Genomic DNA, 57671 nt, shown 5'->3' on the forward strand with positions numbered 1-57671 from the left:
CGTCTTCTACTTCGGGATTTTTGCCAATATCACGCCACCTGTCGCTCTCGCTGCCTTTGCAGGTGCTGGAGTCGCTGGCGGCGATCCGAACAAAACAGGGTTCCAGGCAATGAAGCTTGCCATCGCAGGTTTCATCGTTCCTTTCATGTTTGTATTTTCCCATGAAATGCTCATGATTGATGCGACCGTTATGAATATCCTCCTGATTACGGTTACGTCCCTGATCGGTGTTTTCCTATTATCGATCATGACAGAGGGGTATCTCAGAACGAGTATACCGGGCTGGTTACGAATGCTAGCAGGGGCAGGCGCTTTACTGCTCATTTATCCAGGCCTTGTGACAGACCTTATCGGGTTATCCGTCTTTGTGCTGATCTTAGTAACCAATTTGAAAAAAACGGATGAAATTCAGCAGCACCGTTCTGCACTTTAATTAGAAAGGTGGAGTAATCATGCGATTCACAGCGATTAAACACAATGGAAAAGAACAAGCAGCTGTCCTGGATAAGGCGTCAAAATCCATCCCGCTGCCTTCGATTAATGGACACTTTAACAAATTCTGGCCAAATGATTTATTTGAATTGCTCCAACCGCAAAATTTCAAACCCTTCCAGACTTGGTGGCAGGAACAACCAGCTGAGGAGACCGACAAGATCGAACGGGTCGCATCTCCGGAATACGGCCCTCTTTACCGCCATCCCAGTAAAATATGGGGGATTGGATTGAACTATGTCGATCATGCATCTGATTTAGATGAAAAAGCCCCACAGGGGGAACCGGCGAGTTTTATGAAACCGGACACGACCATCATCGGTCATGGAGATCGGATCTGTCTGCCCCATCAATCGGAACGAACGACGGGTGAAGCTGAACTCGGAATCGTCATCGGTGAGGAATGTAAGGACGTTTCCGTAGAAGATGCGAAGCAGGTGATCGCAGGATATACGACAATCATTGATATGACGGCAGAAGATATTCTGAAGCGTAATCCACGGTACTTGACTCGTTCTAAAAGTTTTGACACCTTTTTCAGCTTTGGTCCACAACTCGTGACACCGGATGAGATCGGGGATTTAGATCAACTGGAGGTAGCAACGATCCTCAACGGAGAGGTGCACCGGTCGAACAAAGTAGCAAACATGACCTTTCCACCATATGACTTGGTCTCTTTCCACTCCCAAGTGATGACATTGAAACCGGGGGATATTATTTCTACAGGAACACCAGGGGCCATCGTACTGCGAGATGGGGACATCATAGAATGTCAGATTGCTGGTTTTCCAGCTTTGAAAAACCCGGTCAACGATTTAAAAAAACAATAGAAAGGCAGGAACCCGATATGGATCTACAGTTAAAAGGTAAATCAGTGGTAGTCTTAGCTTCCAGTAAAGGATTAGGAAAAGCAATCAGTACGGAATTCGCTAAAGAAGGAGCTCACGTATTGATATCCAGCCGCAGCTCGGAAGAATTACAAACAACAGCAGCGGAGATCAAAGAAGTGAGCGGCAATCAACAAATTGACTATCAAGTATGCGATGTCACAAAGAAAGACGACATTGAACAGCTGATTCAAAAAGCCATCGATTGGAATGGAACGGTCGATGTATTGATCAACAATGCCGGCGGACCACCTGCAGGTACGTTCGATCAATTTTCAGATGAAGACTGGCAGAAAGCTTTCGAGTTGAACCTTCTCAGCTTCACCCGCACCATCCGCGAGGTGCTGCCATCGATGAAGGAGCAGCAACAGGGAAAAATCGTAAATATCGCTTCTTCCTCCATCAAACAAACATTGGATAATTTGATCCTCTCCAATACTTTCCGGGCAGGAATCGTAGGGCTCGCCAAAAGTCTATCTCAAGAATTAGCTGGAGATAATATCCTGATCAATACAGTAGGGCCTGGAAGGATCGCGACTGGCCGCGTAGCTGCTCTCGATCAAAAACGAGCGGACAAACTGGGGACTTCTGTGGAAGAGTTGAAGAAGAAAACAGAACAGTCGATCCCGATGGGGCGTTACGGAGAACCTGAAGAGTTCGCTAAATCCGTCGTTTTTCTTGCTTCTGGTGCCAATACTTACTTGACGGGTCAGTCGCTGGTGGTTGATGGTGGGTTAGTGAAGGCGTTGTAGAAGGTAGAGGGGTTTGGCAGCCCCTGGCCTTGTAAGGAAGTGAAAACATTCAGCTCAGGCAGTATGTATAAATCGTTACGACTTTGTTAGAGAATTCAAAAAAATATATTGAAAGCGTTTCAAAATAATGATAATATTTTTATGAACACCGATAGGAATCTGCATTTTGTAATGGCAGTTTGTCTTTTGACGGACGGGCTTTCCATACAAAAGATGTCAGAGGATCGGAGGCATTTCAGAATGTATTCAGAGCACACATGTTATGTGGTGGGTGAGTCCAAATCACCCGGGAACAATGCCATTACGAAAAAATATGAATCTTTTTTTGCGGGATTCGTCGTCGATACGACAAACCATGAGATTGTTGATGTCGAATGTACCGCAATGATGGATATTACGGTCTATTTTGTACATAGTCTGTTCATCGGAAAGAAGATGACGGACGAGGAATCGATCGAGCAGGCGATACGGGAGCGCTATTTCGGATCATCTCAAAAAGCACTGATTGCCGCTTTCAAACAGGCACAGTTGAAGTACTGTGACATAATGAATATAGGATAAAGATTGCTTTATCTCACTTAATCGTGGATAAAACCCAGTCGACAAGAAGAGTATTCTTGACGGCTGGGTTTTTTGTTTTTATACATTTACATCATTCAAGGGGGAATTGCTTTATGATCGAAAATGGATTTTTGTATTTGGGAGTGATTATCGGCCTGTCCGGTCTTGTCGCTGTCCTGGAGTCATCGAAAAGTAAGTTTTTCAAGGTTGTTCCAGGTATCGTCCTCATTTATTTTGGCGGGGCCATCCTGAAGACGACGGGCATCATCGGATCGACGGAAACGATCGACAGCACATATGGAAATGTCCGCGATGTGCTTTTGCCGATGCTCATCTTTCTCATGCTTCTCAATTGTGACTTAAGGAAGCTGGTCAAGCTCGGGCCGAAAATGCTGATCGGCTATTTTGCAGCTGCTTTCAGTATCATGGCTGGTTTCGTCATCACTTTCCTATTATTTCAAGGTTTCTATGCACCGAATACCTCAGAAGCTTTCGGTGCTCTGGCAGGAAGCTGGACAGGCGGTTCTGCCAACATGGTGATCATCCAGGGAATCCTCGAAGTGCCGGAAAATATCTTCGGTTATGCATTGATTATGGACACGATCAACTACTCGACATGGGTGATGCTCATGTTTTGGCTGGTGCCTTTCGCTGCCGTTTTCAACAAATGGGCGAAATCCAACACCGAGCATCTGGATGAAGTGACGCAAGAGCTGATGGAAGAAGATGAAGAAAAAGAAGGAAAAACGATCTCTTTTGTTCACATGCTTGGACTTCTTGCATTGGCGATCTTCGTCTCCGCTGTTGCTGCAGAGATCGGTGGTCTACTGCCGTCCTTCGGTACCGTAGTGAACGCGACGACATGGACGATTCTGATCGTTTCCATCCTTGGTGTAGTGCTCGCTATGACTAAACTGGCCAAAGTTCCGGGATCGATGGATATGGCGAACGTCTTTCTTTATATCGTCATTGCCCTCATCGCTTCGAGAGCGGACTTTTCCCAGTTGGGACAAGCTCCGGTTTACATCATCTCCGGGTTTGTCATCCTTGCTGTCCATGCGATCATCATGATGATTGTCGCGAAGGTGTTCAAGCTGGATCTTTTCACGCTTGGTGTTTCCAGCCTGGCCAATATCGGCGGCATGGCCTCCGCGCCACTCTTAGCCGGCGCCTTTCACAGATCGTTGATTCCGATCGGGGTACTGATGGCGCTCGGAGGTTCGTTCCTCGGGACGTATGGTGGTCTCGCGGTTGCTGAAATTCTGTCTAATTTGTAAGGGGGAAGGAAAATGAAAATTACCGATATCGTTTGTGAGAAGAGAACCGTCTCCCTCAAAAGACCTTTCAAAACCGCTGTCCGCACGGTGGAAACGATCGAAGTCATGGATGTCCGTTTGCAAACAGAAGATGGCAATGAAGGGTTAGGGTCTGCAACAGCGACGCTTCAGGTCACTGGAGATTCCCTTGATGGGATGATAGCGGCTGTCGAGGGACCGATAAAAGATGCTCTTCTATACGAGGACATGAATAAACGGAACGATCTTCTTTTGAAATTGGAAAAAAGCTGCATCAATAATTCAAATGCCAAAGCGGCTGTTGATATAGCGATCCATGATGCTTTTGGCAAACAATGCAACCTCCCTGTCTATCGATTGCTCGGCGGGGAGAGAGACGTTTTGGAAACAGATATGACCGTCAGCATCAATGATCCAGCCACTATGCAGGATGAAGCAGTGGCAAGAGTGGAAGAAGGGTTCGATGTACTTAAATTGAAGGTCGGTCATGAGGAAAAGGAGGACTTCCAGCGTCTTCTGAAAGTGAAAGAAGCGGTGGGAGACAACGTCCGTCTGCGCCTTGATGCCAATCAAGGGTGGAACGGGAAACAGGCGGTCCATTTTATTAATCGACTTGAAAAAGAGGACATCAATGTTGAATTCATCGAACAGCCCGTGCCCGCCCATGATCTGAAAGCACTGAAATATGTGCGGGACCATGTCCATCTGCCGATTATGGCGGATGAGAGCGTTTTTTCTCCAAGTGAAGTCCTTCGGTTGGTTGAGATGGAATGCGTCGATTACGTGAACATCAAACTGATGAAAGCGGGAGGACTGAGAAGAGCCGGGCAGATCGCTGATATCTGTGAAAGTGCAGGCATCCCCTGCATGATCGGAAGTATGATGGAATCGACCGTTTCCGGTACAGCAGCCGTCCACCTGGCTATGGCTCATCCGAATATTAAAATCTATGACCTTGATGCGCCGTTATGGATGAAAGATGAAGGATTGAAAGGGGGGATGAGTTACGAAGGAAGGGAAGTGACGGTAACTGATTTGCCTGGACTTGGTTTCTATTAATCTTTAATGGAGGGGTATGAATGATGAAAAAATATTGGCTGATCGCCTTAGTTATGCTGCTGAGTATTGCTTTTGGATCTACTGTACATGCGGATGATAAGGAAATGTATGTCGATGTTTCTGTTGCTACGTTGTGGAGTGAACCGGATCAAGCGAGGGAATTGGATGCCCCGTCTTTAGGTAACCCCGTCGACATGTGGGGTTGGACGGAAAGCATGACGGTCGATGAGAAGAGATGGCTTGTCGGTGAATTGCAGACTCAAGCGCTTTACGGACAGAAAGTGACGGTACTCGAAGAAGAAGGGGACTGGGTGAAAGTCGCTGTCGACGGTCAACCGACACCGAAAAATGAACTCGGTTATCCGGCCTGGATGCCGAAGAAACAGCTCTCTGATGAAAAACTTTACAGTGTACTGAAAGAGCGCAGACCTTTCGCGCTTGTCACAGCACCTACAGCTGATCTCTATGACCATAGGAATAAGAAGAAAGAATTCAAGGAAATCAGTTTCAATACACGCCTTCCTGTTGTAGCTCAGACAGGAGAGATGATTCTCGTTGCTACTCCTAGTGACGGAATGAAATGGATGAACAGTGAAGACGTATCCATTTATAAAGATAAGGAAGATATACCTGCACCAGACGGAGAAGACCTCGAAGAAACAGCAAAACAATTCTTGGGTCTGCCGTATCTATGGGCAGGAGCTTCCGGTTTCGGTTTTGACTGTTCCGGATTCACCCATACCATCCACAAAGCGCATGGCATCACGATTCCGAGAGATTCCTCTGTACAGGCAGAAAACGGGACTCCTGTAGCAAAAGAAGATTTGCAGAAAGGCGACCTGTTGTTCTTCGCGTATGATGAAGGAGAAGGATCTGTCCACCACGTCGGGATGTATATCGGCAACGGTGAGATGATCCACGCGCCTAATTCAGCAAGCACCGTTGAGGTGATCGATGTCTTTGAATCTGACTATTATTCAAGTGAATTTTCTGGTGCAAGACGATACATTGATTGATATGGGTATAAGTAACAGAGCGTCCAATGGCGTATGCCGGGCGCTCTGTTTTTTGATGACGAGTCCTGGCTCCCATCACGCTAGTAATTTAGCGTGATGGGAGTCAGGCATTTTTTGTTATATAAATATCCAGTTATTTTACAGCACTGTTCTTTAAAATGTTTAAAATATCCTGACCGAATTCTTCCGCTTTTTTGGGACCTATCCCTTCTATTTTCAACAGCTCATTAATAGTAGCAGGTTTCTTAATAAGAATAGATTCTACTGTATGATTAGTGAAGATATAAAAAGGTTTGACATTAAGTTCTTTTGACCGGTTGCTTCTAAAAGCAGTTAATGCAGCTCGTATTGCTTCATTATTCAGAGCCTTTGAGTTAATTCTTGACGTCTCAGGTTTATTAACATAGAAATCTCCGGGGTGATGGCTATTATGGTGACTTTTAATGATAGATAATATATCTTTTCCGAACTCCTGTACTCTTGTTTGTCCAATACCTTCTATTTCTAAGAGTTGCTCCACGGTGCGAGGCTCTGTTTCTAAAAGGCGATCTAATATTTTATTCGTGAAAATATAGTAAGGCTTAACCTTAAGTTCTTTGGAACGTCTTAAACGAAATTGAGTGAGGGATCTCTTTAAATCACCTTCCTTACGGTTGCTTTCACTTGTCTTAGGTTTATGGTTAGCGTCATTCTTTTCGGGCACTTCTGATATATCTAACTTATAATCCTCTAAGTTGAAAGTTTTCTCTTTATGGTATTCAAGGATGGTATCGGCTATTTCATACACTTGTTGGTCAGATATTAGTAGGGGGGATTTTTTCTCTAATTCATTTTTTATGAAATTCTTAATTTGATCATGTCGAATAACACTGGATTGGATATTGTCTGGTGCATTTTTAGAAACATCTATAATCGTTTTCGGATTTGCAAATGATACAGCGTATTTGACCGGGAGATTTGTTATTATACCTTTATCTTTAAGGAGTTTTTCCAGGATTGCTACATGTCTTTCCACTTGATTAATCGGGCTGTACATTCCCTCTTTGTTAATACCTCTATTATTCTTGGGAATGACTCGTTGGAAGTCACCCTGATCTGTTATATGTATATTTCCAAACAACTTTTTAACTTCTAGAACCATAATGAACTTATGAGTAATGATTACAAAATCTAATTGAGCATGATAATCTTCATATTCAAGGTACACATTATGCAAAATTACAAGAGGAAGCATTGAATTTTGAAGTTCAAATCGAACGTTTTTCTCTCCTGTTTGACCTATTGAAAATAATTTTAAGTGTTTTTCCACTTTTTTCAGGTTGATGTTTGGATCTTTCTTTTCTGACAAGCTAGTTAAGTGTGTAATCAAATTGGATGATTCACTAGATTCTTTATAAATTTCGGGTTCTTTAATTTCTCTTTTCTCAGTTAAAACGTTGAAAAAGTTTTTAAGAATAGACATTCCTTCCCCCACTTTCAAGTATTCATTTTTAGACAAAATATATGTATTTTTTTGTAATAGTAGTGTAATTATAGCAAAAAACAGAGAGTAATGGGGGCCAAATTACACATTTATATATGGTTAAATTAATTGTATTTTAAAGAAGAATGGGATAATGATCCCGTTAATCTCCATAATCAATAGACTGAGGCTGGGATAAAACAATAACTGCCACTCATGAACAATAGATTAGAATGGATCAACTGGAGCGTAGGGAACATATGTAGACTCTCCTACGGGAACAGCACGAGGCGAAGACCCCAGAAGAAAGCGGTCTTTGCTTTCTGAGGAATCTGAGGCCGTCGCGGAAAGCGAAGTATATTGCCGGAGCGGCGTAAGTACATATAGCTTCATAAAGAAAACCCGAACGAATTCATTCGGGTTTTCTAGCGGGAAAATTATTTTTCCCAGCCTTAGTGCGTTTCACAATCATCTCACTCATCTTCCACTTCAATATCCACGTCTTCTTCTCCGGCTGTCGTTTCAAATAATACGTTCCATTGATCATTTTTCTTAATGTAGTCAATTTCTTTTACACTTAAATATTGGGGATGTGGGGAAGAGCTTTGGATCTTTTCTTTCCCCTGGTTAACTGCATTTTCAATCACTTCAGAGGTTTTCATATCAGCACCTTCAGGTTGAAGATCTTTTAAGATTTCCGTCTCCTTAGCTCCTGATTGTGCCGGAAGAGATTCCATTACATTCGTGTAAGAGACGTTTACCCGGTCCCCCACTTTCACTTCCTCTGGACGGTTACTGAACCAAATCATATCCACAAGCATTTCATCTTCTTTGACTTCCGTTACGTAGCCCTTTAATTGATTCGGCTCCTCCACTTGAACAGCAATTTTAACTTCAGCATTTTCATTTAAATGTTGAAGCTCTTCGTTCGTTAAGGGTTCCGTCACATCGATCTTCAATTGGTTGGAAGATGTACATGTGCCAAAGCCCCATAATTTATCTTCTATAGAAGAACCGTCTATGATTTTGGATAAAGCATCATTCTGTTTTCTGAGCTCATTTGCAGAAAGCCTTACTTCTTCGATATGAATAGCATTTTCATTGAATTTTTGTTTGAGTTCATCCGCTGTTTTTATAAAAGCTTCTTTCACTTGCTGTTCTTCTTCATTCAACTGCTCTTTGAATTGAAGAATGATTGTCCCTTTAACCAGATACATGTCACCGATGTTTTTCAAATCCTCCAACGTGTAGCCTTTTTCAGAAATCCCCTTATTTAAGAATTCCTGCCGTTTCGATTGGAGTGTTGAGACTTGCAGCATTTCTGGATGATGTTCTTTCATTTCATCGGAAATCTGTTCTACATCATACAAATTTTGTTCTTCCTCAGATAACTCATCGAATGTGTCCCCGTCATAGTTTGGCTCTGGACAGGAGTCCACAATCATTTGATAGTTGTCCAAATCGTCCCCGCTTTTAGCCTTTTTCTTTGTTTGAGGTGGTTCGGATTGGCCGCATGCCGATAAAAATAAAACACTTAACACGAATAGGATTCCAAGTTTCTTCATCTTCCCATCCCCCTTTGTTAAATAAGTCGTTAAAAAATGGAATATGTTACGGAATAGCTGTGTTTACTTAGCCTACCTATTTTTGAGCTAACATAAAGCAGTTCTTTTTTAGTATTTCGGACAGTTCTATAATATAGAACAAATTCGTTCTAAAAAAAGAACGAAAAATGTTTATTTTGAGATAAACTTAGAAAAACGAAGATAATAGTAGTTTTTATGTTCTTTATAAAGGATAAACAGCTTATTTGAGTGTTTTCAAAAAACGGAGCAGCGTATATACTCAGGTTAACGAATTCTTAATAACGAACAAAATGGATTTGATACGAACGATGCGGTGAAAGGGGGCGATCCTCTGGAGCGAAGGAAAGATTCAATTAGCCGGAAAAGGAAAGTGAAACGGTTGAAAAAAGCCAAACAGATCACCTGTAGTGTAGCCATCAGTTCCCTGTTAGTCGGAACCAGTTCACAGTTGTTCGGTAAAACGTTAGGAGCCTTCAATGATTCTGAGACGACAGCTTCAAAAATACAAGCGTGCGAAGTATTCCCAAGCTACATAAATGAAGTTTTCTCAGAATTGAACGATGAACTGCTTCGCTATAAAAAAGACTTGAAGCGGCTTCCGGAGATTTCAGCTCTTGAGTCTGTTTATGAGCCTGCAACGGAATGGAAGGATTATACGATTCCCCAGCTGAAAGAGGAAGTCACCAAGATTAATACCAGTATCAAGAGCTTGCAGGAAACCGAAAATCGCTTAGGTGAAACATTATCTAAGAGTGAATCTCTGGCTGACGATTTAGAACAAAGAGCGAATACGATCTATAAACTGCTAGAAAAAATTGAAAAGTTTCCAAGCCGTGCGAGTGTTTCGTGTCTAGAGGATGAGTATCCATTAACTGCCGGGGCGCTTGCCGAGTTATTCAAACAGAACAAGCTGAGCCATCCTCAAATAGAGCATCTCTTAGTCTATTATCACACAATCCAACTTGGTAAGAGTGGGAAACCGGAGGTCAATCAGGCCGTTTTGGAAAGTTTTCTGGCATCGATAGACGCTGAAATAAATCCTCTCAAGGACGAGATCGATAGCGACCTTGAGGCTACCCTTAAGAAAATCAAAGGGTTAAATAGTGATCTTGAGGCTGTTGAAAAATTAGTGAAGAAGAAAGAAAAAGTAAAAGAAGAAAAAGAGAAGGAAGAGAAAGAGAAGCAGAAAGAAGAGAGTGCTAATAAAAATGAGACAGATGCTTCACCTGATGAAGAAGCAAAGGATGACAAATCAAGTGATCCTGCTAAAGACGAAGTGAAGAAAGAAGAAAAACAAGATAGTGACAGTCAGGGAGATAGCAACGACTCATCCGATTCTAATAAGCAAGAAGATCAACAAGCGGATGAAGCAGAAAAAGAAAAAGCTGACCCACCAAAAGATGAACAAAAGGAAGAGAACAAGGAAAAGAAACAAGAGAAAACAGATGATTCTGGCCAAGAGAAGAAGAAAGAAAACAATTCTTCGAAAAAAGCTGACACTGTCGAGACAAAAGCCAGAAAAGCTGTCACAGATGAAAAGCCTGATAAGAAGGAAAAAGAAGCAAGCAAGGCATCTTCAGATAAGAACGATGAAGATGATGAGCAAGAAACTAAAGAAGATAAGGCTAAGCCTTAATTCGAACACAAAGGGGTTTGGTGATGAAAAACATACTAAGTACGGCGATGACATTTCTACTCTACGGGATTTTGATCTTCATGGTCGTCATCGTCGCAGTATCTAAAATATCTGGTGGAGAATCCACATTCATGGGGTATCAACTGAAAACAGTGCTTTCCGGGTCAATGGAACCTACCTTTCAAACCGGTTCAATCATAGCGGTCGAGCCAACAGAAGACGGGGCCACCTACAAAAAAGGGGACGTCGTCACTTTTCTTAAAGAAGAAGGCGTGCTTGTCACCCACCGGATTCTCGAAGTTAAAGGATCAGGTGAAAACACCAGCTACATTACCAAAGGGGATAATAATGACGGAGCCGATTTAGAGCCCGTTCTAGCCAGTAATGTCGTCGGTAAATATGTTGATTTCACGGTTCCATATATAGGGTATGTCATGGATTTTGCAAATTCTAAATTAGGTTCACTTTTACTTCTGGTCGTGCCGGGTGTTGGATTATTCGTTTATGGGTGTTACTCGATCTGGCGGGAAATTTCCAAGCTGGATGATAAATCGAAAGAAGAATCAGCAAAGGCTTAACGGTTGTACTCCTTGTACATAACAAGGATTCAATATAAAAAAACATAAATACTTAGAGGAGGAAGATGTATGGGTTTGAAAAAGAAATTAGGTTTAGGTGTTGCGTCGGCGGCTTTGGGATTATCTTTGGTTGGTGGAGGAACGTTTGCCTACTTCAGTGATACGGCTGAGGCTAGTGGGTCATTCGCTGCAGGTACGCTTGATCTATCTGCGGATCCAACTACAGTTATTGGGGTAGATAATCTTAAACCTGGAGACACGATGCTTCGCTCTTTTGATTTAGCGAATGGTGGTACACTCGATATTGCCAGTATTAATTTAGATACTGATTATACAGTTTCAGGTGCAGGGAACAATGGGGGAGACGACTTCGGAGATCATATTCGAGTGAACTTTCTACTTAACGCAGATAAGGTAGATGCGCCGATATATTCCACTACTTTAGCTGACTTGAAAGATATGAGTCCTGATGTGATAGAAGGAAATATCTTTAGTGGATGGTTAGGTGAAAGAGGAGGGAAACTTGCTGCAGGTACTTCCGATACATTATACGTGCAATATGAATTTGTAGATGATGGTGAAGATCAAAACCACTTCCAAGGAGATTCTTTATCTCTTGAATGGACATTTGAAGGTATGCAAGATGATGGAGAAGCTAGATAATAGTGATTTAAAAGGTGGGGGTCTCCCCCGCCTTTTATTAATAAATTAAAGGAGATTACATATGAAAAACACCCCTCTTTTTCTTAAAATCTTCAGCATTTATAGCCTTTTCATCCTATTATTTGTCCTCTTCCAACCGATTGGATCAACTCAGGCGTTAGAAAGCGCATCAACGATTGATCTATCAACCTCACACGAACGTGTCATGGATATCGAAAATTTCAAACCGGGGGATTATGCTGTCCGGACTTTGACACTCGACAATAATGGCACTTCAGCCCTTCACTATAAAATGACTTCTTCTTTAAAAAGCGGATCTGAGAAACTCTACAATCAATTACATTTGACGTTATCGATCGGAAACTCGAATGTGTTCAGTGGTCCTTTGTCAGACTTTGAAGGAATGGAAGCACGAGCATTAAATGCGCAAAGTTCAGATGAGTTGTCACTTAGAGTGGAATTTCCTTATGAATCCGGAAATGAATATCAGGGCTTAGCAACAGAAGTCATTTTCCAATTTGTTGCCGAAGGGGATATAACTCCAGGTGCCGGTTCTGATTCTGATAATGGCGGCACACCTGAATCGCCGAATGCACAGCCTGTATTTTCCGGAGGAGGTCTATTGCCTCAAACAGGTGAAGGATCCCCATACTTGTATTACCTTATTGGCGGGTTGCTTTTGGCAGTGGGAACTTCGCTGTATGTCAAAAGTATCATCGTGAAAAAACGTAAAATGGCTGGAGCAGAATCATAAGATGATTTTGCTCTCTTTTTCATATCAAGGAGGGCGGCAGAATGAAATGGACAGCGGTCGTAATCATTCTCATAGGGATTGGTATTCTGTCTTACCCTTTTTTTAATGATCAATATGCTTCGTATAAGAAAAATCAGCTGATTGAACAATTTGAAGCCGGGGAGGTAAGCGAGGCAGCCCCACCTGAAGTTAAGGATGATTTACAAGAAGTGAGCCAGCTGCTTGAGGAGGGAGAGACGAGTGACTTTTTTTTCGCGAATGATGAAAAGGAAACGAAACTAATAGCAACAATTGAAATTCCTCGTATCAAACTGGAACTGCCTGTACTGCAAGGGGCAAATGCCGCCAATCTTAAATATGGAGTGGGGCATATGAATGGGACGGCCGCCATTGGCCATAATGGTAATGCAGCACTGGCCGCCCACAGGGGATATAGTGATGGCAAGCTTTTTAACCGGTTGGATGAAGTTCAGCAAGGTGACATGGTGGTCATTAACACGACAGAGGGGAAATATGAATATAGAGTCAAGGATTCCTTTCTTGTGACTCCTGATGACTTATCCGTTTTGGAGCAAACGGAGGGAGAAGCGATGTTGACTTTAATTACCTGTGATCCGGTTCCTGATCCTACCCACAGGCTGATTGTAAAAGCCACTTTAGTTGAATGATAGCGCAAAGCAAGATTCGGTTTCATAAATATCTTTTCGTATTTAATAGGAAGCAAGTGGAATAAAAAAAGGAGGAACGTGAGTGAAGAAACTAGTTACAGGTGTCCTGATTGTCGGAGGAGTCGTTACGTTAGTCGCATTGAGTGAAACCACTTCATTCGGGGATGGTTTTAATGGAAAAGATGCCGTTCCTGTAGAATCGAAAGAAGTACAAGTATCGGTGGAGGCTAAGGAACTCTTGCGTCAATCAGCAGAAGCGATGGCAGGATTGACAAGCTTCCATTTGGAAGGGGAAGTTGTTGAAGAAAGCAATGATGATGTAAAGAAAACGACTGTGCTTTCAGCAGATTTGGTGTTAGATGAAAATCCCGGCCTCCATACGAAATCAACGACCACATCTTCAGGTGGTGAAGCTGCAGTGATCGAGATGTTTGTGAGCGAAGAATCGATGAATATTAAGACAGGAGACCAGTGGGTTTCAGTTCCAATGCCTGAAGGCCAATCCTCCAATATACTGAAAGGATTCAAAGGTGTGCAGATCGATGAGCTTGTGGGAGAAAATATACAATGGAAAGTTCAGGATGAGGGCGATCATTATTTGATTACTTCTAATGAAGCAGCGCCAAATCTGAATGATGTGACACCAGGAGTTGTCAATGAGTTGATGGGGGAAAGCGGAAATGAAGGTGAAACGACTGACGGGAACGTAGAAATCTTAATCGATAAAGAAACTTTTTATCTTTCAAGTCTGACCACCACCTATGACACTGATGAAGAATCACATACAGCAAAGCTGACCATCAGTGATGTGAATCAAGTAGAGAAGCTTACGAAACCAGAAGGTCTTGGGGATGGAGGCAGCAATCTCAAGTAGAGAATAGTGGGAGATTCAACTAAAATATGGTCAAAAAAACAGGTAACCCCCGAGTGAGTTCAATTGGGAGGATACCTGTTTTTTTACTTATAGATCAAACGAATTTAATAAATATGATAGCCGTCGTCATTACAATACAGATAGAGGAAATATATAGAAGAGAAAGTTTACGGGAATTATTCGCTTTCTGTATATCCTGCCAGTTGTTCGGTTTAATGCCACTGACCCAGAATACGATCACAGCCGACAGAAGGATTGAATTGACGTTGACCATCAGCAAAAGAAAAGGAACAACCGCCTCTTCCCACTTCCCCGTGCCGAGGATCATGCCGAATACAACTGCAGGCGGCAGTAAAGCAACGGAGACCATTACACCAACTAGAGCACCCTCGTTCCTTTTCACAAAAGAGAGTGCTCCGGCACCACCTGCTGCGAGGGCTGCAACGACATCAATTATTTGAATGTCGGTCCTGGAAAGAAACTCAGTACTATAGGCAGGAGGTTGAAAGAAAAAACTGAAAACAGTGGCTACTAAGATCGGAATTCCTATCCCGAATAAGGAGGTAAGTAAAGATTTGCGCATTAACCTGAAATCCCCCAGAACGGAAGCAAAGGAAACTGCGGTAACGGGGCCGATGATAGGTGCAATGACCATTGCTCCAATGACAATGGCCGGGCTGTTTTTTATAATACCGACCGTCGCAACTATGGAGGAAAAAATGATGAACCACATATAGCTGATGCTTGTATAGCTTGATACTTCAACAGCTGTGTATAACTCATGCCGGCTGGCCCGCTCTAGATCTTTTTGTTTATCCTTTTGTTCGTCTTCTTCACGAGGGAGGAAGGTTTTGACAGGAAGCAACATGACTTGATAAGCATTTTTCTCGATGGGCATTTTCTCTAAATAATTGAGAATTTGTTCTACATCATTTGTTTCTACTAAAATCCTTGTCAGCATTCTTTCTTCTGATTCTTTGAAAGTCCAATGAGCCACTACAGGAAATTTCGTTTTGATCTCTTCCATATCTAAGAAATCCATGGGTGTATATACTTCAAGTAATTGTAAATTCATGCGATATCCTTCCTCCATCTTCAAAGGCAATCTTAGGACTCATTGTTGCCATATTTTTATCTTCGTAACGGAAATAGTACAGTTTTCATCTAAAATTCGCCGTTTTTCTTGTTTTTGGTTAATTTAACTGGACAGTCGTTCTTGATTAATAAGGTGTTGTAAATGGCTGGCCGTGATAGGGTAGTTATTTGTTGGTGATTTAGTCAGCGAAAATGGAAGATGTTATCATAAAGAAGACTTCAAAAGTATGGAAATAGAACAAAGGAGGCATCCTTACATGTTCTTTAAAAATGACCAGAATGCCGATAAAAGAAGTACCGACATTGCAACAAGCGCTACTTTTATTTTTTGGTGTCTATTGTTTTTGCTCAACATGGGATCTGAGATGATTTTTGAAGTAGCGGTGGTAGAGGATTCGTCGATTATGCTCTTTTCAGGTTTGGCCGTATTCTTCGGAACTTTATATGCTGTGAAATATTATCGGAAGAACCAAAAAAGAAAATTCTCGTGATGCTATGAGATCTTTCCTCAGGTCATCCAATATATGGATGACCTGAGGAAAGATTATTTTAATGAAGAGTTCTGACTTGGAAGAGGTCCACACGTTTTTGTTTTTCTTTCGTATTGTAAAATTATGTCTGTTTGAATAGGAGAGAATGACATGGGGGACCTGATTCCTTTTCGACCGTCAGGAAAAGATGAGTTTAAAGAGGAGTTTCAAAAAATCAATATGCACTTGAGCAAGATGGAAGAAGCGAAGTCGATGGATGAATTGAATTATCATTATAATCAAGTAATCTATATTTTCGAGAAACTAAGAATGAAAAAGAAAAGATGAATGATGACACGTGACTTGGATGCTCAAAGAAAAGGCCGAGCAGGACGATTTTATCGTTCGACTCGGCTTCTTTATTTCGATGAGACATTTATAAATCAAAGAAAATCACTCTTTTCAGATAGGCCTCGTTGATTCCGCGATGAACGTTCGGTGGTGAGGCCCGTGCCCGCGGCAAGCATCCACTGACAAGCGACCGGTGAGAGCCATTTAATAATAGAGAGACGGATTCTATCATTCCTTAATCATATCCTCATTATTCTTAATCATCCGCGTAATAGCTTCCTCAGGATTGAATAACTTCTCTCCTTTCAATATTTCCAAGTGTTCCTTATGGGTAGCGAGCGTCCGGCCGATGCCTTCCGGGTCCTTGAAGTGGACCATCTTCGGACGGATCAATTCATAGATGGTACGTCCGATTTCTATCGTGAAAGGATTTTCTGCTTCTTCCAGAATGGCGTAATGGAATTCTAAATCGATGTCCACGAGTTCCTCAGGGGTCAAATCGGGAGTCATGCGTTCCACTTGGGATTCGTACACAGCTTCAATTTCACTCAGATCTTTTTCTTTCTTGGTAATTATCATATTCATCAACAGCATTTCAAAGTGCTGACGGAATTCGATGAGCTTATCGACGTTATGGCTATGCATAATCAAACTGAAAATAAGAGGATTCATGGTCAGTTTCGAGGAGTTATCTGTGATGAACATCCCTTCACCGCGTTTGATTTGAATGACACCGATGGATTCCAGTATTTTGATGGCTTCGCGGACAGGCGTCCGGCTTACCCCTAATTGCTTGATCAATTCCACTTCCGTAGGCAGTTTATCTCCAGGTTTTAATTTTCCCTCTATTAAATAGTCTTTAATCAAAGACACGATTCCCATGGTTTTTGTTTGATTTTGATGGATTCTGTCGAATGAAATATCCAATATGATCATCCTCACTTATAAATATTTTAACAAATCAGAATTTTACATAAAAATGCGTTTACATTATTCAAAAATTCAGATAATATACTATATATATTACATCATACGTATGATGTACGCACGAACAAATTGCAAAAACATTTGTCTGAAGCATATCTGTTACCGCAATATATTTAGTCTGTTTTTTTACATGCTCCTCAATTATGAGTTTTTGAGTAAACCATCCACCCCTTCCAACATCTCCTGTAAAAGATATACCGATGGGAATCATATATCTTTCCACCATGACTAGCGTCCATTTTTCATCATCCTGTAAATAAGATTTTCAAATGTCGGAAGATTTCACCTGTGGGAGTTCACTTGTTTGCTCTTGCTGCCACGGACTTAAAAATAGTTCTACAATCACCCATTATGGATGGTTGCCCTTTTACCATTCTTAAGCTAGTGATTCATCCAACAACAATAGGAGGAGGATTTGTTTGAATACAAACCGCATAGCTGTTTTACCTGGAGACGGAATCGGACCGGAAGTGATGGCTGAAGGAGTAAAGGTCCTGAAGGCTTTAGCTGAAGCTGATTCATCCTTCCAGCTGGAGATGACTTCCTTTGAATGGAATTCAGATTATTACTTAAAGCATGGACGGATGATGCCGGAGGACGGTTTGACCACCTTGAAGAATTTTGATGCTATTTTCTTTGGTGCCCTGGGCGACCGGCGCATCCCTGAACATATCCCGATATGGGAATTGATCATGCCGATCAGAAAAAATTTCAACCAGTATGTGAACCTGCGTCCCATCAAGCAATTGCCTGGTGTGAAGAGTCCACTACATACGGAGGGCCCGATCGATTTCTACGTCTTCCGAGAAAACGCGGAGGGCGAGTATTCCAACATGGGAGGGCGTTTGTATCAACAGATGCCGGAGGAAATAGCGATCCAAAATACGGTGATCACTAAAAAAGGTGTGCAGCGACTGGCCCGTTATGCGTTTGATTATGCCCGGAGGAATGATGTGACAAAGGTCGTAAATGCCACAAAATCCAATGCGATCATCCATTCCATGGGCTTATGGGATGAATCGGTGAAAGCCATCGCTGCAGAATACCCTGGTATAGAAGTCGAGGATGCCTATATTGACGCGCTGGCTGCGCATTTCGTCCAGCGCCCGGAGTCATTTGAAGTCATTGTCGCCTCCAATCTATTCGGGGATATTCTATCAGATCTCGGCGCAGCTCTTGTCGGAGGGCTGGGATTATCCCCATCGGCAAACCTTAATCCGGAGGGCGATTTCCCTTCTATGTTCGAACCGGTTCATGGATCGGCCCCGGATATTGCCGGAAAACAAGCCGCCAATCCGATTGCTCAAATCTGGTCAGCCGCTCTGATGTTGGAACACTTAGGGAGAAAAGATCTTTCCGCAGTAGTCATGAAAGCCATTGAACAGGTGGTGGCATCCGCCACGACTTTGACACCTGACTTGAAAGGAAATGCCAGAACTTTTGAAACGGGAGATACCATTGTCAAACAAATCCATCAACAAATGTAGGAGGAAACTATGAATCTTCAAAATAAGGCGGTTGTAGTCACGGGAGCAAGCGGCGGTATGGGACAAGCCATTACGAAACGATTTTTAGAGGGAGGGGCGAAAGTAGCTGCCATTGATTTGCATGTCAATGAATTAGAAGAATGGGAGAACGATTACCCTGATCGGTTTGTAACTGTTTCTGCTGACCTTACAGAAGAAAAACAAGTAAAGGAAGCGGTAGAAAAGGCGACCGGTTTCTTAGGGGAGATTACAACGCTGGTAAATACATTGGGAATAGCCCAGTCTGCCACGCCCATCGATGAGGTGGAATTTTCCCAATGGAACCGTTTGATGGCTGTCAATACGACTTCTTTATTTCTCGTAAGCAAAGAGGTCGTGAAAACGATGAAGAAACAAGGGATGGGCTCGATCACCAATGTCGCCTCTATCGCTGCTGAACGACCTCGACCGGGGCTGAATGCCTATGTAGCATCCAAAGGGGGAGCGATCGCTTTTACAAAGGCGCTGGCGATTGAATTAGCAGAATACAAGATTCGTGTCAATGCGATTAATCCGGGACCGTCTGATACTAGTATGCTGGGCAAATTCAGTCCTGAAGGCGGGGATGTTGATAAGGTGAAGGAAGAGACATTCAAGAAAAGCGTACCTTTGGGTGAATTAGTGACACCTGAAGACATCGCAGAAGCCGCCTTGTACTTGAGTTCTGACGGTGCCCGGATGGTAACAGGGAGTGTCCTTAATGTAGACGGAGGCCGAGGCATTTGAACATAGGAGAGAGGAGTGAGAATATGAAGCGTATGTATGTCGGAGGCGAATGGATTGAAAGTGAAGGCAAGCAAACGATCGCAACCAAAGATCCAGCGACTCAACAGGTGACCGCTAAAGTGCCAAGAGGAGGAAAAGAAGAAATTCATCATGCAATCATGACAGCAAGAAAAACCTTCGAGTCGGACGAATGGCAGGATTTTGCCCCAGAGGAACGGGGCCGGATTCTTTATGAGATGGCTGCAAAGATTCGCGAATCTGCTGAAGAGATTGCCCAACTTGAAACGATGGATACAGGAAAGCCGATTTCTCAGGCTAGAAGCGATGCCGAAGCAGCAGCTCGCTATTTTGAATATTATGCCGGCATGGCAGACAAAATTTTTGGTGAAACCATTCCTGTCCAGGCGAATATTTTGGATTATACTGTGAGAGAACCGGTCGGTGTGACCGCTCATATTATCCCATGGAACTACCCGATTCAAATCGCCTCAAGGAGTACGGCAGCTGCCATTGCAACAGGGAATACGGTTGTCGTGAAGCCGGCGGAAGATACTCCATTGACGGCACTCAAACTAGCTGAGTTATTCGAGGAAACATCTCTTCCCAAAGGTGTGTTCAATGTTGTGACAGGATACGGAAATGAAGCGGGCGCTGCGTTGATTCATCACCCGGAAGTCGATCATATTACTTTCACTGGTTCGGTTCAGACTGGCACACTTGTCATGGAAGCTGCCTCCCGGAATATCGTCCCGGTCACTTTAGAGCTTGGAGGGAAGTCACCAAACATCGTCTTTTCTGATGCGAAGTTGGATGAAGCGGCTGATTGGGTCGTGAAGTCAGTCATTCAGAATGCAGGACAAACATGTTCAGCAGGCTCCCGGCTGCTCGTCCAGGAAGAAGTGAAAGACGATTTCATCGAACGTGTGAAGATCCGTATGCTTTCATTGAAATTGGGACCAGGCAAGCAAGATCCTGATCTCGGCCCAGTGTTGTCCGAAAAGCAGTTCGAGAAGATCGAAACATTTTTGAACATCGCCCGTAAGGAAAACGCATCGTTTCTGGCTGGTGGTGAACGAGCTCATGTGGAAGGGTATGAAAATGGTTATTTCCTCGCACCGACACTCATCGATGGGCTTGATGTGAAAAGTGAAGTGGCCCAGGAAGAAATATTCGGACCCGTTCTCAGTGTCTTCACTTTCAAAGATGAACAAGAAGCGATCCAACTTGCGAATGCTACCCCATACGGGTTAGTGACAGGAGTGTGGACAGAGAATATCGGCCGTGGTCACCGTCTAGCGAAAAAAATCAGAGCCGGACAAGTGTTCATCAACAACTACGGAGCTGGTGGCGGGATTCAGATGCCATTCGGGGGATATAAGAAGAGTGGATTCGGCAGAGAGAAAGGGCTCGAAGCCTTAAGGAATTACACCATCCTGAAAAACATTGCAGTCAAAATGTGAAGCGGGTTTTCTTCAGCATTTTTTGGAGGAGAACTTCCAGTAGAAGTTTTTATTTGAATAGGCGTTGGAATAGAGGGAGATCCCCTTTGAGCTGACGTTGTAAAAAGGAGATGGGGAGTTGGAAAAAGAAAGGAAGAAAAAACCAGATGAACGGTTCAAAATCGCCAACCGTGAAGCATTGATAGGTGTCGCTTTAGCCGTTTTCAATTTTGTCTGGTGGTTCGCTTTTGCTTACGGTCTCGGCGGTCGGACCCCTGAAAATTACTCGTATGTTTTCGGTTTGCCAGCCTGGTTCTTTTACAGCTGTGTGCTTGGATTCATCGTCATGGCTGTACTCGTCATCATTGTCGTCAAATTTTGGTTTGTAGAGGTACCGTTTGATAAAGAAGAAGGTGAGCAGACATGAATACACCTGTAGTCATATCACTCTTCATTTTTCTTCTTCTCATCTTTGCCATCGGTTTTTGGTCGAGCCGCTCAATGAAAAATACGACCGGGGACTCATTTCTGCAGGAATATTTTCTCGGTGGCCGTCAGCTCGGCGGTTTTATCCTCGCTATGACGATGATCGCGACATATGGAAGTGCAAGCAGCTTCATCGGCGGTCCGGGAGTCGCATACACAGAAGGATTCGGATGGGTGCTTCTGTCGATGTCTCAAGTAGCTACCGGTTATTTTGTCTTAATGATCCTCGGTAAAAAGTTTGCGATCATGGCACGTCGGTACAAAGCGGTGACGCTCATCGACTATTTGAAAGGGCGTTATCAAAGTAAGTGGGTCGTATTGACAGCCGCATTCAGTATCATCGTCTTCCTTTTTTCTGCGATGGCAGCCCAGTGGGTCGGCGGTGCACGGCTGATTGAGTCTCTCACTGGTCTCAATTATACGACAGCATTGTTTATTTTTGCTGTATCTGTCCTCGTCTATGTCATTATCGGAGGTTTCAAGGCCGTAGCCCTGACGGATACCGTGCAGGGGGTCGTCATGTTCGGTGGTACGCTTATTTTGTTAATCGCCACCATCGTTGCTGGAGGCGGAATCGGAAATATCATGGCAGACCTTACTGCTGAAAATCCGAATCTCGTAACCCCTTATGGAGCGGATGGGGGACTGAGTCCGACTTACGTATCTTCCTTCTGGATCCTTGTCGGCGTCGCCGTTGTCGGTTTACCACAAGTGACGGTTCGTGCCATGGCTTATAAGAATTCTCGTGCTATGCACAGGGCCCTCATTATCGGCACGATTGTCGTAGGGTTCATCATGTTGAACATGCACTTGATCGGTGTTTTCGCACGTCCGATCCTTCCTGGGATCGAAGTCGGAGACAAGGTCATGCCGTTGATCGCCCAGGAGGTATTGCCGGCCTGGCTTGCTGGTATCGTTCTAGCTGCACCAATGGCAGCGATCATGTCCACAGTGGATTCTTTGTTACTGCTTGTCAGTTCTGCTGTTGTCAAGGATGTGTATTTGAATTATATCAAGCCGGATGCTTCGCATACACGTGTGAAGCGAATGAGCTTCGGGGTTACTGCTGTGCTTGGGATTCTCGTTTTCCTCATGGCATTGAGTCCGCCTGATTTACTCATTTGGCTGAATCTGTTCGCCTTCGGTGGCCTTGAAGCGACATTCATCTGGCCAGTTGTCCTTGGACTTTACTGGGATGGTGGAAATAAGTATGGCGCTTTGGCATCGATGGTTGTCGGGATTGCTTCTTATATCATCGTCGATCAGTTTTTCCCGAATTTGTTTGGCATGCATAACGTCGTCGTCCCTATTCTGCTGTCCTTTGTCGCCTTTGTAACCGTCAGTTTGCTGACAAAGTCACTCATTCAAAACCAATCCGTTTTTCATGATCAAATTGAAAGGAGTGTTTAAGATATGCCCAATACTCATATAGAAACGAGAAAATCACGAGACAAAGAACGTGTTCTCTCTTTAACGCAAGACCTCGTCCGTATACCGAGTGTATATAGACCAGGAGTTGAAGGAGGGAATGAGGAAAAAGCTGCCCTGTACGTTGCTGCCCACTTGAAAAAACTCGGCATCGAAGTTCACGTGGAAGAGGTTGAGCCGGGACGCCCGAATGTCATAGGCATAGTCGACTCTGGAAAGCCAGGACGAACGCTTTTATTTGAAGGGCACACAGATGTGGTGACAGAAGGGGACCGTGACTCGTGGAAATATGATCCTTTCGGTGCTGAAATTGTAGGGGGCCGAATGTACGGCCGTGGAACCAATGATACGAAAGGGAACCTATCCTGTATGATTACGGCGGTCCAATCCTTGCTTGAAGATAAAGAAGAATGGACCGGGAAAATCATTTTATGTATTCCATGTGACGAAGAGGGCATGATGATCGGAATCAAACACTTCATCGAACAAGGATGGGCAGAAGGTGTAGATGGCGCTATCATTTGCGAGCCTGAGGAGAATCAAGTCTGCATTTCCCAACGAGGAGCGATGAGGATCGCATTGACCGCCTATGGAAAAATGGCGCACGGAGCCATTTCGTGGAGCGGCATCAACCCGAACTGGCGGATGGCGAAAATCATCGTCGAATTAGAAAAACTGGAAAAAAGGGAGCAAGAGCGACTAGGAAAGCATCCAACCCTTGGCTGGCCAAGCATCACCCCGACTATCCTGCAAGCACCTGCCAAAGGAGATGCGCAAGTCAATGTCATTCCAGAACAATGTATGACGACACTGGATATCCGTACCGTCCCAGGGCAGGATCATGATATATTAAAAGAGGAAATCCAGCGAATTTTTGATAGACTTGCTGAAGATGACACGGATTTCAAAGCCGATTACAAGGTAATTGAAGACCGTCCCTGGACGTCGACGGAAAAAGAAGAACCGGTCGTGACAGCCGTAGCAGAAGCCGTCCGGAAGGTCTTGAAAAAGGAACCTATCTATAACGGCGTCCCAGGTGCGACGGACGGCACCTTCTTACATGTGGCTGGTGTACCGATCATTACTACAGGTGCAGGGGATCGGGAAGTCCCTCATCAGATTGATGAATATGTCGACATTGATGAATTGGCAGAAACGACGGAAATATACCGGCAGGCGGCTTTGAATTTTTTACGAAGTTGAGGGGGAAGTGAAGTCAACCTAACAGTTCCTCTGTATTACAAACAAAAAAAGCATCCCAAGGGAAATCCTTTGGGATGCTTTCTTGTCATTAAATTAATTTCAAGCAAAAGTTATTTGAAAATCAGTACCTGACCGACAGTACCATCTTCACTTTGTCCAGATACACGGAACTTCAGTCCATATTCAGGAACATTACGTCCTGCATCAACAAGGCCTTTGTTCGAGTAGTCTGCACTATCATCAAAAAGAGGTGCACGCTTCGTGTAATTATCTTTCATTGTTACACCAAGAAGATCTCTGTAGTCTAAATACATTTTTTCAGACTTATCCAAGCTGAATGCAGCATCATGGACTTGGAAACGAGTAGCACCAAGACTTCCGTCACTCCATTTGTTCGTGCGCTGGTCTGCATCCACGACACCTAAAAATCCATCCCCAGGGTGAACACCAGTCCAGTTTTCGGAGTATTGATTATCGACGTACCAGACGACAAGTCCATCATCGAATGTCATCAGACTTTCGCCACGGCGGATGTTCGCTAATCCTTCATCGACACCATTGTGACTGCGCCATTCCAGCAAATAATAGTGGTCGGAACGTTTTATGCCGTCATTTTTCGTGAAACCGTCAAGGCCAAACTTCGCGTCACCTTCTGCATCATCAAAGAGAACTTCTTCCCCGTCGACGACGATAGAAAGGTCATCAGCATAGAGGCCAGGGTTCGATACAGCGGCATCTGTCACATATTCGATAGCCACTTCCACCTCTTGGCCAGCATATGCAGACAGGTCGAAGGAGGCATCAATCCAACCGTCAGAGTCCCCTGTAATGCCATGCCCAAGGTTTGAACCATTAGGGTCCGTATTCGTTGTGATGTCGCTCGCTATCGTATCACCGTTTACAGTTACATAAGCATAATCCCAGTCTGCTTCAATGTCATACCATGTTTTGAAGTTGAAGGCAGCACTTTCAGCGTCTGTCAGATCTACAGTTGTTGTTAAGACATTGTTTAAATTATCTGCGCTGCCGGAGAAGTACTCATATTCACCGCTGACCGGTTCGTTGATGACCGTTTCTTTTTGCGGCAGATTGACTTTGACGACATCATTGTTCGTCCCTTTTGTGTTCGCTTCATCTAAAAGGAATTCCATGCCTTTCTTATTGACGTCTTCAACACTGATTTCTGTACCGGATAACCAGTTTCCTTCGGTACCCTCACTGTCTACGACTGCAGAGGCTTGCAGCATTTCTTTCGCGTAAGGACTGAATCCTGTAGGCATCGTCCCTGGAATATCTCCAGCCCAGCTTCCGCTTGACATAATGGACCAGTAGCTGACCGGTTCGCCTTCACCTGTGTACTGTGTATCATACTCATCTGGCAGTCCAAGATCATGTCCAAATTCGTGGGCCATGACACCGACGGCTCCATCTTCAGGTTCAATCGTATAATCATAAGCAGCCATAGATCCACCCCAATAATCAACGGATGCTTCCGTGCCTGTGATTGGTGTAACGCCACTTAGATTCCAGCGGTGAGACCAAATAGCATCAGAGCCAAGCGAGCCTCCGCCAGCTTCCTCGCCGACACCAGAGTGGATGACCATCAAGTGATCGACCAGGCCATCTGCTTCCAGATAGTTCCCATCGCCGTCCAGGTCGTAGCGATCCCATTGATCATAATCAGAAATGTCGACAGATGGATCAGCTGCAGCTAACTCCAGAGCTTCTTTGACAAGTCCTCGAGGATTGACGTCACTGCCGTCTTCCGTCGGGTAATTTCCTCCGTAAGCAGCTGCAGGTTGACTGGCTGTGTACCAACCAGCAACTTCGCCCTCTACGGAATAACTGCCTCCCGATTGCTGTTCATAATATTGTTTCATAGATACATAGTTTTTTCCGTCAGGGCCTGTCCAGCCGCCATTTCCGAATAGCATGTCCTGATAGTGCTCGCGGGAGTATGCATCTTCCCCTTCATAATACATATCTGTCTCCTCAGGTGAGAGGGAATTGTGAGCTTTATCTGGGTAATCAACTAAAAGGACAAGGACTTTATCTGTCCGCATTTCTCCATTATAAGCTTCTTCTTCAACGCCATCAGGACTACCCGCTTTTCCTAACTTGTTTCCTTTTCCATTGGTCAAACTGTTATTGTCCATCGCTTCTTGCAGTTTTTTCTTTGTTTCTTTTTCTTCATCATCAAAGTGGCTTGTCGCTTTTTCTGCTGAAGTTGATTTGGATTTCAAAAACTTTTTCAGGCCTTTTTCAGCTTCCGCGGGTGTTGCGTCTTTTGAAATCTTGCCGCTTTTCTTCAACATCTCAATTAAGCGTTCATCATTGGCAATGGCTGCATCGAAAGGCATCCCGCTTTGGGTATGCGATTTATGTACATGCTCATGTCCGGTCGTTGGTGTGTCGAATGCACTTACGCTCATGGGTCCCATAGCTAAAGCTAATGCTAGAGCTGATGTTACAATTTTTGACGTCTTCTTCAATAAAATTACCCCTTCCTATTTTATACTTATTTATCCTACATTTTCTAATTTACCAAATAGGGAGAAATAAGCAATATAATGTACTGAAAATTAAGAAAAATAAGGAAAAAATCCTAGGATATTACCCGGAATGTATGACGAATCCTCAAATTTCGGCAAATTTTTTAGTGAGAATTCATGACAATCAGTGTGCTGGATGTGACTTTAATTTTGAGAACCTTAAAAAAATGACCCCAGTTAAAAACCGGGGCCACCTATTAAAAGCCTGCTCTTTCTATCAAACAATCCATTTTTAAGAGTGCAGTTCAAGCTATAAGGATATGGTTCTATTGTTTTATGAATAAATTCCATGTTTGGCCGCCTGAAGAGAGACGACATAAGTATTAATTACTGAAAGGTAGTTCATCACCGTGTGGGTTGACTGCAGGTGGTTCGGGATGATCTTGTTGCGCAACTTCGCTATTTCCTTTTCCATTATTACTATTGTTGTTCACAGCATCAGCGGCGACCACGGAAGCAGAACTTCCCAATAATACAAAAACGAAACCGGTTATAATTATAAATTTTTTCATTTAATAATCCCCCTTAAAGAATAATAGCATTTGTTAATAGTCCACAACTTGATTGCAATCCAGCGCTAATTTGTAATAGGACGCAGCTTTTTTATATCCCCCCTTTGCTTCATAGTATTCTCCTAAAAATCTCGAATACCTTTCCATTTCTTGGATTTTTCGATGTTTTTTTAAAGATGGCAGAAACACTTTTTTGACATATTCCTCCCATTCCTTTTCATCTGCTTTAAGGAAGTAATAGAAGAACCAAAACTCTTTCGTCAGATTATTGTCTTGGGGTAATTTATCAGCGAAATGTAGGTGAGCATTGAGTTCTTTGAGGCATTCTCCGGTTTTCTTTTCCTGACTATACACAAACAGTAGCAACACCAACGATTTAAAATAACTGAGACTTGTTTGATTTTTATACTTCATAGCTTTCATTAAGTAGGTGATGGAAAGGGATATTTCCCTTTTTCGTAAATGCATTGTGGCCATATTATGGTAAATGACACCAAGATGATCCATATCATCAATTTCTTCTGCTAATGTTTTGGCTTTTTCAAAGTTAGACAGGGCGAAATGTACATCACCGATATTGCTAAAGCAAATCCCGATGTGGATGTGAATTTTTAAACACTGCCGGGGTTTATAATTGTTTTGAAAGACAGTGAGAGCGGACTGCGCATATGAAAAGCTGACTGTTTCTTTTCGACCGACATATAAGGACAAAGCATAGAGGAAATACAGGTCGGCCTGTTCTAGTTCACTTAGATGGATGGAAGAATACTCGGCTAACCCCTTTTCGAAGTATTTTTTAGCTTTCTCTGCATTATTGGTGATCCAATAATAGTTCCCTAGATGTTTGTAGTAAAAGAAGCGGTTTCTTGATGATAACGTATCGTAGAAATCGTTCATGAATCTTAGGGAATGATCCAAATCATCGTATGTATTCAAAATTATTGCTGCTCGAACTTTCTTTATATGATATTCGGCCTGGAGTTGTGTATTTGTAATGGGGTGTATCATAGGTTGTAGTTCTTTATAAATGCGTTCACATTCATCTTTTCTATTATCTAAGAGAGGCTCTTCCCATTGATGGAGGAGTTTTTCAATTTTTCCTTCATCTGATTGTATTTCTTCATAATCGATGCCGACTCTTTGAAGCAGCAACACAAGGGTCTCTTTTTCAACAGTTGTTTTATTGTTTTCGATTCTTGATAAATAAGAAGGTGAAACAATGGATTCGGATACTTCTTCCTGGCTCATGCCATTTTTTACTCGATAGTACCTCAACACTTTTCCCATTTCCATATTCGATCACTTCCTTGATTCATATTGCGCAAAGTTTGAAAAATGAAAGTACAAATCGTCAAATAAGTTCACGGACATGCGAAATACAGCTTTGAACAATTCAATGATACCATTGATTTAGAAATAAATGTGAAAAAATTAAGACAATTTGAGAGGGGGGATTAATGGGACGTATATACTTCTGCTGTTTGATAATTTGGGACATAGGGATATCAATGAAGGAGGAGAACAATAATGAAAAAACAATTGATTGCTGGTAGTTTGGCGTTGGGATTATTTATGGGAGGGACGACCGCCACTTCGGCTTTGGCGAGTACAGATGATATCGATTCGCAGTCTAAGATAGAGATTGAAAATGTGACAGCAGACGATGCAACTCCTGAAGCGATTCCAGCTGTAGTTGGAGCTTATGCGCTTAAAGGGGCAGCAGTTGCAGGTGGTGCTTTTGTCGCCGGGGTAACAGCTAAAGCTGGAGCGGATGCTTATGATTGGGCTAAAGACCAATTAGGCGGCAGCTCTGTCAAGACGTCCCATGAAGATTACGAAGATGTGAAGGTCGTTTTCGACCAATAATTATTCATACTTAGATTATCACTAACAACGCAATTCACTGCCCTCTGCTTCAGGGGCAGGTGAGTTGCTTATGGAGAGGTGACATTATGTTGAAAAAAGTTTTGATCATCTTATCTCTTTTTCTATTTTTCGGACATTTAATTTTTACTGTTCTATACTTAACTCCTTTTAACCCTGTCAAAGCGAAATATAATTTTGCCATCAATGGCTATATGGAACCGGTATTTTCCCAAAACTGGCGGCTGTTTGCTCCCAACCCTGCTTCCACGAATAATAAGTTTCTCGTCCGTGCTCAGTTCGCAGATGGAGAAACGACAGACTGGCTCGATTTAACGACATTTATGATCGAGAAAAATCAGGCCAATCGATTCACCCCTTACAATCGCTTAGTAAGAATTCAAAGAGGAGCGTTTACTTCCCTGTACCAGACCGATGAAGTGACTCTGAAAATAACAGAAACAATTGAAGAAAAGAATTTAAACCGGGAAGATTATGAACACATGCTTGAGAATGAGCGCACGAAGAAACAAGATGAATATGCTTTAGAAGCATTAAATCGGTATGCACAATCGTATGTGAGAAGTGTCTATCCAAACCAGGATATAGAAAAAACACAAATCATTATGCAGGAAACAAAAGCTAAGCCTTTCTCAGAAAATGATAATGATGAGTACGAACGGGAAGTCAATCTCCACGAGTTTGAGTGGAAGGATTATGTGGCAGTTTCACCTGTCTTTGATTGAAGCAATTCAAGGAGGGAATGGCAATGAAACGGTTATTTGGTAAACTGACAGATAAGAAACATATGTTGATTGGAACAAGCATCCTTAGAATTTCGTTCGGATTATTGATTTTGTATATGTATTTAATTCATTATGCTCAAAGAGGTTTTCTTTGGGGACCAAATGGAATGCAGAATCATGATAGTTTAAGAGACCAAATGACACTGACCAGCAATTTTTCTTTATACCAGCTCTCGGATTCAATGGTTTATTTTGAAGTCATTTTCCATTTAGGAATTTTGTTTGCCCTATTGTTCACATTAGGTTTTATGAACCGAACCGTAGCAGTTTTTAACTTCATCTTCTTATGGTCGTTGCAGCATGCCAATGTGCTGATTCTCGATGGCGGTGATAATATTATGCGAATCATTCTGCTTTATATGATCTTCGCCAATACCACCAGCTATTTTTCTATCGATCGTAAGCGTAGGGGCGAGCGGGTCTCCATACCTAAACCTTTATCGAACACACTACATAACCTTGCCGTTCTAGCTTCTATTCTACAATTGTGTTTCATGTATTTATCGTCAGGGTTACACAAAGTGATGGGGGAAATGTGGACAAATGGCACTGCTCTTTATTATATCTTACAAGTCGGGGAGTACACCCATCCCTTCTTTCAAAATATCATCTCCTCCTCTGAAGTCATGTTAATGATTGGTGCTTACAGTGCGATATTCATTCAATTGTCGTTCCCGTTTTTACTACTGAATCGTTACACCAAATACGTGGCTATGTTCAATATCATTGGTTTACACATAGGGATAGCAGTTGTGATGGGTCTTTTCACATTTTCTGCTGCTATGATTACGATGCAGTTCCTCATGCTGAAAGATCGAGAATACAAAATGGTCTATGCCTATGTGAGAAAACAAGTCACAAAAGTGAGGGCTAAATTCCAAAACGCGAAGGTGAAGAATTATGAGACCAAACAAGTCCAATAAACAACCAACTGTCACTATATTTTATGATTCGTTTTGTCCTGTTTGTTCCAAAAGTATGCGGGTGCTTAGGAAGCTTGATACGAGACTTAAGTTCCGTTATGAATCGATCAGAGACAATTCTATCCTGGAGAGGTATCATATAAATAAAGAAGCAGCTGAAAAAAGGATGCACACCCTCCGGATAAAAGACCAAAAAATTGAAACAGGAATTTTCAGTATTCAAAGAATATTGAAGCAGTTACCCCTCTTGTGGGTATTCGTTCCTTTTGTACAACTATCTATATGGGCAGGTGCGGGTTCAAAGCTCTATGACTGGTTAGCTGAGCGAAGGACGATTCTCCCGGTTGGAGGCTGTGATGGGGATTCCTGTCCGATTCCTAAGCAGAAAAGTAGGTGATGTGGTGAAAAAGGTCAACTATTCTTTTGAATATGAAAATCAAACTACCGACCATGTGAATGTATGGCTGGCAAACCCGCCAGAAACAGGGACGCAGACCCTTTTATCAGAAGAGAAGCTGGCTCCTGTGCAGGAATACAAAGATGTGATTGGCAACAGAATCAGTTACTATGAGTTGGCTCCCGGGGAACAGATCAACGCTTCCTACAGAGTTGGGGTGCAAGTGGAGGCGAGGGAAGCCTCTCCTTTGACTGATGAAGAAAGAGAGCGATACACACGCTCGACAGCCATGATTCCTGTAAATGATGAAATCGAACAAATGGCTGCAGGTGTGACGGAAAAAGCTTCTGACAATAGAGAAAAAAGCTGGTTATTGTTCAAATACATGATCAAAAATTATACATACAAGTTTCCTGTCAAAGCTCGCGGAGTCGATCATTTTTTGCAGGCGAAAAAAGGCGATTGCGGGGAGTACTCTTTCCTGTATGCTTCCCTTTGTCGGTCATTGAGAATTCCGTGCAGAGTAATGGTTGGCGCTTTTGCGATGGGAAAACACCAGGCCCACGTATGGAATGAGATTTATCTTGAAGATGATGGATGGATCCCGGTCGATACGAGTATGGCGTACACTGTGCGGAGACAGTTGTGGCGTTTCTTTTTTTCCTCGATTCAAACGTTACGCTGGCACAAGTACTTTGGGCAGACCGAAAATCAGCGGATCGTTTTTTCCATCGATACCGAACATGTTCCTTCTCCAGTATATCCCGGGGAGGAAAATGAATCGAATCACTCGTACGAGACCTTTCCCCTTGCTGGTCAATCGTTTGCCTGGGGAAAAAGTGCGCTCAATGGGAAAATTCCATACTTCCAGCCTATGTACTTCTATTATAATGCAGCCAAACCAAACAAACTTAAGCGAACAGAAGAAGCGCTCGGGTCATGGGAAGTGGAGGAAGCAGGCGGTCGGAGAGGATTGCTGGAAATGAGGAAGATCTCCGGATACTTGGCCTTGATTCTGGCTATTGTCTTTTTGTTTACCTCATGGGAAATCGCTAGTATTCTTTTTCCATTTCCAGCATTCGTCTACTGTCTCAGCTTTTGGGTGCGAAAGGAACGTCCGATCTTTTTCTCTATAGCATCGGGGTTCTTCGGGGTCATCAGTCTATTAGTTACTTTAGGTTTTCTCTCGGAATTTATATGAATGATAGAAGGTAGCTGGATTTCGTTACCTGAATGAAGAAGGCGTAACACCAGGGTTCTGACCCTTTCGGTGCTACGCTTTTTTACGCTGTGTAAATCGTGTAGTTTTGTTGACTTTACTATAGATGCAGCCTATTTACTTTTAATAAAAGGGGGAGAATGAGCATTTTAAGAGAGATTATAAGGCTTTCTCTTAAATTTCAAGCAGGAAAATCGCCTGATTATGTAGTAATTAATACATACAAAGGTCTATTTATCTGGATCTTTGTCTACCGTCTGCGTTTTCACTTTAAATCCAGATTCTGAGAACAAGGACGGGAAATTTTCAGAAAAGAAACTATACGATACTAGGGGGCAATAACATGGCAGAAGTATCTTCAATGAAGCAAGCCGTTGAGGTGTTACGTAAGAAAGGTCTTTCCAATAGGGAGATCCTGAGTAACGTAGATAACAGCCATTTTCCGTTTGAAGATGAAGAAGTCGTCATGACCTTTATTGATTTACAAATCGAATGTTCCTCCGATCAGGATTTTGACAAGTTAGTAGCGTATTTATATGACTTTTGAGTTAGAAGAATAATAGATGGAGAGTCCTTTATCTAGATGAATAACTGAATGTATTGTATGATTGAAAAAAGAGAAGTGCGCCAACACTTCTCTTTATCACTTTCTTTAAAGTGGTTTGTTCCAATTTCCACCTTATGTCTGGGCAGGCGTAGGGTGGTTCTTTTTTTGTGATGATTTACCTTCAATCAGTTTCCCGTCTTCGATATGCAAGACGCGGTCACAAAGATCCAGCATTCTTTCATCATGGGTCACCATAATGGCTGCTTTCCTTCTCGTTTTCACTTCATAAGCTATTTTCTCAACGACCGTTCTGCCGCGTTCGGAGTCCAAGCTTGCAGTCGGTTCGTCAGCGAGGATGATTTTCGGATCATTCATAAAGGCTCTTCCTATCGCCACCCGCTGTTTCTCTCCACCGGAAAGACTGCTTGGATAGTTGTCGACTCGATGTTGTAATCCTAACTCCTGAACTAATTCGTTCATTTTATTTCGGTTCGCCTTCTTGCTGATTTTATTGATTTTTCCTATTAACAGAAGCTGATCCTTGATCGTCAAGTAAGGGATCAAATTCGGTGATTGAAAAATGAATCCGATGTTACTTGCGCGCGTTGCTGTTAACTGGGCTGGCTTGAAACCTGAAATATCTTTCCCATCTAAAACAACTTTTCCATTCGTTGGTGTCAATAAAGCGCCGATTACTGATAATAACGTACTTTTTCCAGAACCGGATGGACCGACGATGGCCACAAATTCTCCTGCTTTCACGGTTAATGATATATCATCTAAGACTGTGATGGTGCGATCGCCATCTGGAAAAGACTTCGAAATGTGCTGTAATGTGAGAATTTCTTTGGGCATGTTCATTCACTCCTTCCGATGGCTTCTAATGGATCTATTTTCGTCACTTTATATAAGGAAAGAAGCGATCCTGCTAAGTTCAAAATGATGAATAAGACGCCTGTTCCGAGTACCAGTGAAACGGATGCTTGAAAAGGAATACCCTCAGGCAGAACTTGCGCCATTCCTGCAACAGCTAAAACACTGACAGATAGGCTGATCAAGGTAAGAAGCAGCACTTGTGTGACAATGCTTTTCGATATATATGAAGTTGTTGCGCCCATCGCTTTTAAAATGCCGAATTGATTCGTTTTCTGAATGGTAAGGACATAGAAAAATACCGTGGAAACAAAGGCGGAAATGATGAACATGAAGGCTTTCATCACATTGAAGGAGCCTTGTGTTTCTGAATATCCAGGCATCGATTGGACGATTTCATCATTTGTCGAAGTATCGTAGCCTTCGATATTCGTCTTGGTCCCGTTATAGACAACGGCGTTATACATGATCTCACTGCCTTGTACCGGTTGGATTTCCGAATCGATATCTGAATAGACGACAGGGAGAAAAGAATAGGTTTGATTTTCGATAAAACCTGCGATCGTCATCGTCTTGTCTGTACTTTCATCGACGAGTTGGTCATTCAATTCATAGCCATCTTCCTTAAAGTTTTCATTGACTAAAACCTCATTATCTTTAATCTCACCGATGTTCTTGCCTTCCGTGACGGCAATGTCCCCATACTTATTTGGATCGACAGAAAAATAAATCATGTCGGTATCCTTTTGATTTGCTTTTCCAGTAACGGTCGACATTGTCAATGTGAGTGGAGAGGAGGGTGCTTCCAGCGTGCTGCCGATCTCATTGAGCTGCTCCTTGGTCAATTCGGAATTGATGACCGCTCCTTCCGCTTCTTCGTTCGTCACAATGTAGTCAGCTTTGATTTTTTGTAAAGAAGAGCTGTCGGCAAACGATAAACCATTGGCAAGCCCTGTCATGAAAAACACTAAAAACAAAATCGAAATCATGATCAGGCTCAGTAAAATGTACCGGAGCTTAGCCCGCTTCATTTCTTTAAATGCTAAAAACATTTGGTTTCACCCCCGTAGTTCATTTTCTTCGATCGGTTCCTTTAGAAAAAATCAGGCCTAAAAGCAGTCCCAGCCCTATAATGAAAAACATCATGAATGAGCTGATCGCTATAAATACTTCGCCAGTAGCCCAGCCGGAAATGAAGCCGACATACAGGCTGAATAAAAGGATGCCTATCGCCACGGCGTATAAAAGCGCTCTGATTTTATTCATCGCATATTTGAAAGTCGTTTCTCGTGTCAAGACACTATAGGTGATGAGCGCTCCGCCTACGACAATGAAAATCGCGGGTCCGAAAACCGCTTCACCCGGTACGGGCATAAAGTAAAGCATGGTCGAAGTCAACGCACCGAAAACCGCGATAAGAATTCCCACGATCAATCCTGCGGTGGAAATGCGCGAGGCCATCGATGTATAAACAGCCTTCTTCGTATGGTCATCACCGATTTGTCGCATATCTTCCTTAAGTCCGCTCAAATCCCCCATCGAATTGATGGCAGCTTTAAACGCTTCATCCTCTGTTTTTCCTGCCTTTTCGTAATCTCTTACTTTTTCTTTAAGATTCATCATCAGTTCTTCTTTCAACTCAAATAACTGTTGGCTTTCCCCTATTCCGGCAAACTCCCGGTCGAGGTAATTCCTGATTTGATCATCTGCCTTATTCTTTTGTTTCATTTAGATTGATTCCTCCTCCGATCAATTTGTTTAAGATTTCCTTTGCGAATTCCCAATCTTTCTTGTTTTGTTCAAAGCGTCCGATTCCTTCATCGGTAATCCGGTAATATTTGCGTCGCCCTCCCTGTGTTTCATCTCCCCAGTAGGAAGCTATCAACCCTTCTTTCTCCAACCGCCGGAATGCGGTGTACAGCGTTGCTTCCTTCAGTTCATACTGCCCCTCGCTCAGTTCAAGGATCGTTTTGTAAATTTCATAACCATAGCTGTCGTGCTGATGAAGAATGTTCAAAACGATGGAATCGGTATGACCGCGAATGAGGTCTGTAGAAATTTTCTTTGTCAATGGAACATCACCTCCTTGATAACAATGTATAACATATTACTGTGTGTGTCAAAGTAATATTCCTTCCAATGTAATTCCCCTTTTAACGATGCCTGATTCTAACTGCATTAGTGAGCTGATTTTTAGGGACTCTATATTGTGATGGACAGTTTATATTTCGAAGTGAAGGGAATTATAAAAAACCAACCATTTATAATAGGAGGAATTACATGAAGACGAAAGCAGCTATTACCTATGATAAAGGCGCAGACTTCGAAATTGAGGAAGTCGAGTTGCAAGAGCCGAAAGCGAATGAAGTCTTAATTAAAGTAGTTGCTTCAGGTGTATGTCATACAGATGCGGTAGCAAGAGACCAGGAGGCTCCTACACCGCTGCCTGCGGTTCTTGGTCATGAAGGATCAGGAATCGTACAGAAGGTAGGGGAAGGAGTCCGTTCGGTGGAAGAAGGAGATCATGTTGTTCTGTCCTTTTCTTCCTGTGGCCAATGTGAAAATTGCTTGACCGGAAATCCTGCTTATTGTGATGTGATGGTGGAGTTGAATTTTGATGGAGCAATGCCCGATGGGACGCATCGAATATATAAAGGGGAGCAGGAGCTATCCAGCTTTTTCGGCCAATCCTCCTTTGGGATGTATGCCGTCGCTCATGAGCGGAATATAGTGAAAGTGGACAAGGATGTCGATCTTGAACTGCTTGGACCACTCGGGTGTGGTATTCAAACTGGCAGTGGCACCGTCCTGAATAAGCTCCAACCAGCCTTCGGGGAAACCATCGCTGTATATGGGTGCGGTGCTGTAGGATTGAGTGCCATCATGGCAGCTAATATTGTAGGTGCCTCCAAAATTATTGCTGTAGACGTTAATGGCAGCAGGCTTGAATCAGCAAGAGAATTCGGAGCGACCCACACATTCAATGGAAAAGAAGTGGATGTTGTAGAAGAAATCAAACAAGTGACAGACGGAGGCACCCATTATGCTGTAGAAACCACAGGGGTACCGGAAGTGACTCGTCAATCTGTCCTCGCTCTTCGTCCAATGGGAGTCTCAGCAGTAGTCGGTGTCACGCCTGATACGACGTTTAACGTCTTTGAAGACATCATGGCGGAAGGGAAAGCATTAGTCGGAGCAATCGAAGGGGACGCTGTACCTCAAGTGTTCATCCCGAAAATGATTGAATATTATAAGATGGGTAAATTCCCTTTTGATAAACTTGTTAAGTATTATTCCTTGGAAGAGATCAACCAGGCATTTGCAGATTCAGCAGATGGAAAAACGGTCAAACCGATTATAAAAATGGATCATTGATTTTGTGAATGAAAGCCCTGAGGAGAAAAGACTCTCTTAAGGGTTTTCTTTATTTTTATAAGTGGTGCCTGAATCACACCTTGAATGCAGATTCATCAATGAGTACGGGGAAGGTGCCTCAAACCATTGGAATGATAGAGTTTATTGGTCTGGAGTTAGAATACATGAACAAAATCCTTTTTGTGTTTGCTTTGATTCACTAGCTTTTGAAAAATATAGTCGGGAAAGCAGTAGGGGTTCAATGATTTGGAAGTGAATCCATTGGGTGGTAATCTTGAATTAATAGAGGAAGGAGTGAGTAGTTATGGGTTCAATCCCAGAAATCAAACTTAATGATGGCCTTACTTTGCCGGCGGTGGGTTTTGGTACATATAAACTCAATGGCAATGAAGGTGCCAATGCCATCAACAGTGCCATTGATACAGGTTATCGACTCATTGATACGGCTTATAATTATGAAAATGAAGGTACGGTTGGTAAAGCCATTCAGCGTGCCTCAGTTCCGAGGGAAGAGTTGAGAGTCGCTTCCAAGTTGCCCGGCCGTTATCATTCGTACGATAAAGCCGTGACTACGATCCAGGAATCCTTATATCGTGCCGGCCTCGACTATTATGATTTGTATCTTATCCATTGGCCCAACCCTAAACAAGACATCTATGTAGAAGCATGGCAAGCATTGATCGACGCTAAAAAATGGGGACTTATACGATCGATCGGTGTCTGTAATTTCTTACCGGAACATATGGAACGATTAGAGAAGGAAACCGGCACGAAGCCAAGCATGAACCAAATAGAGTTACACCCATTTTTCAATCAGGAAGAACAAAGAATATGGCACGAAGAGAAAAACATTCAAACACAATCCTGGAGTCCGTTAGCCCGGGCTAGTGAAGTCATTGAAAATGAAACCATTGGGTCGATTGCTGATGCTCACAACAAAACGATTACACAAGTGATTTTAAGATGGCATTATCAACTGGGATCGATTCCGATTCCTAAGTCTTCATCTCCTGAGCGCCAGTTGGAAAATATCTCGATTTTTGACTTTTCTTTAAGTGACGAAGAAATGGGCAGGATAGCAGAATTAACCCGTCCAGATGGCAGGATAAAAGATCAGGACCCGGCGACCTATGAAGAGTTTTAACCATGGTATCCACTCAATAGGCAGGCACCCGTAGGCATTATGGGAGGCAATTGAAGACCTGCAACTTTTTGGGTTATGCAGCAAATAAAGAAGCCGAGTCGGATGATTTTATCGTCCAACTCGGCTTCTTCTATAATTTCGATGGGCCATGTGGGTTCTTACTCTTTCATGAGCTTTAGTAGGCGTTTGATATTGGCGTTGAATACCGCTACCGCGTACACGCAGAGTGATTTTCATTTATAAATCGAAGAAAATCACTCTTTTTAGATGAACCACGTTGATCCCAAGATGAGCGTTCGGTGGTGACACCTGCGGGAACAGCGCGAGCCTCAGCTAACTTGGTCAAGTGACCTTCTTGACCAAGTTAGCTGAGGCCGTGCCCGCGGCAAGCATCCACCGATAAGCGATTCGTGAGAAGCAACAACAAACGTTAACAGCTTCTCTATTCCGTCATTCATGTAGGGTTGGATTTGTTTTCCATTAAATCGAATGTGGTAAACACTTGAATATAGTGATGAAAAAGGAGTTGAATAAAATGGAGAAAAAGACACATCTAGGTAAATCAGATTTAGTGGTCAATCCTATAGGACTCGGTACCAATGCGGTGGGCGGTCATAATATTTATCCGAACTTAGATGAAGAAGCAGGTAAAGATGTCGTCCGGACAGCTATCGAGAATGGAATGAACTTTTTAGATACGGCCTTCATCTATGGTCCGGAACGCTCGGAGGAACTGGTCGGCCAGGTCATGAAAGAGTATAAGCGCGATGACATCGTGCTTGCTACGAAAGGGGCGCACCAATTTAAAGGGGAAGATGTGGTCTTCAACAATTCTCCTTCCTTCCTGAAGAAGTCGGTGGAGGGTAGCCTCCAGCGTTTGGGTACAGATCATATTGATTTATTCTATATCCATTTTCCGGATGAAGATACACCGAAGGACGAAGCGGTCGGTGCTTTGAAAGAATTAAAAGACGAGGGTAAAATACGTTCGATCGGTGTATCGAATTTTTCGGTAGAACAATTGGAAGAAGCCAATAAAGATGGCTATGTAGATGTAGTTCAAGGCGAATATAATTTGTTCAAGCGTGAAGCAGAGGAAAAAATGCTTCCATATACAGCCGAGAAGGGGATCACGTTCGTCCCTTATTTCCCTTTTGCGTCAGGTTTGTTAGCTGGTAAATACGATGAAAACACCACATTCGAGGATTTCCGAGCAAAGAACCCTCTCTTTCAGGGAGAAGCTTTTAAAAAGAATCTAGCTAAAGTAGAGCAATTGCGACCGATCGCTGAAGAAAAAGGGGTTGATATTCCACATATCGTGTTGGCTTGGTATCTGAATCAGCCTTCGATTGATGCGGTCATTCCCGGGGCGAAAAGGACCCAGCAGGTGGTCGCCAATTTGAAGACGCTTGATGTGGACTTGTCAGATGACGAGATTTCACGTATCGATCATATATTCTCTTAATTTAGAAGATTGTCTGAGTCCCTCTGTTAAGCACCGGGACTCAGGTTTTTTTATAATAATGAAGGAACTTGACTCTGAATGCGGAATGTAAAAATAGAGTGGAAGAGAAATTAGGAGAGGAGATCATATATGGAAACACGCCCAACACTGCAAGAGATGTTCGATCATTTACATAAGCACCCGGAAATCAGTTGGCAGGAAGCGAATACGACCGACTTTATCGTCTCTATATTAGAAAAAACAAAGGCAAAGGTGAAACGGTTTGAGGATTTTCCTGGACTGGTGGCAGAACTCGGAAGCGGTCAGCCAGTCATTGCGATTCGTGCAGACATGGATGCGCTCTGGCAGGAAGTCGATGGCACACACAAAGCGAATCACTCCTGCGGGCACGATGCCCACATGTCTATTGTTCTCGAGACGCTTTTTGCATTAGAAGAAAAGCAGTCGGCGCTCGGAGGAACGGTCCGTTTCATTTTTCAACCGGCAGAAGAAACGATGGAAGGTGCCAAGAAAATGGTGGAAAAAGGATTGGTCGACGATGTCGATTATCTGTACGGCCTTCACCTGCGGCCGATTCAGGAATTACGGACAGGGCAGTTCGCCGCTGGCATAAAGCATGGAGCTGCTCGTTTCCTGGAAGGGACGATTACAGGGGAAGATGCACACGGTGCTCGTCCGCACTTGAACAAAAATGCGATCGAGCTCGGAGCGGAAATCATTCAAATGATCAACAACATCCATTTGGATCCAATGGTCCCACACTCAGCCAAAGTCACTTCTTTCCATAGCGGTGGAAAAAGTACGAACATCATCCCGGGAAGTGCTACATTTTCCATTGATCTGCGCGCACAGACGAATGAACTGATGGACGAATTGACCGGGAAAATCGAAGCGATCATAGACGCTGTTTCCAACTTGTACGGTGCTTCTGTTGAGGTCAATTTAAAATCTGACGCCAAAGCTGCTGTTTTAAACGACGACGCTGTCACCTATATGGAGCGGGGCATCGAAAGAGCAGCTGGTCCAGAAGCTCTCAATCCTGTCATCGAGACGACAGGTGGAGATGACTTTCATTTTTATACGATCAAGCGACCAGATTTGAAAGCATCGATGCTGGCGATTGGCTGTGACTTGCAGCCTGGATTGCATCATCCACAGATGGCGTTCGATCATAAGGTCATGCCTGAAGCGTCGAGGATTCTTGTGGAAACGGTTATGGAGACTTTGGGTGAGGGTTGATGAGGAATAAGTGAAGGTTCTTTATACTAGGGAAGTGTAAGAAAGGGAAAAAAGCACCTCCACCCATCGAAGGGAGGAGGTGCTTTTAAAATGGAATTTCGATTTATTTAGGAGCAAGCTCAATCGCCTGTCTCATCGCTTCCAGCATACTCTTTTCATCAGCGATTCCCTGTCCGGCTATATCAAAAGCTGTGCCGTGGTCAACGCTGGTTCTTATGATAGGCAATCCTACTGTGATATTGACGCCAGCATCGAGACCAAGCACTTTGATCGGACCGTGCCCCTGGTCATGATACATCGCCACGACGATATCAAAGTCTCCACGGACCGCACGGAAAAATAGGGTGTCCGCAGGCAATGGACCCTGAACTTCGATTCCTTCTTTTTGAGCGCGTTCTACGCCTGGAATCACTTTTTCTTCCTCTTCGCCATATCCGAAGAGTCTGTTCTCGCCGGCGTGTGGATTGATTCCGCACACCGCAATTTTTGGTGTGTCAATGCCCGACTTATGGAGGGTTTCATGTGCCATTTTGATGACATCATACACACGCTCTGGTTCAATACGGTCAATGGCATCTTTCAAACCGATATGCGTAGTCACGTGGATGACTTTCAACTTCGGTGAAGACAGCATCATCGAGAAGTTACTCGTGTTTGTGAGTTCTGCCAGGATTTCTGTATGACCTGGGTATAGGTGCCCGCCTTTATGCAGAGCTTCTTTATTCAATGGAGCTGTACAAATGGCATTGATTTTCTTCTCGTTCGCTAATTCAATGGCTGTGCGTAAAAATTCAAAAGAGCCATGGCCGGCCTCACTGGAAACCTGGCCATATTTAAGGTCAGCAGGTAGGAGGTCAAGGTCGACACAGTAGACCATGTTCGGATCATCCATTTCAGGAAACTCGTCATTTTGGGTCACTTTTTTAAAAGTAATAGAAGAATTTAAAAGTTCAGCTACCCGTTGAAGGATCTTCAAATCCCCGATGACTACCGGAATGGATTGTTCTTTAAGCTCTTTATTCTCCAAACTTTTAATAATGATTTCAGGGCCGACGCCAGCAGCGTCACCCATCGTGATGCCGATGATCGGTTTATTGCTCATTTGTAACTGCTCCTTTCATCTTCTTCATTGCGTGGTAAATAGAGGACTCTGTTCCGAATGCTCCAGCCTTTGTGACGACTGGAAGCGATGGCGAATCTCCAATCAGTTCACCGACAGGAATCCCTGCTTCAAGCTGATGACTGAGCCTTATCCCTGTAGCTCCTAACGCTTTGGCTACATCTTTAGCGGTGTCTCCTCCTGTCAAAACCAGAGCGGAAACAGATGTTTGGCTCACGACTGTCTCCGTCATAAGGCTCAAGGCTTCTGATATCTTTTTCCCGATTTGAAATGAATCAAGCTCAAGCTCAGCTGCCCGCTTTTGCACTCGTCTTCGAATGTCTTCATGAGAAGGTACATAGAAAATAACGTCTTTTCCTTGAGATAGGTGCTCCAAGGCTTCTTTTTTGTAGATCTCGGCTTGATCTTCCCAGTCATTATAGAAAATTCTCTCTGTATCTATTTCTACTGGCTGGATATCCTTTTGGCGGATGGCATAGTTCACTTGCTCCTGAGTCGTCTGGGATAAACTGCCGCAAACACCTAACACAGGACCATTTTTTTGTTTTCCATCCTCTGGTTGCGCGCTGCTTTCTATCCCTATGACAGCAGGGAGGACCTCTGCTAAGCCAGCCGATCCGCTCCAAACCACCTTATGGCCGGAGCCGTGGATTCTAGCAGCTAATTTCTTTAAGTCTTCTTCTGTTGATGCATCACATACGAGGTATTCAATACCTTCATCTATATATCTATTTATTGTAGTTGACCACTCGTCGTCTCTTGCATTTAGTAGTGTTTCATCAATAACGGCTGTCTTTTGACCTGTTTCTTTTTCAAGGATACTAGGAATATGGGATTCTCTAACGGGATGTTTAGGGTCATGGGCCAGTTCTGTCTCACTGACAGGTTTCCCTTTCATGTAATGGATGCCATCCCGGGTTGTTCTTCCGTAAGCAGGGAAGGCTGGAGCTACAATGGTGAACACTGGGTTGAACACTTCACTTATAGCTTGCAATTCGTACCCGATATAGCCCCTTAGCGTCGAATCCATTTTCTTGTAGATCTGTTGATATCCTTTTTTCGCCAAAAATTCAGCTGCCGCTTTAGTCTTTTCACAGGCTTTTTCTTTGTCTATAGCCCGTGAGTCGGTATCAATTACGATAGCCTCATCCAATTCATGGTGCTCCTCAGGAATCTCAAAGTAAACGGAAGTTGCAAGTCCTTTCTCTTTGAGTTGAATTCCACTATCATTAGCACCTGTTAAATCATCTGCAATCATTCCAAAACGAAAGTTCATGACAAATCCCCATTTCTGAAAAACTCTCTAGGCTGAAGCGTGCCTTTCCGATTCTGTTTGGTAATCATCTGGCAGGGTGACTCCTTTTCCTTCCAGGCGTTTAACTAAGAATCCGATATAGATCGGCAGAAGAATCGCAGTCGTAACCGTAGACGCTGCTACTTGGACGGTTGCCACGTCAACCATACTAGCGAAGCCGGCATTTGCTGCGGCAATGGCTGCCGGGGTAGCTACTGCGTTACCGGCTGTTGAACCTTCAGCCGCCCCAGCAATCGGGTTCCAATTGAAGGCCTTAAAAGCAAAGTATCCGGCTGTACCTGTGATGAACGTTGTCGCAACACCTAGAAGAATTCCAGGAATACCACCTTCAATAATTTTAGCGAAGTCGATTCCCATTCCAAGGGCGAATGCGAAGAAAGGTATTAACATGGAGCTGCCCTGATCCAGAAACTTACGCATTTCTTCATCAAGGTTACCAAGCACCATTCCCACGACAATCGGTAATAATACCGCGATGAAAGCTGTCAGTGAGAACAAACCGTCCACAAAGCCCATCGCACCGAATATGGCAAGAGCTACCATTGTAAAGAATGGTCCATCATTCAGCGCAAGTAAGGAATAGGCTGCCCGGTCCGTCTTATTTCCGTATTGACCGACAACAGCTATATATAAACCACCATTACTGTTTGTCATGGCTGCAATGATAGCGATCGGCGCAAGACCTAACCATAAGCCATTTTCACCTGCGAACACATAGGCAAGCATACCGAAAGCCGCCCCTACAATCCATTTGACGGTTAAGAGTGTCGCGCCTTTTCCGAGGCTGACACCGACTGTCTTCAAGTTGATTTGTGCACCTGTACATAATAAGAACAAAGCGATTAACGTCCCGGCACCATCAACAAACAGAGCTTGCGTGAAATTGCCGATTCTAAGTAAATCAGGCGCTACTGTATTCAAAATAGCTGCCAAAATAAGCGGGACAACCATCATACCGCCAGGAATTCTTTCCAAAGTCGCCTTAATTTTCATCTTAACTCCTCCTATCATAACATTTATGTTTCATAATTAAACAAAAAAGAAATATATTAAGCGATTACATTGAATATAATAACGCTTACAATTTATTTTTGCAACACATAATTTTATTTTTAATCTTCTTCAGCTAATTTTTTATTACAGTTGTTGCATATTTGAACAAAAAGAAGGCGCAAACTTATGAATTAAGTTTGCGCCATAATGTTGTGCGGTTCATTCCTAACCGCTTCGAGACTTTGGATTGGTTGTTATTCTCTTCCTGCATCACTTGCATGATGATTCGTTTTTCCATATCTTTCAACGTTCCCTGGACAGAGATGGAGTGGTCGAAGTCAGGCTGCTCTGAAGGTTTCTCCTTATGAATGAGTGTTTCGACATCTTTACGTTCAATAAAAGAGCCGTTCGTCATCGCCATTAATTTTTCAAGCGTCGTCTTCAACTGATCGATGTTGCCGGGCCAGTCATGGGTCATCAGCTCATTCACGGCTTCTTCACGGATCCCCACGGTTTCAGAACCGTAGTCGATGTGACTTTGGGCAATGAAAACTTGAACAAAACTTTTAATATCTTCCGTCCTATTTCTTAAAGCGGGGAGGTGGATGCGAGCCTCTGGTACGTCATAATACAAAGAATGACTCACTTGTCCCTCTTTAACCAGACTTTCCACATCATCAGGGGAGAGGAGGATGGTCTGATACCTTTCAGAAATATCCCGGATGAATGCCTCTGCACGATCCCGTTCATCCTCATTTATTTTATGGATGTTATGAAATACAATGGTTCCCTCTTTAGGCAGACTCTCCACATTCGCGAAAAATAAATCGCGAAGCCGGTCGATTGAAACTTTCATCAGATTTACAGATACAAGAGGAGCGCGTTGCTGAAACCTTTCAAAGTGAAGGTTCCCTGCATATGTCATTCTTCCTGTACCCGGTTCTCCCTCGATCCAGAGGGGAGCGTCCATACTTGCGTACCGTTTTAAATTGTTTCTTAATGAAACAGCTGCCGTACTTTCGCCGGGAATACTTTTATGAGAAAAGTTCGGGTATAACTTCACACCCTCTTCTTTTTGAGTGAAGCCGTTGTATATTAAAATATTTACATAATCCTCGTCACTATTTAGAGGATAAGCGACTAGAAAATAGCTTTTATTTTGATATTCGACCGGCTTCCACACTTTTTCTTTTCCTCTGACCACTTCTTCTGTAAGCGCCATGACCTCTGCACTCTCGACAAACTGGTCATCCATCACTTCTCTGAACTTTTCATTTTTAAAGATAAGTCCACGATCTTGTTTAACCGTGATCAATGGATGAGGAAACTTCTCAAGAGCATCAGAAAAGATCCCTGCTTGTGTCTGCATTTTTTGAAGGAGGTGATATAACCGTTTCGCTTCATCAAATGCTTCCAGGACAGCCTCTTTTCCAGAAGTGATGAGAATTCCTTGTAAGCCGGTCTTTTCTGCTTCATGAACAGTCACTACGTCCCCAATGACCACGGAAAAACCCTCAGCTTTCAGTTCTTCCAATTTTTCTGTGACTTCATCACTGTTCGTGATCGTAATGGTTCTTACATCCATGTCCAAAATGCTGCATATCGTAGAAGCGCCTCTTGAGATATTAGCGAAACCGACCAATGCAGCCTTCCCATTGGTACCTCTCAGCAAAGTTAAGATTCGCAGGATATCATAGCCGCTTACTTTAATGTCCACAACAGGAACTTTTACTTTTTCTTCGATCAAGCTCGCCGTACCACCTCGGCTGATGATGAGGTCATAACCATCGGCTTCCGCTTGTTTCGCGATGCCGACACCATCCTCTAAATTCCCTGACTTCACATCAACCTTCAAATGAGGATCGACATCTTTATAATTTTTAGCAATTTCCGCAAGCCCCTGGTAGGGCGCAATAAGAAGTGCTTTAATCAATTTATCCCCACCTCAATCGTTGCATAATTAAACAATTCTATCTTTTCACATTATCGCCCAAGAAGCAATATGCTAATCCGCTAATATAATTTTCGTACTCTATTGGATAGACTTATTCAGAATCAAAGTTCACATCCTTTAAAGTTTTGGTTTGGATGATTTCTAGAAGGTTAGTGATCAAAGTGCCTGTAATTTAGGGTTCCTTATAAGGACTGTAAACCTGTTGGTTCATAAAAGGATACCAAAAAAGGCCAACCAGAAGTCAGGCTGACCTTATCATACAATCTATGAACTCCCGGTAAGAGTAACGGGCCTTAACTTAATAAATTAAACAGTATTCTTAATAGAAATCCAGAGATTTAAGCAATAGTCAACAGGGAGAAAGAAACATTATTCATTAAACAATTCAGGATGGAAACCATGCGCAAAAGATTCGACTGAATAAGCCATTCGATTTCCTGGTAAAACACTTTCCAACGAAATTGTAACGAACCTTTCCTTTTTCACACTTTCTAATTGAGATAGAACTGGATGGTTTTTGATATCTTCTATTTTCTGCTCTATTGCAGGTTTGTCATAATCGTGGACCAAAATTACATCCGGATCTCTGGCTAATACTTCTTCGTAACTTACCGTAGCCCATTGCTTGTCGGTTAGGTTTTCAAAAATGTTCTTTCCACCAGCTAATTCAATGAGTAATGTTTCAAAGTTTGGACCTCCAGCAGTGAAAACACCTTCGCCGCCACTATCATATACAAGGACTTTGACAGGGTCCTTCTGTGAAACCTTTTCATTTATATTCGCTATCCTTTCTTTCTGTTCAGAAACAAAGGCCTCTGCTGTATCTTCTATTTCAAAAATCTTGCCGATATCCAAAATCTCCTCGTACATATCTTCTAACGTCGAAGCTTTATTCACATAGGTTGTAATACCATAGTCTGTCAATTCCTCAATATTTAAGCCCTCTTTACCAAATTCCCAGTCTATTCCGTATACAAAGTCTGTACCACTAGTTAATACAGACTCTCTAGTAGCTGACCCATATGTTAATTCTGGGATTTGTTCGTATACGTCTTCATACTCTGGTAATGCCCCACGGCTATGGTTATCCAGGCTGTTTCCAATGATATAATCACTAAGCCCTAATGCTATGAATAATTCTGTCGTATTTGGTCCCAGTGTTAATACATTAGTTGGTTTTTGGGTGATCGATAACTCTCTTCCGTAATTATCGATGATTAAAGATTCATCAGGTTGGGAAGATTCGTCATTATCAGCATGCCCATTACTATTGGATTCTTCACACCCTGCTATCATCATACTTATGGAACCAACCATTAACCATAACAACCATTTACATTTCTTCAAATTCACCGGCTCCTTAATTAATTATACTTTCTGGTAAGTAGGTAATCATTACTTTTTTTGTCACGGGATGCAGCCTTACATCCGTTTTAATATTAAAAACCTCATTGATATTTTCAGAAGTGAATATTTCTTCAGGAGTTCCGGATTTATAGATGGAGCCATTTTTCATTACATAGATTCTGTCACAGTACAGTGAAGCGATATTAAGGTCATGAATTGCTGAGAGTACGGTTGCGCCTAAGCCCTTGATTACATCGAATATTCTAAGTTGATGATGGATATCCAGATGGTTTGTAGGTTCATCTAACACGAGAAATTCTGTTTGCTGCGATAATACTCTTGCCAGCAGTACTCGTTGCTTTTCCCCACCGGAAAGGTATAGGAAATTTCTCTCTGCCATTTCTTCCATATCTACTTTTTTAAGAGCGTTTTGTATAATTTCTTTATCTTCTTTCTTGTCGCCTTCAAAAAGCTTTTTGTGAGGGCTTCTTCCCATAGCTACGATTTCGTTTACTGCAAAGTCGAATGGTAATGAATTGTCTTGTCCGATCACGCCCAGTTTTTTTGCTATTTCTTTTACCTTAAAATTGCGGTAGTTTTTCTCGTCCAAGTAAATAGATCCTGTGTCAGGGGTGAGAGCGCGGTATATATTTTTTAATAATGTGGATTTCCCACTGCCATTTGGCCCTATAATTCCGACAAATTCTCCATTAGCCACATGAATTGATATATCTTTCAGGATTTTATGATGGTTATAAGAAAAATTGAGATTTTCTACTTGCAGTTTCATATTTTGACTCCTTATTTTCTAGAATTTCTTTTTAGTAACCAAATAAAAAAAGGACCTCCAAAGATGGCGGTTAAAACACCGATGGGTAATTCTTCAGGTGCAATAATTAATCGAGCTGCAACATCTGTCCAAACGACTAGTATTCCTCCTAACAAAGCACTCACAGGCAGTACTTTTCTATGATCTGAACCGATAAGTAGTCTAGTGATATGCGGGATCATTAATCCTACAAATCCTATCGAACCACTGACGGCAATAGTCACACCTGCTAAAAGTGATGCGATCAATACAAGTATCGTTTGTAGAATATTCACATTGAACCCTAATGTCCCGGCAGTTTCATCTCCTGCCAATAGGGCATTCAGGGCTCGATAATTAATCAATAAAATAGTCATGCAAAGAAACATGGCTAATAAAGGTAAGGTCAAATAACCCCATTTAGCACCTGCTAAACTACCCGCCATCCAAAATGTTGCGTTATGTAATCCTAAAGCGTTGGGGGCGCTTAACGTAATCAGTTTTGTTATCGATTCCATAATAAGACCTATAGCAACACCTGATAATAATAATTGAGTCATATTAATTTTTCCATCCACTTTTGAAAGAGCATAAACCAATACTATTACGATTACCGCTCCTATGAATGCGCTTATAGATAGTGAATATGTACCTAGAAAGGAAAAAGTGCCAAATAACATCCCTAATGTTGCAGTGGCAGATGCCCCGGAGGATACTCCAAGAATAAATGGATCTGCTAAATGATTTCTTACTAGAGCCTGTAAGACAACTCCTGTTACGGATAAGGATGCGCCCACTATTAATCCTAATAGGACTCTTGGGAGTCGTAATCCCAATACAATACTTTCATCCAGCTGGTTCCAATCATTTCCTATCGTACTAGAGAAGAAGGGAACCTTACTGATCAGAATTTGTAATACTGTTGTTGGATGAACGGTTACTGGGCCCATTCCTGTCGCGAAAATGACTGTGCCAACCACCAATAGAATTAAAAATAAAAGGACAATGATCAAGTTGGTTTCTTTCAGACCTTTAGGACGTTGCGCTATGTTATTAAACATTTCTTTCCTTCCTTATACACTTATGAAATACTATACATTCAACTTTAAAGAATAAAAAACTGTAAAATCTTAGGTGCTCATCCATCCCATTATTCAACTCCCTTTAATAGTAAGAAGTTAACATATTTCTGAATTTCAGAATAGGGACAATTTTTAGATCCGATTCTCAGATGTAATAGATATTTGGAAAGAAACGAACTTGAGAGTGTAAGAAATGCTTAATCCTACTCGAACTCAGATAGTTTTTGAATTTTTATAAAAAAATGTAAAACCAGGCATGGTTTATATGGTAACGCTTACCAATTTCTTTTTATGTTAGGTTTCCTTACATTACGTGTTGATTATCTTACACAATATGTTATATTATTCAGCATATTAAAAATATTTGGAGGGTGACTATGTTACCAGCTTATGTAGGATATGTTCTGTTATTGGTTTTTGGATTATTCTTTACTCTTATCACTTTTATAATGCAGCGAAGAAGAAAACAAGCGATGACAGCTGAACAGTTCAGTACGGCAGGTAGAAGTGTAGGGGTTGGATTAGCGAGTGCTTCCATTATTGCTGCTTGGACCTGGGCCGCGACACTGATGATGTCTTCTTCCACTGGGTATCAATACGGTATTAGTGGTCCTTATTGGTATGCTGCAGGCGCATGTATACAAGTATTACTGTTTGCGATTGTTGCTATCAACTTGAAAAAGCGAGCTCCTAACGCCCATACGTTTTTAGAATTCATTGGTCAGCGATTTGATAAGAAAAACCACCGCTTAATTATGGGGTTTGCTTTAATGACCAATATTCTCGTGACATCCATGGTAGTTCTTGGTGGAGCGATTGCCTTAAACTCTCTCACGGGGATGAACATTTATGTAGCCGCCTTTCTTATCCCTCTTACCTTCACGATTTACACCATGATCGGTGGACTGAAAGCCTCTTTTATTGCTGATTACTTTAATACAGTCATGATTTTTGCCATCCTTGCTATTTTTGCGACCGTCGTTTATGTGAAATTTGGAATCGACCCTATTTATGAAGGGCTAAGCAACATGCCATCTTCGGATTCCATGCTCACAATGGCCTCTGTATCTGGTCTGTTTTTCGGGATGATCAATATCATAGGAAACTTTGGTGCCGTATTCGTAGACCAGGCGTACTGGCAACGTGCCATTGCCAGTAAAGATAGCGCTGCCTCAAAAGCATACATATACGGTGGGATTTCGTGGTTTGCCATCCCGTTTGCGATTGCCACGTTTCTTGGAGTGAGTGCTGCCGGTCTTGGTATTTCGGTAGTATCCCCTGACTCTGTCGCGCCGGAAATGGCTGCCCACCTCCTTGGCGGTGTTGGTTCAATTTTGTTTCTAGCCATGCTGTTCATGGCCGTTATGTCTACAGGAGCTGCTGAACTAACAGCCATCACAAATATTATCGTTACAGATATTTACAGGAAATCAATTAACCCTAAAGCGAGCAGTGACAGGCTTTTGAATGTCTCTCGAAGAGTAACGTTAGGTTTTGGTCTGATGATGGGTGTGCTTTCAATCCTGTTGTTTAAAGTCGGTATCGGCTTAGGATGGGTCTATATGGCTATGGGTATTTTTGTGAGTGGAGCTGTCATTCCTGTAACTCTGGGATTGCTCTGGAAAAAGGCTACGAATGAAGGGACCTTCTATGGAGCTTCCGCGGGACTGATCTTTGGGGTAACAGCATGGTTGACATCTGCTTATCTCCTTTATGGAGAGATTAGTATAAGTACATTAGGAGAACTTCACTCAATGTTTTTTGGTAATATTACCGTTTTCCTTGTAAGTGGAACGATTTCCATTGGCCATGCTTTGATAGCCAATCAAGAGTTTGATTTTGAGTCACTGCAAGGTAAGTTCCGCAGCTTTGATGATGAGGAGAATGAGGAAGAAATCAAAGAGGAGGGAATGTTGTATGAAGGAAAACGGGCATCAGCTAAGTAAAGACGCGAAACTGTGTAAAAAATGGGCATTCGGGTTGACGGTGTTACTGATTATCGCCTTTCCGGGAATCATGTTCATCACAGGCTATTCCTATAGCCTCGGGTTTTTCAAGGGTTGGACTTATTTATCTTTCAGCTGGCTGATCATTGCTGGTCTATATATAGCGTTTCGCCCTGTTGTTGAATATATGAAAGGAGAGGGGGGCAAGCCGTAAGAACACCTTTGGACAGAGAGGAGGGGAGAGTGTGAAGTTAACTTCTAGAGAGATGGAAAAGCTCATGGTGGTCTCGGCCGCTGATCTTGCTCGGAGACGTCAGGGGAGAGGTTTAAAGCTCAACTATCCGGAAGCGGTCGCCATTATCACTTATGAGGTTGTCGAAGGGGCAAGGGATGGCAAGTCAGTAGCTGAGTTGATGCAATATGGTGCAACGATACTGGAGAGAGAAAATGTCATGGAAGGTATTCCGGAGATGATTCCTGATATTCAAGTGGAAGCGACGTTTCCAGATGGTGTAAAGCTTGTGACCATTCATGATCCGATTCGCTGATAAGGAGGGCAACGATGATACCAGGAGAATTTTTATTACGGAAAGAACCGATTGTTTGTAATGAAGGAAAAGAAGTCGTCCGAGTCAATGTATTGAATCGAGGAGACCGCCCTGTCCAAATCGGCTCCCACTTCCATTTTTATGAAGTGAATCCCTACTTGCAATTCGAGCGGGAGCAAACAAAAGGCAGGCATTTGAATATTCCGTCAGGCACGGCCGTTCGGTTTGAACCAGGCGATGAGAAAGAAGTCGAGCTGGTAGCGTTTTCCGGGGAAAGGAAGATTTACGGTTTGAGTAATCAGTTCAATGGGAGGGCCGATCTATGAGTTTTGAAATGTCGCGAAAACAATATGCTGAGATGTTCGGCCCTACAACGGGAGATGCCGTTCGCTTAGCGGATACGGACTTATTCATTGAAGTAGAAAAGGATTACACGACATACGGAGATGAAGTGAAATTCGGCGGCGGTAAAGTGATCAGGGACGGTATGGGACAGCATCCTTTAGCTACAAGCGATGAGGCTGTCGATCTTGTCATTACCAATGCAGTTATTTTAGATCATTCAGGCATTTATAAAGCTGATATCGGTGTTAAAGAAGGGTGGATTTCATCTATCGGGAAAGCAGGAAATCCTTTGCTGATGGACGGCATCGATATTGTGATTGGCGCCTCAACAGAAGTCGTAGCAGCGGAAGGAATGATTGTCACTGCAGGCGGCATTGATGCTCATATTCACTTTGTTGCTCCGCAGCAAATTGAAACGGCACTTTCCTCAGGAATCACTACGATGATCGGAGGAGGCACAGGTCCTGCAACTGGGACGAAAGCAACTACTTGCACGCCAGGTCCATGGAATATCCATAAGATGCTTGAAGCAGCAGATGAATATCCGATGAATCTAGGGTTTTTAGGAAAAGGGAATTCTTCTAATGAAGAAGCCATTCAAGAGCAAGTGGAAGCCGGTGCTGTAGGGTTGAAGCTTCACGAAGACTGGGGAACGACAGCTTCATCCATTGATACGTGTTTAAGTATCGCTGACAGAAATGATGTTCAAGTTGCTATACATACCGATACATTGAATGAAGGCGGGTTTGTGGAACATACACTTCAAGCGATCAATGAGCGAGTCATCCATACCTATCATACCGAAGGAGCAGGAGGCGGACACGCACCAGATATTATTGAAGCAGCCAGTTATCCGAATATACTCCCATCCTCCACGAATCCGACAAGGCCTTATACGGTCAACACACTCGAAGAACATTTGGACATGCTGATGGTTTGTCATCACTTGGATCCAAGTGTACCGGAGGATATCGCTTTTGCGGATTCGCGTATTCGAAAAGAGACGATAGCCGCTGAAGATATCCTTCATGATCTCGGGGTATTCAGCATGATTTCTTCCGATTCCCAGGCCATGGGGCGTGTAGGAGAAGTTATTATCCGTACGTGGCAAACAGCGGACAAAATGAAAAAACAGCGCGGGGCGTTGGAAGGAGGTCACGATAAAAAGGACAACTTTCGAGCCAAACGATACATTGCTAAATACACGATCAATCCGGCAATTACACATGGGATTTCCGATTACGTCGGCTCAGTGGAAAGTGGGAAACTAGCTGATTTAGTGCTGTGGGACCCGAAGTTTTTTGGTGTAAAGCCGGAACTTATTCTTAAAGGCGGGATGATCGCACACAGCCTGATGGGAGACCCTAACGCAAGTATTCCTACTCCCCAACCCGTATTTTATAGAGAAATGTTTGGTTCTCACGGTCAAGCGAAAGACAAAACATCACTGACGTTTTTATCGAAAAAGGCTTATGAGAGCGGCCTGCATCATGAATTGGGTTTAAAGAAACAGGTGCGACCGATTTCTGGTGTCCGTGAGTTAACGAAACGATCGATGATCCATAATGGAGAGACACCGAAAATCGAGGTGGACCCACAAACATATATAGTAAAAGTAGATGGAGAAGTCATTGAATGTGAACCTGCGGAGACGGTGCCTTTAGCGCAACGATATTCCTTATTTTGAGGTGAAGAAAATGATCATTGAAAATATAGTCGGAAACGTAGCTAATTTAGAAAAACGAGCTCCTCATATTGAATACGTATACTTGGAAAGCGATCAGCTTGTCAAAAGGATTCAGCGCATGACAACGGACCATGGCAATGAGATTGGGATGAGATTATCCAAAAATGAAGAGCTTTCGGACGGAGACGTATTGTATATGGATGAAAAAAATATGGTCGTCATTTCTGTGAAAAAAGATGATGTCTTGGTCATCAGCCCAACATGCATGCAGCAAATGGGGGATATCGCCCACCAGCTGGGAAACCGTCATTTGCCCGCCCAGTTTGAAGGGGAAGAAATGATCGTCCAGTATGATTACTTGATCGAGGAATTGTTGCACCTGATAGGTGTGCCGCATAAGCGAGAAAAGAGAAAGGTGCCTGAGCCTTTCCGCTATATTGGACATCACCATGACTAATGGATTGATGCCGCTTTTGCAGCTTAGTGACTCTCAATTTCCCTCAGGAGCCTTTTCTCATTCTTTCGGATTTGAAACGTATATTCAAGAGGATGTAGTGACGGGAACGGAGAGCTTTAAGCAAGCGCTGGTTGTTTTTTTAAAGAAGCAGTTGATCTTCAATGATGGACTGGCTTGCCGTCTAGCTTATGAAAGTATAGAAAATGGCACCCCTGAGGATCTTTTGGACATCGATCATGTTTTGTTCGCTACTTGTGTAGCACGAGAGACGAGAGAAGGGAACCGAAAGATGGGAGAACGAATGGCCAAGCTGTGCATGGAATTGTATCCATCGCCTGTTTTGAGTGAATACTTGGCCAGGGTCAAGAAAAAGGAAGCTTATGGTCATCCTTCGGTAGTTCTTGCAACAGTTTACCATTCATTGGATATTCCCGAAAAAGCGGCGTTAGAGACATTCTTGTTCACGAACTTGTCCTCTCTTGTGCAAAATGCGGTCAGGGGAATCCCGATCGGGCAGACCGATGGGCAAAGGATTTTAGTAGCCCTGCAACCGTTCGTGGAAGAAGCGGTCCAATCGATTTTGGATCTTTCTTACGGTGATTTAGGTGCGGGAGGCCCGGGTCTAGAAATTGCCCAAATGCATCATGAACGGTTGAATGTGCGCTTGTTCATGTCTTGAACGAATTCTACCAAATATAAAGGAGTGGATACGATGGAACCGATTTGTATTGGAGTTGGAGGTCCTGTCGGTGCAGGAAAAACGATGCTTGTAGAGAGAATAACCAGGGATCTTAAGGATGAATTGAGTATGGCAGTCATCACGAACGATATCTATACAAAAGAAGATGCGATGTTTCTTTTGAAATATGGGGTATTGGAAGATGATCGAGTAATTGGAGTAGAAACAGGGGGGTGTCCTCATACGGCGATTCGAGAAGATGCCTCGATGAACTTTTCGGCCATCGATGAATTGAAGGAGCGCCACAGTGACCTCGATTTAATCTTTGTAGAAAGTGGCGGCGATAACTTAGCGGCAACCTTCAGTCCTGAACTGGTGGATTTCTCGATTTATATTATCGACGTGGCTCAAGGAGAAAAAATTCCTAGGAAGAATGGACAAGGCATGATCAAATCGGATTTATTTGTTGTCAATAAAACAGACCTTGCTCCCTATGTAGGGGCAGACCTGGATATTATGAGACAGGATACAATCAAAGCGAGAGGAGAAAAGCCATTTGTTTTCACAAACTTAAAGACTCAAGATGGTTTGGATGAAGTGATCGATTGGATCAAATCCAATGCCTTTCTTAAAGGGTTGAAAGCATGAGTGAAACGGGCTTTCTAAGCCTTGATGTGAAGAACCGCAATTCGAGGACCATGATTCATGGTTATTATGAAGGAGCATTTAAATATACTCGTCCTGTTCGCCTGGATGATGATTCCCTGTCTGTCTATCTTATTCATGTAGGCGGGGGTATGTTGATGGAGATACATACGCATCTACAATTAGATTGGAAGAAGGAGCTGAACTTGCGGTCACAAGTCAAGCCTCCACAAAGGTGTATAAATCACTTTCGAAGCCAGTGGAACAGCGTACGACGATTCACCTTGGTGCTGGTAGTGTCCTTGAGTACTGTTTGGATCCATTGATTTTGTATAAGGGAGCTAGGTTTATACAAGACACGACGATTAAGATGGACCGTGACTCTTCCTTTTTTTACAGTGATATCATTACTCCAGGCTGGTCTGAAGATGGATCGAACTTCCGCTATGACTGGGTAAGGAACAAATTGAAAGTCTACCAAAATGGAAAGCTCGTTTTGTTTGACCATCTTTTACTAGAACCGGATGAGGAACTAGAAGGGGTGTTGCAGTTAGAGGGACACACACATGTAGGTTCTTTCGTCATTTTCCATCCGAAAGCTTCTCGTGAATTTGCTGAATTGTTATATGAAAATGTAAACGAGGTTTATCCTCATGTGCGTTTCGGTATTTCAGATATGGATGATGGCGGGATTGTTGTGCGGATTTTAAATGATCGTACGCAGACAATTGAGAAGGCCATCTCACACATCCACACCTTTGCAAGAAAAGAATTATTAGGCAAAGGGAAGATTTCTTGGAGGAAGTATTAATAGAAAGTTGAAAAATGGCTGGTTTAGGGTTGTTTTCATACTGGGCAAAAGCTGGCCATCTTATTTTTAGTGATAACAGAGGCGATCAACGATCGCCTCTGTTAATATATGTCCACCATATACACCCTAATCGTGGTTAGTAGGGTGAGGAGTCTTTCGATGTATAACACAACGTTTGACCTCTTGGACGTTTACTTTATTATATTTTAGAGTAGAGACTCTGCTTTTATTAATTGTCTTGCAGAGTGGTTTACTTCTGAATAAACTTTTCTTAGTGGAATATCATTCTTTAGCGCGATTTCTTTTGCATCTTCAAATTCAGGAGTGACTTTGTAAATATGTTCTCCCTTAAACCCTATTTTAACGCTGACCAATCCATAGACCGTTTCTACCTGATCCATTCGTCTGGAAAGGATGGATCGATCGCACTCCATTCTCCGCACGCCAAATGTACTTGTTTCCCGTAAAAGGAGATCTTCAAATGTCACCGAATCTTCCGTCTTTGCAAGCAATGTGATTAATGTGCCAGGGCGGCTCTTTTTCATAGTGATGGGGGTGTAATAGATATCAAGCGCTCCCATGCTTAAGGCTTTTTCCATTACATAACCGAGTGTTTCCCCTTCCATATCATCCAACTGGCACTCCAGTACGGTTATACGTTCGGTACTGGGGTTCTCTTTTGTTTGAAAGAGAACCGCTCTTAATACGTTAGGGTGATCGAAATCTTTCTTTCCTGCACCGTAACTGATTTTGTCGATAGGGAGGGAAGGCAGATGACCGAAATCCTCGACTAAAGCTTTTAGGAAAGCAGCTCCTGTGGGAGTAGTCAGCTCTCCCTCAGCTTGAAAATCGGCAAGAGGAATACCGATCAGGATTTCAGCTGTGGCTGGTGCGGGCACTGGATAGAGTCCATGTGCAATCTGAATTTTACCATATCCCGTGGGGACCGGAGCTGCGCTGATAGATTCGATCGCTAAGCTCTCAAGCGCAAGACAGACTCCAATAATATCCAAAATTGAATCCAT

General features: G+C 43.0%; 59 protein-coding genes (2 of these 59 running past the window's edge). 40 read left to right on the forward strand and 19 right to left on the reverse strand.

Translation table 11 applies throughout. The features are described from left to right. From HLI_RS15135 to HLI_RS15165, 7 genes are all read left to right on the forward strand, one after another. Positions 1 to 433, forward strand: partial view of a TRAP transporter permease gene (locus HLI_RS15135; protein WP_128525753.1) — the 3' portion only. It extends 1724 nt beyond the left edge of the window; the window shows 433 of its 2157 coding nt (coding positions 1725–2157); its start codon lies beyond the left edge, outside the window; the stop codon is at positions 431 to 433. 19 nt (positions 434 to 452) lie between these two features. Then, positions 453 to 1322, forward strand: coding sequence for a fumarylacetoacetate hydrolase family protein (locus HLI_RS15140; protein WP_128525754.1), 870 nt, complete (start codon positions 453 to 455; stop codon positions 1320 to 1322). 17 nt (positions 1323 to 1339) lie between these two features. Further along, positions 1340 to 2131, forward strand: coding sequence for an SDR family oxidoreductase (locus HLI_RS15145; protein ID WP_128525755.1), 792 nt, complete (start codon positions 1340 to 1342; stop codon positions 2129 to 2131). 240 nt (positions 2132 to 2371) lie between these two features. Further along, positions 2372 to 2692, forward strand: a complete 321-nt coding sequence (locus HLI_RS15150) for a DUF3870 domain-containing protein (RefSeq protein ID WP_128525756.1) — start codon at positions 2372 to 2374, stop codon at positions 2690 to 2692. Between the two features lie 113 nt (positions 2693 to 2805). Further along, entirely contained in the window at positions 2806 to 3969 is a 1164-nt protein-coding gene (locus HLI_RS15155) for a DUF819 family protein (protein ID WP_128525757.1), read from the forward strand. A 12-nt stretch (positions 3970 to 3981) separates the two neighbouring features. Then, positions 3982 to 5046, forward strand: a complete 1065-nt coding sequence (locus HLI_RS15160; RefSeq protein ID WP_128525758.1) for a dipeptide epimerase — start codon at positions 3982 to 3984, stop codon at positions 5044 to 5046. 23 nt (positions 5047 to 5069) lie between these two features. Next, positions 5070 to 6062, forward strand: coding sequence for a C40 family peptidase (locus HLI_RS15165; RefSeq protein ID WP_128526911.1), 993 nt, complete (start codon positions 5070 to 5072; stop codon positions 6060 to 6062). 133 nt (positions 6063 to 6195) lie between these two features. Here HLI_RS15165 and HLI_RS15170 read toward each other — a convergent pair whose 3' ends face one another. Next, positions 6196 to 7524, reverse strand: a complete 1329-nt coding sequence (locus HLI_RS15170; protein WP_128525759.1) for an HRDC domain-containing protein — start codon at positions 7522 to 7524, stop codon at positions 6196 to 6198. Between the two features lie 473 nt (positions 7525 to 7997). After that, positions 7998 to 9089, reverse strand: a complete 1092-nt coding sequence (locus HLI_RS15175; RefSeq protein WP_128525760.1) for a DUF3221 domain-containing protein — start codon at positions 9087 to 9089, stop codon at positions 7998 to 8000. Positions 9090 to 9489: 400 nt separating this feature from the next. On the opposite strand from HLI_RS15175, the gene HLI_RS15180 reads away from it, so the two are divergent. The 6 genes from HLI_RS15180 (at position 9490) to HLI_RS15205 (ending at position 14283) form a co-directional block, all read left to right on the forward strand. Further along, positions 9490 to 10746 (forward strand): hypothetical protein, encoded by a 1257-nt coding sequence (locus HLI_RS15180; RefSeq protein ID WP_128525761.1) that lies wholly within the window; start codon positions 9490 to 9492, stop codon positions 10744 to 10746. Positions 10747 to 10769: 23 nt separating this feature from the next. Continuing rightward, positions 10770 to 11324, forward strand: coding sequence for a signal peptidase I SipW (gene sipW, locus HLI_RS15185; protein ID WP_128525762.1), 555 nt, complete (start codon positions 10770 to 10772; stop codon positions 11322 to 11324). 69 nt (positions 11325 to 11393) lie between these two features. Beyond that, positions 11394 to 11987 (forward strand): CalY family protein, encoded by a 594-nt coding sequence (locus HLI_RS15190; RefSeq protein ID WP_128525763.1) that lies wholly within the window; start codon positions 11394 to 11396, stop codon positions 11985 to 11987. A gap of 61 nt (positions 11988 to 12048) precedes the next feature. After that, positions 12049 to 12741: a TasA family protein gene (locus tag HLI_RS15195; RefSeq protein WP_128525764.1), complete on the forward strand. Its 693-nt coding sequence runs from the start codon at positions 12049 to 12051 to the stop codon at positions 12739 to 12741. A 41-nt stretch (positions 12742 to 12782) separates the two neighbouring features. Next, complete coding sequence (locus HLI_RS15200) at positions 12783 to 13409, forward strand: class D sortase (protein ID WP_128525765.1); 627 nt, start codon at positions 12783 to 12785, stop codon at positions 13407 to 13409. 82 nt (positions 13410 to 13491) lie between these two features. Then, positions 13492 to 14283, forward strand: coding sequence for a DUF6612 family protein (locus tag HLI_RS15205; protein ID WP_128525766.1), 792 nt, complete (start codon positions 13492 to 13494; stop codon positions 14281 to 14283). Positions 14284 to 14377: 94 nt separating this feature from the next. On the opposite strand, the gene HLI_RS15210 is transcribed toward HLI_RS15205, so the two are convergent. Next, positions 14378 to 15358, reverse strand: a complete 981-nt coding sequence (locus tag HLI_RS15210) for a TIGR00341 family protein (RefSeq protein ID WP_128525767.1) — start codon at positions 15356 to 15358, stop codon at positions 14378 to 14380. A 277-nt stretch (positions 15359 to 15635) separates the two neighbouring features. Between HLI_RS15210 and HLI_RS15215 the strand changes: the two genes are divergently transcribed. Together HLI_RS15215 and HLI_RS21740 are read left to right on the forward strand one after the other, a co-directional pair. Further along, positions 15636 to 15869 (forward strand): hypothetical protein, encoded by a 234-nt coding sequence (locus tag HLI_RS15215; protein WP_128525768.1) that lies wholly within the window; start codon positions 15636 to 15638, stop codon positions 15867 to 15869. A gap of 150 nt (positions 15870 to 16019) precedes the next feature. After that, positions 16020 to 16196, forward strand: coding sequence for a hypothetical protein (locus tag HLI_RS21740; RefSeq protein WP_164908581.1), 177 nt, complete (start codon positions 16020 to 16022; stop codon positions 16194 to 16196). Between the two features lie 231 nt (positions 16197 to 16427). On the opposite strand, the gene HLI_RS15220 is transcribed toward HLI_RS21740, so the two are convergent. Next, entirely contained in the window at positions 16428 to 17126 is a 699-nt protein-coding gene (locus HLI_RS15220) for a FadR/GntR family transcriptional regulator (protein ID WP_128525769.1), read from the reverse strand. A gap of 479 nt (positions 17127 to 17605) precedes the next feature. Here HLI_RS15220 and HLI_RS15225 point away from each other — a divergent pair, with 479 nt between their 5' ends. The 6 genes from HLI_RS15225 (at position 17606) to HLI_RS15250 (ending at position 23994) form a co-directional block, all read left to right on the forward strand. After that, positions 17606 to 18673, forward strand: coding sequence for a tartrate dehydrogenase (locus HLI_RS15225; protein ID WP_128525770.1), 1068 nt, complete (start codon positions 17606 to 17608; stop codon positions 18671 to 18673). A 9-nt stretch (positions 18674 to 18682) separates the two neighbouring features. Next, complete coding sequence (locus tag HLI_RS15230) at positions 18683 to 19438, forward strand: SDR family NAD(P)-dependent oxidoreductase (protein ID WP_128525771.1); 756 nt, start codon at positions 18683 to 18685, stop codon at positions 19436 to 19438. Between the two features lie 23 nt (positions 19439 to 19461). Further along, a complete protein-coding gene (locus HLI_RS15235) occupies positions 19462 to 20898 on the forward strand; it encodes an aldehyde dehydrogenase family protein (RefSeq protein WP_128525772.1) in 1437 nt (478 codons plus the stop codon). Positions 20899 to 21016: 118 nt separating this feature from the next. Continuing rightward, positions 21017 to 21304 (forward strand): YhdT family protein, encoded by a 288-nt coding sequence (locus HLI_RS15240; RefSeq protein ID WP_128525773.1) that lies wholly within the window; start codon positions 21017 to 21019, stop codon positions 21302 to 21304. Beyond that, positions 21301 to 22773, forward strand: a complete 1473-nt coding sequence (gene panF, locus HLI_RS15245) for a sodium/pantothenate symporter (protein ID WP_128525774.1) — start codon at positions 21301 to 21303, stop codon at positions 22771 to 22773. The genes HLI_RS15240 and panF overlap by 4 nt, the downstream gene beginning before the upstream one ends. A gap of 3 nt (positions 22774 to 22776) precedes the next feature. Further along, complete coding sequence (locus HLI_RS15250; protein ID WP_128525775.1) at positions 22777 to 23994, forward strand: M20 family metallopeptidase; 1218 nt, start codon at positions 22777 to 22779, stop codon at positions 23992 to 23994. A 110-nt stretch (positions 23995 to 24104) separates the two neighbouring features. Here HLI_RS15250 and HLI_RS15255 read toward each other — a convergent pair whose 3' ends face one another. The 3 genes from HLI_RS15255 to HLI_RS15265 all read right to left on the reverse strand — a co-directional run bounded on the left by HLI_RS15255 (position 24105) and on the right by HLI_RS15265 (position 28351). Next, positions 24105 to 26435, reverse strand: a complete 2331-nt coding sequence (locus HLI_RS15255) for an immune inhibitor A domain-containing protein (RefSeq protein WP_128526912.1) — start codon at positions 26433 to 26435, stop codon at positions 24105 to 24107. Between the two features lie 434 nt (positions 26436 to 26869). Further along, positions 26870 to 27058 carry a hypothetical protein gene (locus HLI_RS15260; RefSeq protein WP_128525776.1) on the reverse strand — a complete coding sequence of 63 codons (189 nt, stop codon included), beginning with the start codon at positions 27056 to 27058 and terminating at the stop codon, positions 26870 to 26872. Positions 27059 to 27091: 33 nt separating this feature from the next. Beyond that, the gene (locus tag HLI_RS15265; RefSeq protein ID WP_128525777.1) at positions 27092 to 28351 is read right to left on the reverse strand and encodes a helix-turn-helix domain-containing protein; all 1260 of its coding nucleotides are present in this window, start codon (positions 28349 to 28351) and stop codon (positions 27092 to 27094) included. Positions 28352 to 28585: 234 nt separating this feature from the next. Between HLI_RS15265 and HLI_RS15270 the strand changes: the two genes are divergently transcribed. The 6 genes from HLI_RS15270 (at position 28586) to HLI_RS15295 (ending at position 32813) form a co-directional block, all read left to right on the forward strand. Then, complete coding sequence (locus tag HLI_RS15270) at positions 28586 to 28924, forward strand: hypothetical protein (protein WP_128525778.1); 339 nt, start codon at positions 28586 to 28588, stop codon at positions 28922 to 28924. 86 nt (positions 28925 to 29010) lie between these two features. Then, positions 29011 to 29667, forward strand: coding sequence for a DUF5819 family protein (locus HLI_RS15275; RefSeq protein ID WP_128525779.1), 657 nt, complete (start codon positions 29011 to 29013; stop codon positions 29665 to 29667). 23 nt (positions 29668 to 29690) lie between these two features. Next, positions 29691 to 30650, forward strand: coding sequence for an HTTM domain-containing protein (locus HLI_RS15280; RefSeq protein WP_241655863.1), 960 nt, complete (start codon positions 29691 to 29693; stop codon positions 30648 to 30650). Beyond that, on the forward strand, positions 30628 to 31047 hold the full coding sequence (locus tag HLI_RS15285; RefSeq protein WP_128525781.1) for a thiol-disulfide oxidoreductase DCC family protein: 420 nt from the start codon (positions 30628 to 30630) through the stop codon (positions 31045 to 31047). Before HLI_RS15280 ends, HLI_RS15285 begins: the two co-directional genes overlap by 23 nt. After that, positions 31007 to 32248 carry a transglutaminase-like domain-containing protein gene (locus HLI_RS15290; protein WP_128525782.1) on the forward strand — a complete coding sequence of 414 codons (1242 nt, stop codon included), beginning with the start codon at positions 31007 to 31009 and terminating at the stop codon, positions 32246 to 32248. The genes HLI_RS15285 and HLI_RS15290 overlap by 41 nt, the downstream gene beginning before the upstream one ends. A gap of 361 nt (positions 32249 to 32609) precedes the next feature. Then, positions 32610 to 32813, forward strand: a complete 204-nt coding sequence (locus HLI_RS15295; RefSeq protein WP_128525783.1) for a hypothetical protein — start codon at positions 32610 to 32612, stop codon at positions 32811 to 32813. Positions 32814 to 32945: 132 nt separating this feature from the next. On the opposite strand, the gene HLI_RS15300 is transcribed toward HLI_RS15295, so the two are convergent. The 4 genes from HLI_RS15300 to HLI_RS15315 are packed head-to-tail and all read right to left on the reverse strand — an operon-like array spanning position 32946 to position 35757. Beyond that, complete coding sequence (locus tag HLI_RS15300) at positions 32946 to 33668, reverse strand: ABC transporter ATP-binding protein (protein ID WP_128525784.1); 723 nt, start codon at positions 33666 to 33668, stop codon at positions 32946 to 32948. Positions 33669 to 33670: 2 nt separating this feature from the next. Further along, a complete protein-coding gene (locus HLI_RS15305) occupies positions 33671 to 34738 on the reverse strand; it encodes an ABC transporter permease (protein ID WP_128525785.1) in 1068 nt (355 codons plus the stop codon). A gap of 19 nt (positions 34739 to 34757) precedes the next feature. Beyond that, positions 34758 to 35414, reverse strand: a complete 657-nt coding sequence (locus HLI_RS15310; RefSeq protein ID WP_128525786.1) for a permease prefix domain 1-containing protein — start codon at positions 35412 to 35414, stop codon at positions 34758 to 34760. Further along, a complete protein-coding gene (locus HLI_RS15315; RefSeq protein ID WP_128525787.1) occupies positions 35398 to 35757 on the reverse strand; it encodes a PadR family transcriptional regulator in 360 nt (119 codons plus the stop codon). The genes HLI_RS15310 and HLI_RS15315 overlap by 17 nt, the downstream gene beginning before the upstream one ends. A gap of 209 nt (positions 35758 to 35966) precedes the next feature. Here HLI_RS15315 and HLI_RS15320 point away from each other — a divergent pair, with 209 nt between their 5' ends. From HLI_RS15320 to HLI_RS15335, 4 genes are all read left to right on the forward strand, one after another. Continuing rightward, positions 35967 to 37061 carry an NAD(P)-dependent alcohol dehydrogenase gene (locus HLI_RS15320; RefSeq protein WP_128525788.1) on the forward strand — a complete coding sequence of 365 codons (1095 nt, stop codon included), beginning with the start codon at positions 35967 to 35969 and terminating at the stop codon, positions 37059 to 37061. Between the two features lie 304 nt (positions 37062 to 37365). Then, positions 37366 to 38205, forward strand: coding sequence for an aldo/keto reductase (locus HLI_RS15325; protein ID WP_128525789.1), 840 nt, complete (start codon positions 37366 to 37368; stop codon positions 38203 to 38205). 535 nt (positions 38206 to 38740) lie between these two features. Continuing rightward, positions 38741 to 39670 carry an aldo/keto reductase gene (locus HLI_RS15330; protein ID WP_128525790.1) on the forward strand — a complete coding sequence of 310 codons (930 nt, stop codon included), beginning with the start codon at positions 38741 to 38743 and terminating at the stop codon, positions 39668 to 39670. Positions 39671 to 39799: 129 nt separating this feature from the next. Continuing rightward, positions 39800 to 40909 carry a M20 peptidase aminoacylase family protein gene (locus HLI_RS15335; protein ID WP_128525791.1) on the forward strand — a complete coding sequence of 370 codons (1110 nt, stop codon included), beginning with the start codon at positions 39800 to 39802 and terminating at the stop codon, positions 40907 to 40909. Positions 40910 to 41012: 103 nt separating this feature from the next. Here HLI_RS15335 and pdxA read toward each other — a convergent pair whose 3' ends face one another. From pdxA to HLI_RS15370, 7 genes are all read right to left on the reverse strand, one after another. Then, entirely contained in the window at positions 41013 to 42011 is a 999-nt protein-coding gene (gene pdxA / locus HLI_RS15340; protein ID WP_128525792.1) for a 4-hydroxythreonine-4-phosphate dehydrogenase PdxA, read from the reverse strand. Continuing rightward, a complete protein-coding gene (locus HLI_RS15345; RefSeq protein WP_128525793.1) occupies positions 42001 to 43305 on the reverse strand; it encodes a four-carbon acid sugar kinase family protein in 1305 nt (434 codons plus the stop codon). The genes pdxA and HLI_RS15345 overlap by 11 nt, the downstream gene beginning before the upstream one ends. 27 nt (positions 43306 to 43332) lie before the next feature. Further along, the gene (locus tag HLI_RS15350) at positions 43333 to 44337 is read right to left on the reverse strand and encodes a 2-keto-3-deoxygluconate permease (RefSeq protein WP_128525794.1); all 1005 of its coding nucleotides are present in this window, start codon (positions 44335 to 44337) and stop codon (positions 43333 to 43335) included. 184 nt (positions 44338 to 44521) lie between these two features. Next, positions 44522 to 46270 (reverse strand): sigma-54-dependent transcriptional regulator, encoded by a 1749-nt coding sequence (locus HLI_RS15355; RefSeq protein ID WP_128525795.1) that lies wholly within the window; start codon positions 46268 to 46270, stop codon positions 44522 to 44524. A gap of 390 nt (positions 46271 to 46660) precedes the next feature. Then, positions 46661 to 47638, reverse strand: coding sequence for an ABC transporter substrate-binding protein (locus tag HLI_RS15360; protein ID WP_241655864.1), 978 nt, complete (start codon positions 47636 to 47638; stop codon positions 46661 to 46663). A gap of 13 nt (positions 47639 to 47651) precedes the next feature. Further along, positions 47652 to 48428, reverse strand: coding sequence for a heme ABC transporter ATP-binding protein (locus HLI_RS15365; protein WP_128525796.1), 777 nt, complete (start codon positions 48426 to 48428; stop codon positions 47652 to 47654). Between the two features lie 11 nt (positions 48429 to 48439). Continuing rightward, positions 48440 to 49507, reverse strand: a complete 1068-nt coding sequence (locus HLI_RS15370; protein ID WP_128525797.1) for a FecCD family ABC transporter permease — start codon at positions 49505 to 49507, stop codon at positions 48440 to 48442. 398 nt (positions 49508 to 49905) lie between these two features. Here HLI_RS15370 and HLI_RS15375 point away from each other — a divergent pair, with 398 nt between their 5' ends. The 9 genes from HLI_RS15375 to HLI_RS15415 all read left to right on the forward strand — a co-directional run bounded on the left by HLI_RS15375 (position 49906) and on the right by HLI_RS15415 (position 56646). Next, positions 49906 to 51474 (forward strand): sodium:solute symporter family protein, encoded by a 1569-nt coding sequence (locus HLI_RS15375; protein ID WP_128525798.1) that lies wholly within the window; start codon positions 49906 to 49908, stop codon positions 51472 to 51474. Then, complete coding sequence (locus HLI_RS15380; RefSeq protein WP_128525799.1) at positions 51446 to 51688, forward strand: hypothetical protein; 243 nt, start codon at positions 51446 to 51448, stop codon at positions 51686 to 51688. Before HLI_RS15375 ends, HLI_RS15380 begins: the two co-directional genes overlap by 29 nt. Before the next feature lie 31 nt (positions 51689 to 51719). Beyond that, the gene (locus tag HLI_RS15385) at positions 51720 to 52022 is read left to right on the forward strand and encodes an urease subunit gamma (protein WP_128525800.1); all 303 of its coding nucleotides are present in this window, start codon (positions 51720 to 51722) and stop codon (positions 52020 to 52022) included. Between the two features lie 14 nt (positions 52023 to 52036). After that, positions 52037 to 52348 carry an urease subunit beta gene (locus tag HLI_RS15390; RefSeq protein ID WP_128525801.1) on the forward strand — a complete coding sequence of 104 codons (312 nt, stop codon included), beginning with the start codon at positions 52037 to 52039 and terminating at the stop codon, positions 52346 to 52348. Further along, positions 52345 to 54054, forward strand: coding sequence for an urease subunit alpha (gene ureC, locus HLI_RS15395; protein WP_128525802.1), 1710 nt, complete (start codon positions 52345 to 52347; stop codon positions 54052 to 54054). The genes HLI_RS15390 and ureC overlap by 4 nt, the downstream gene beginning before the upstream one ends. Before the next feature lie 10 nt (positions 54055 to 54064). Beyond that, positions 54065 to 54511, forward strand: coding sequence for an urease accessory protein UreE (ureE, locus tag HLI_RS15400; protein ID WP_128525803.1), 447 nt, complete (start codon positions 54065 to 54067; stop codon positions 54509 to 54511). After that, positions 54504 to 55190, forward strand: a complete 687-nt coding sequence (locus HLI_RS15405) for an urease accessory protein UreF (protein ID WP_128525804.1) — start codon at positions 54504 to 54506, stop codon at positions 55188 to 55190. Before ureE ends, HLI_RS15405 begins: the two co-directional genes overlap by 8 nt. Before the next feature lie 33 nt (positions 55191 to 55223). Continuing rightward, positions 55224 to 55838 (forward strand): urease accessory protein UreG, encoded by a 615-nt coding sequence (gene ureG / locus HLI_RS15410; RefSeq protein WP_128525805.1) that lies wholly within the window; start codon positions 55224 to 55226, stop codon positions 55836 to 55838. Between the two features lie 184 nt (positions 55839 to 56022). After that, complete coding sequence (locus HLI_RS15415; RefSeq protein WP_241655865.1) at positions 56023 to 56646, forward strand: urease accessory protein UreD; 624 nt, start codon at positions 56023 to 56025, stop codon at positions 56644 to 56646. 206 nt (positions 56647 to 56852) lie between these two features. On the opposite strand, the gene larC is transcribed toward HLI_RS15415, so the two are convergent. Then, positions 56853 to 57671, reverse strand: the 3' portion of a protein-coding gene (gene larC, locus HLI_RS15420; protein WP_128525806.1) for a nickel pincer cofactor biosynthesis protein LarC. Its footprint extends 426 nt past the window's final position; the window shows 819 of its 1245 coding nt (coding positions 427–1245); the start codon falls outside the window, past its right edge; the stop codon is at positions 56853 to 56855.

Source organism: Halobacillus litoralis (assembly GCF_004101865.1).
Lineage (GTDB): Bacteria > Bacillota > Bacilli > Bacillales > Halobacillaceae > Halobacillus > Halobacillus litoralis_A.

Coding starts and splice junctions, on each gene's coding strand:
- HLI_RS15140 (WP_128525754.1), top strand. CDS start 453: ATGCGATTCACAGCGATTAAACACAATGGAAAAGAACAAGCAGCTGTC.
- HLI_RS15145 (WP_128525755.1), top strand. CDS start 1,340: ATGGATCTACAGTTAAAAGGTAAATCAGTGGTAGTCTTAGCTTCCAGT.
- HLI_RS15150 (WP_128525756.1), top strand. CDS start 2,372: ATGTATTCAGAGCACACATGTTATGTGGTGGGTGAGTCCAAATCACCC.
- HLI_RS15155 (WP_128525757.1), top strand. CDS start 2,806: ATGATCGAAAATGGATTTTTGTATTTGGGAGTGATTATCGGCCTGTCC.
- HLI_RS15160 (WP_128525758.1), top strand. CDS start 3,982: ATGAAAATTACCGATATCGTTTGTGAGAAGAGAACCGTCTCCCTCAAA.
- HLI_RS15165 (WP_128526911.1), top strand. CDS start 5,070: ATGAAAAAATATTGGCTGATCGCCTTAGTTATGCTGCTGAGTATTGCT.
- HLI_RS15170 (WP_128525759.1), bottom strand. CDS start 7,524: ATGTCTATTCTTAAAAACTTTTTCAACGTTTTAACTGAGAAAAGAGAA.
- HLI_RS15175 (WP_128525760.1), bottom strand. CDS start 9,089: ATGAAGAAACTTGGAATCCTATTCGTGTTAAGTGTTTTATTTTTATCG.
- sipW (WP_128525762.1), top strand. CDS start 10,770: ATGAAAAACATACTAAGTACGGCGATGACATTTCTACTCTACGGGATT.
- HLI_RS15190 (WP_128525763.1), top strand. CDS start 11,394: ATGGGTTTGAAAAAGAAATTAGGTTTAGGTGTTGCGTCGGCGGCTTTG.
- HLI_RS15195 (WP_128525764.1), top strand. CDS start 12,049: ATGAAAAACACCCCTCTTTTTCTTAAAATCTTCAGCATTTATAGCCTT.
- HLI_RS15200 (WP_128525765.1), top strand. CDS start 12,783: ATGAAATGGACAGCGGTCGTAATCATTCTCATAGGGATTGGTATTCTG.
- HLI_RS15210 (WP_128525767.1), bottom strand. CDS start 15,358: ATGAATTTACAATTACTTGAAGTATATACACCCATGGATTTCTTAGAT.
- HLI_RS15215 (WP_128525768.1), top strand. CDS start 15,636: ATGTTCTTTAAAAATGACCAGAATGCCGATAAAAGAAGTACCGACATT.
- HLI_RS21740 (WP_164908581.1), top strand. CDS start 16,020: ATGGGGGACCTGATTCCTTTTCGACCGTCAGGAAAAGATGAGTTTAAA.
- HLI_RS15230 (WP_128525771.1), top strand. CDS start 18,683: ATGAATCTTCAAAATAAGGCGGTTGTAGTCACGGGAGCAAGCGGCGGT.
- HLI_RS15235 (WP_128525772.1), top strand. CDS start 19,462: ATGAAGCGTATGTATGTCGGAGGCGAATGGATTGAAAGTGAAGGCAAG.
- panF (WP_128525774.1), top strand. CDS start 21,301: ATGAATACACCTGTAGTCATATCACTCTTCATTTTTCTTCTTCTCATC.
- HLI_RS15250 (WP_128525775.1), top strand. CDS start 22,777: ATGCCCAATACTCATATAGAAACGAGAAAATCACGAGACAAAGAACGT.
- HLI_RS15255 (WP_128526912.1), bottom strand. CDS start 26,435: ATGGGACCCATGAGCGTAAGTGCATTCGACACACCAACGACCGGACAT.
- HLI_RS15260 (WP_128525776.1), bottom strand. CDS start 27,058: ATGAAAAAATTTATAATTATAACCGGTTTCGTTTTTGTATTATTGGGA.
- HLI_RS15265 (WP_128525777.1), bottom strand. CDS start 28,351: ATGGAAATGGGAAAAGTGTTGAGGTACTATCGAGTAAAAAATGGCATG.
- HLI_RS15270 (WP_128525778.1), top strand. CDS start 28,586: ATGAAAAAACAATTGATTGCTGGTAGTTTGGCGTTGGGATTATTTATG.
- HLI_RS15275 (WP_128525779.1), top strand. CDS start 29,011: ATGTTGAAAAAAGTTTTGATCATCTTATCTCTTTTTCTATTTTTCGGA.
- HLI_RS15280 (WP_241655863.1), top strand. CDS start 29,691: ATGAAACGGTTATTTGGTAAACTGACAGATAAGAAACATATGTTGATT.
- HLI_RS15285 (WP_128525781.1), top strand. CDS start 30,628: ATGAGACCAAACAAGTCCAATAAACAACCAACTGTCACTATATTTTAT.
- HLI_RS15290 (WP_128525782.1), top strand. CDS start 31,007: ATGGGGATTCCTGTCCGATTCCTAAGCAGAAAAGTAGGTGATGTGGTG.
- HLI_RS15295 (WP_128525783.1), top strand. CDS start 32,610: ATGGCAGAAGTATCTTCAATGAAGCAAGCCGTTGAGGTGTTACGTAAG.
- HLI_RS15300 (WP_128525784.1), bottom strand. CDS start 33,668: ATGCCCAAAGAAATTCTCACATTACAGCACATTTCGAAGTCTTTTCCA.
- HLI_RS15305 (WP_128525785.1), bottom strand. CDS start 34,738: ATGTTTTTAGCATTTAAAGAAATGAAGCGGGCTAAGCTCCGGTACATT.
- HLI_RS15310 (WP_128525786.1), bottom strand. CDS start 35,414: ATGAAACAAAAGAATAAGGCAGATGATCAAATCAGGAATTACCTCGAC.
- HLI_RS15320 (WP_128525788.1), top strand. CDS start 35,967: ATGAAGACGAAAGCAGCTATTACCTATGATAAAGGCGCAGACTTCGAA.
- HLI_RS15325 (WP_128525789.1), top strand. CDS start 37,366: ATGGGTTCAATCCCAGAAATCAAACTTAATGATGGCCTTACTTTGCCG.
- HLI_RS15330 (WP_128525790.1), top strand. CDS start 38,741: ATGGAGAAAAAGACACATCTAGGTAAATCAGATTTAGTGGTCAATCCT.
- HLI_RS15335 (WP_128525791.1), top strand. CDS start 39,800: ATGGAAACACGCCCAACACTGCAAGAGATGTTCGATCATTTACATAAG.
- pdxA (WP_128525792.1), bottom strand. CDS start 42,011: ATGAGCAATAAACCGATCATCGGCATCACGATGGGTGACGCTGCTGGC.
- HLI_RS15345 (WP_128525793.1), bottom strand. CDS start 43,305: ATGAACTTTCGTTTTGGAATGATTGCAGATGATTTAACAGGTGCTAAT.
- HLI_RS15350 (WP_128525794.1), bottom strand. CDS start 44,337: ATGAAAATTAAGGCGACTTTGGAAAGAATTCCTGGCGGTATGATGGTT.
- HLI_RS15365 (WP_128525796.1), bottom strand. CDS start 48,428: ATGAAACTGCAAGTAGAAAATCTCAATTTTTCTTATAACCATCATAAA.
- HLI_RS15370 (WP_128525797.1), bottom strand. CDS start 49,507: ATGTTTAATAACATAGCGCAACGTCCTAAAGGTCTGAAAGAAACCAAC.
- HLI_RS15375 (WP_128525798.1), top strand. CDS start 49,906: ATGTTACCAGCTTATGTAGGATATGTTCTGTTATTGGTTTTTGGATTA.
- HLI_RS15380 (WP_128525799.1), top strand. CDS start 51,446: ATGAAGGAAAACGGGCATCAGCTAAGTAAAGACGCGAAACTGTGTAAA.
- HLI_RS15390 (WP_128525801.1), top strand. CDS start 52,037: ATGATACCAGGAGAATTTTTATTACGGAAAGAACCGATTGTTTGTAAT.
- ureC (WP_128525802.1), top strand. CDS start 52,345: ATGAGTTTTGAAATGTCGCGAAAACAATATGCTGAGATGTTCGGCCCT.
- ureE (WP_128525803.1), top strand. CDS start 54,065: ATGATCATTGAAAATATAGTCGGAAACGTAGCTAATTTAGAAAAACGA.
- HLI_RS15405 (WP_128525804.1), top strand. CDS start 54,504: ATGACTAATGGATTGATGCCGCTTTTGCAGCTTAGTGACTCTCAATTT.
- ureG (WP_128525805.1), top strand. CDS start 55,224: ATGGAACCGATTTGTATTGGAGTTGGAGGTCCTGTCGGTGCAGGAAAA.